This window comes from Pseudomonas sp. WS 5412 (assembly GCF_012985615.1).
Taxonomy (GTDB): domain Bacteria; phylum Pseudomonadota; class Gammaproteobacteria; order Pseudomonadales; family Pseudomonadaceae; genus Aquipseudomonas; species Aquipseudomonas shahriarae.
This window is the reverse complement of sequence record NZ_JAARMB010000010.1, coordinates 1-57,671: the sequence shown is the minus strand read 5'-3', so window position 1 is coordinate 57,671 and position 57,671 is coordinate 1. Positions and strand designations below refer to the sequence as shown.

Here is a 57,671-nt window from a genome sequence, read left to right as displayed (position 1 = left end):
CCCCATGGACCGACGGGGTGATCCTGGCGGCCATCGACGTGGGCAACCTGGATAACGAGCATAAAGACCTGCACGCGGCCATCATCGACCATGGCTTTGACATCGCCAGCCTGGCCAAGGGCCAGTTGCATGTCATCAGCGCCCATCCCTCGCCCATGCTGTCGGCAGCCGATCCGGTGTTCCAGCTCAAGGAAACCATCGAGGCGCGCTATCGCGAGCAGTGCAAGGCGTTCCAGGCCGAATTCGACATTGACGACAGCCGCCTGCATATCGAAGAAGGCCCGGCGGATGTGCTGATCCCCCATACCGCCTATAAGTTGAGGGCGGCCGTCACGATCATTGGCACCGTGGCACGCACCGGGATTTCCGGGGCGCTGATCGGCAATACGGCGGAAGTGGTGCTGGATGCGCTGGAGAGCGATGTGCTGGTGCTCAAGCCCCAGAGCATCATCGACCACCTGGAGGAACTGGCCAGCAAGGCACAGTGAAGATCAGACATGTGCGAGCGGGCTTGCTCGCGATAGCGGTGGGTCAGTTGATACATCTCTGACTGAACTGGCGCCATCGCGGGCAAGCCCGCTCCCACATGTTGATCGGCGACAGTCAGTGACCTAGTGCATCCTTGAGGAAGCCAGGGGCGATATAGCGCTGGTAATGCGCCTCGGACAGGATAAAAAACTCCCGATCAATGGCATCACGCAGTTCCGGCAGGTTCCAGTCGCGAAACTCCGGCATCAGCACCATGCCATAGGCTTCCAGGTTGTTGATCACCCGCGCGCCCCGGGCGATCAACTGGTAGGCCCAGCAGTATTCGGACTGGTGCGGCACAAAGCGGATTTTTCGCTGTTCGAGTTGCCAGCGCAGCCGTTTGGGGTCGAATACTTCCAGCTTGCCCGCCATGACCTGCACCAGCAGTTGCTCAAGCCGCAGCCAAACTGCGCGTTTTTCTTCCTCGCCATAGCCGTTCCACTGGATCACTTCGTGGTGGAAACGCTTGCAGCCGCGGCACACGAGATCGCCGTAAACCGTGGAGCACAGGCCGATGCAGGGGGTCTTGATGGTTTGGTTGGGCATGGGTGACAACGCACAAATCAGCGAAACAGTGGCCCATGTTAGCCCTTTGTCTAAGGTTCATCACCCTGCAAACTTGCTGCGGCAACTTACCTTTAGAAATTTTTTGCCGTAGAATCATCCGGCCTTGTAAGGCGCCAAATAATCCGTTGGAAGCTGTTTTCAAAGCGTCACGAGCACAGTCGTTCCTTCAGAACGGTGTTGGCGCTGGTTATTTACCCTCCAAATGACCAGCACCAACCCTCATCAGCTCCGTTCTGCAGGCGTAAAACTTTGAAAGCAGCTTCTGTGAGAAATGCCGGCAGCGCTGGCTCTACGGCCCAAAAAGCCCCCGAGCGCATGCGTGCCGTGCATGTCTGGATGAGCGTCCCGTGGGACCACTGATGAGGGTAATAACTGTGCTTGAAGCCTACCGCAAACATATCGAAGAGCGTGCAGCCCTGGGTATCGTTCCCCAGCCGCTAAACGCCGAACAAACCGCAGGCCTGGTCGAGCTGCTGAAAAATCCCCCGGCTGGCGAAGAAGAGTTTCTCGTTGACCTGATCACCAACCGCATTCCACCAGGCGTTGACGAAGCTGCCTACGTCAAGGCCGGTTTCCTGTCTGCCCTGGCCAAGGGCGAAGTGTCTTCCCCCCTGATCGACAAAAAGCGCGCGGTTGAACTGCTTGGCACCATGCAAGGCGGCTACAACATCGTGACCCTGGTCGAGCTGCTGGACGACGCTGAACTGGCCGCCGTTGCAGCTGCCCAGCTCAAGCACACCCTGCTGATGTTCGATGCATTCCACGACGTCGCGGAAAAAGCCAAGAACGGCAACACGCACGCCAAGGAAGTGATCCAGTCCTGGGCCGACGGCGAGTGGTTCAAGAACCGCCCGACCCTGGCCGACAAGATCAGCCTGCGCGTGTTCAAGGTCACCGGCGAAACCAACACCGACGACCTGTCCCCTGCTCCCGATGCCTGGTCCCGTCCTGACATCCCGCTGCACGCCCTGGCCATGCTGAAAATGGCCCGTGAAGGCATCGTGCCGGACGAGCAAGGCAAGACCGGCCCGATGAAGCAGATCGAAGAAATGCGCGGCCAGGGCTTCCCGATCGCTTACGTCGGTGACGTGGTCGGTACCGGTTCGTCCCGTAAGTCGGCAACCAACTCGGTGCTGTGGTTCTTCGGCGACGACGTCCCGTACGTGCCTAACAAGCGCGCTGGTGGTTTCTGCTTCGGCAGCAAGATCGCTCCCATCTTCTACAACACCATGGAAGATGCTGGCGCACTGCCAATCGAATTCGACGTCACCAACATGCACATGGGCGACGTGATCGACCTGTACCCGCATGCTGGCAAAGTCTGCAAACACGGCACCGACGAAGTCCTGACCACCTTCGAAATGAAGACCCCGGTCCTGTTGGACGAAGTCCGTGCCGGCGGCCGTATCCCGCTGATCATCGGCCGTGGCCTGACCGACAAGGCTCGCGCTGAGCTGGGTCTTGGCCCTACCGACCTGTTCAAGCTGCCTGAAGCACCTGTCGACACTGGCAAGGGTTTCACCCTGGCCCAGAAAATGGTCGGCAAGGCCTGCGGCCTGCCGGAAGGCAAAGGCGTTCGTCCAGGTACCTACTGCGAACCGAAGATGACCACCGTGGGTTCCCAGGACACCACCGGTCCAATGACCCGTGACGAACTGAAAGACCTGGCGTGCCTGGGCTTCTCCACCGATCTGGTGATGCAGTCCTTCTGCCACACCGCGGCCTATCCAAAGCCGATCGACGTGACCACCCACCACACCCTGCCTGACTTCATCATGACCCGTGGCGGTGTATCGCTGCGTCCAGGCGACGGCATCATCCACAGCTGGCTGAACCGCATGCTGCTGCCGGACACCGTGGGTACCGGTGGTGACTCCCACACCCGTTTCCCGATGGGCATTTCGTTCCCGGCCGGTTCTGGCCTGGTAGCGTTCGCCGCAGCCACTGGCGTAATGCCACTGGACATGCCTGAGTCGATCCTGGTGCGTTTCAAAGGCAAGATGAAACCTGGCATCACCCTGCGTGACCTGGTTCATGCCATTCCTTACTACGCAATCCAGTCCGGCCTGCTGACCGTTGAGAAGAAAGGCAAGAAAAACGCCTTCTCCGGCCGCATCCTGGAAATCGAAGGCCTGAACGACCTGACGCTGGAGCAGGCTTTCGAGCTGTCCGACGCCTCGGCCGAACGTTCGGCTGCCGGTTGCACCATCAAGCTGTCGAAAGACTCCGTCACCGAGTACCTGAACTCCAACATCACCCTGCTGCGCTGGATGATCGGTGAAGGCTACGGTGATGCGCGTACCCTGGAACGTCGTGCCCAAGCGATGGAAGCCTGGGTTGCCAACCCTGAGCTGATGGAAGCCGATGCCGACGCCGAATACGCCGAAGTCATCGAGATCGACCTGGCCGAAATCAACGAGCCAATCCTCTGCGCGCCAAACGACCCGGACGACGCCCGTCTGCTGTCCAGCGTCGCTGGCGAGAAGATCGACGAAGTGTTTATCGGTTCGTGCATGACCAACATCGGTCACTTCCGCGCTGCCGGCAAGTTGCTGGAACAGGTCAAGGGTCAGCTGCCAACCCGTCTGTGGCTGTCGCCGCCGACCAAGATGGACGCTCACCAACTGACCGAAGAAGGCTACTACGGCATCTACGGCAAGGCTGGCGCGCGCATGGAAATGCCGGGCTGCTCGCTGTGCATGGGTAACCAGGCACGTGTTGAGCCGAATTCGACCGTAGTGTCGACTTCGACCCGTAACTTCCCGAACCGTCTGGGTGATGGCGCGAACGTCTACCTGGCATCGGCCGAGCTGGCGGCAGTCGCCTCCACCCTGGGTCGCCTGCCGACCGTCGAAGAGTACATGGGCTACGCAGCGAAACTGGACACCATGGCCAGTGACGTCTACCGCTACCTGAACTTCGACCAGATCGCCGAGTTCCGTAAAATCGCAGCAAGCGCCAACATTCCGGTGGTTCAAGCCTAACGGTGTGTTGATGTGAAGAACGCCGCGTATCGCAAGATACGCGGCGTTTTTTATGCCTGGAAAAACCTGCCGGGCACTGGCTGTCGACGCCCTTTCTCCAACGACCTACCAGATCAGGTAGTTGTCCCGCCGCGCCTTGAAGGCCGAAACTCTCTACACCCTGATGCCCGCGTCATGGGATCCGCCTGCTTTGGATGTACTCGCGCTGTATGCCGTACGACTTCTAATAAAAACAGCCAAGCCTCGTCGTCGATGCCCGTACCCGGTGGCAGGGGCGCTCTCACCCGTTTTTAAGTGCTTAATGGAGGTGTGTTATGTGGCGCAATCAATATGTGATCAAGAACGTCTTCAAGGACTATGCGGTGTCGGTGGAACAAATCGGCGATGCCCCCGACAAAAAGAATGTGCTGCTGGTCAATGGCGCCATGGCCACAACCTCGGCTTTTGCCCGTACCAGCAAGTGCCTGGCCGAACACTTCAACGTGGTGCTGTTTGACTTGCCATTCGCCGGAAACTCCCGGGCTCACAACCCGAATCGGTGCCTGGTTACCAAGGACGATGAAGTCCAGATCCTGCTGGCCTTGATCGAAGGCTTCAATATTCACCATCTGGTTTCCGCATCCTGGGGCGGCCTGTCGACCTTGCTGGCCCTCGCCCAGAAGCCGGACAACGTCGAAAGCTCGGTAGTGATGTCATTCGCTCCCGGCCTCAATGGCCCGATGCTCGACTACGTCAGCGGCGCCCAGGCACTCATGGCCCGGGATGACAATGCAGGTATCGGTCACTTGCTCAACCAGACGCTGGGCAAGCACCTGCCGCCCCGCCTCAAGAGCGCCAATCAACAGCACATGGCGCAGTTGATCAACGCCGAGCAGCATCAGGCGCGATTCCATATCGACCAGGCCCTCAAGCTCAATGAAGGGGCATACCTGCCCCAGCTTTCGAACATCGACAGCCACGTGCACTTTTTGAACGGTGCCTGGGACGAATACACCAGCGCCATGGACGTGCAGCGCTTCAAGCAGTACATCCGCGACTGCAGCTTCTCCACGGCCGAGAGCAGCGGGCACTTTCTGGATCTGGAATCCAGGGCTGCGGCCAACGGCGTGCACCGCGCGTTGCTCGGCCATTTGCTGACGCATCGCGACGCCCGGCCAGAGGCGTTTTGCATGGCGCCCCCTCACCGAGCGCAGTTGAGCTTCGCCTGAGCACTTTTGAACAAGGATGTGGATGATGCGAGTAATCATGATTGCCATCGGTTCGGCCGGTGACGTTTTTCCCTTTATCGGCCTGGGCGCGGCACTGACCCTACGCGGTCATCAGGTAACCTTGTGCAGCATGCCGGCGTTTCAACGCACCATCGAGGCCCGGGGCCTGGACTTCGTGCCGTTATGCGATGAGGCGACCTACAACGCTGCCATGGGCGATCCCCGCCTGTGGGATCCGAAGACTTCCTTCAGCGTGTTGTGGCAAGCCATCGCAGGCCTATTAGAGCCGGTCTACGATTATGTAACCGCGCATAACACTGACGATGTAGTAGTGGTCGGCTCGCTGTGGGCCTTGGGTGCACGTATTGCCCATGAAAAATACGGCTTCCCTTACCTCTCGGTCCAAGTATCCCCTTCAACCCTACTGTCGGCACATCTACCGCCTGTACACCCCACTTTCAACGTATCACGCCGCCTGCCCTTGACGGTGCGCAAATTGCTCTGGCGCGGGATCGAATACCTGAGCCTGGACCGGACCTGCGCCCCACAAATCAATGCGCTGCGCCGCAAACACGGATTGCCGGGCGCGGTGAAGAACATCTTCAGCCAATGGATGCATGCCCCCCAAGGCGTGATTTGCCTGTTCCCCGAATGGTTCGCCCCCGTCCAGCAAGACTGGCCGCAGCCCCTGCACATGGCCGGCTTCCCACTGTTCGACGGTGGCACCCTGGGGCTCGATGAACAGACCCGGGCCTTCCTCGATGCCGGACCGGCCCCCGTGGTTTTCACCCAAGGCTCCACTGAGCACTTTGACCAGCAGTTTTATCACTTCGCCCTGGAAGCGCTGCACAGGGTCGGCGCACGCGGCATTTTTCTGACCAGTGATCGGCCGGTCACCAGCGATTTGCCGCCCACGGTGATGCAACGTCCGTTTTTGCCGATGAGTTCGCTGCTGCCCCGCGCAGCCGGGCTGGTCCACCCCGGCGGCATTGGCGCCATGAGCCTGGCGCTGGCTGCCGGCATCCCACAGATTGTCCTGCCGATCGCCCATGACCAGTTCGATAACGCCGAACGACTGGTGCGCATGGGGTGCGGAATACGTCTTGCCCTGCCCTTGGACAGACAAGACCTGCAAGGGGCGATCACAGCGCTGCTACACGACACCCGATTGCAACAGGCCTGTGCTCGGGCGAGCAGCCTGATGCCCGCCGATGCGGCGTCCTGTGAAACAGCGGTCAAGGCCATTGAACAGTGCCACGCGCACCATTCAATACCTCGCCTGCGCCAAGCGTCATAAACACCGGCCTCTTGGGCAAAAGTGCCGTGCCAGAGCCGTCGGCAAAGCACCGGAAAAGTTTGACAGAAAGATCACGTGGGCTAGATTGCCAAAGGTTCCAGGAATCGAGGCGACTGTCCATGGAGAAGGAAAACGACCTCATCCGCTGGTGGAATCGCTTGCGGATAGAGATGCTCAAGCAACAGGGAGGAGCACAAGTGTTCGCGCTGCTGGAGCGGGAAGTGTTGCAATTGGGGTTCGAGTATTACGCCTATGCCGTACGCCACCTGACCCCTTTTACCCGACCAAAAACCGAGATTCACGGCTCTTACCCCGAAAGGTGGCTGGAACATTACCAGGAGCAAAACTACGCGGCTGTCGATCCGTCGATCCTCAGTGGCTTGCGTTCCACCGAGATGGTGCTGTGGAACGACGCACTGTTTGAAAACAGCCGCAAGCTATGGCTGGAAGCTCGGGACTGGGGTCTGTGCATCGGCGCCACGCTGCCGATTCGCAGCCACGATCATTCGCTGCGGGTACTGTCCGTGGCCCGGCGCCAGGATCCTATTTCGCGGGCTGAAAGCGACGAAATTCAATTGCGCCTGCGCTGCATCCTCGAACAGGTGACGCTGCGCCTGACAGATCTGGGCCATAACGAACGCGCCCACCCGTCGGTCTGCCTCAGCCTGCGTGAGCGGGAAATTTTGCAGTGGACCGCCGACGGCAAGAGTTCAGGCGAGATCGCGCTGATCCTGACCATCTCCATCAACACGGTGAACTTTCACCTCAAGACCATCCAGAAGAAATTCGGCGCAGCCAACAAGACACTGGCGGCTGCCTATGCCGCCGCACTGGGCCTGATCTAGGCCCGACGATCACGATAAGGACATCCAATGATCAGCATCATCACCCGCCATCACCATGAACTGTCTGCAGCCCTTGAGGACGACCTGGGCCGCTATCGACACGAAGTGTTCATCGAGCAACTGGGTTGGCAGCTGGACTCCACCCACGCCCGGCCCAAACGTGAATTCGATCAGTTCGACCAGGCCGACACGCGCCATATCCTCGCCCTGGACACAAAAGGCCAGGTCTGCGGTTGCGCACGGCTGTTACCGACCACCCAACCTTATCTACTGTCGGAAGTCTTCGGGTTTCTGTGCGACCAGCCAAGCCCGCGCAGCCGTGACACCTGGGAAGTGTCGCGCTTTGCCGCCCGCGCCCTGGAGAAAGGTACCTTACCGATGCGCGTCTGGTGGAGCAGCCTGCACCATGCCTGGAGCCACGGCGCCAATCAGGTGGTGGCAGTGACCACTCCAGCGCTGGAGCGTTATTTTCTGAAAAATGGCGTGCAATTGAGTCGCCTCGGCGCCCCGCAACGCGTGAACAACGACCATGTGGTAGCACTGAGTTTTCCGGCCTGGCAGAAAAACGGCCGAATCGCGCTGCACGCTGATTCGGCCGTTGCCTAGCTAGAGATATGAGTAACGCCGAGGTCGCCGGCGCTGATCACATCAAGGGATCAGCGAGTAAATCAGCGAGGAGATGGCGACCAGGCCGACCAGGGTCACGAACACATTGGACATCTGCCCACGGTACTTGGCCATGGCCGGCACCTTGCGGATCGCGTACATCGGCATCAGGAACAGGATCGAAGCAATGATCGGCCCACCCAGGGTCTCGATCATCCCCAGGATGCTCGGGTTCAGGGTGGCGATGATCCAGCACACCACCAGCATAAAGCCAGCAGTCATGCGGTCCAGGGCCTTGGCGCCCGGGCGGCGGCCGCTCTTGACGATCAGGCCCTTGAGGCCTTCGCTGGCGCCGATGTAGTGGCCCAGGAAGGACTTGGCAATCGCCACAAACGCAATCAATGGCGCAGCAAAGGCGATGGTCGGGTTATCGAAGTGGTTGGCCAGGTAAGACAGGATCGACAGATTCTGCGCCTTGGCTTCGGCCAGTTGGGCCGGTGACAGGGTCAGCACACAGCTGAACACGAAGAACATCACCATCGCCACCATCAACAAGTGGGCACGGGACAGGATTTGCGAGCTGCGCTCTTCGGCGTGGGCGCCGTACTGGCGTTTCTGGTCAACGGCGAAGGCCGAGATGATCGGCGAGTGGTTGAACGAGAACACCATCACCGGAATCGCCAGCCACAGGGTGTGCAGCAGCGCCGACGGTACCGGAACGGTGCTGGCCGTGCTGAGGATGCCGCCATTCCAGTGCGGAACCAGGTACACCGCCAGAAACAGCAAGGCAACAATAAACGGATAGACCATCAGGCTCATGGCCTTGACGATCACCTGCTCGCCGCAACGCACCACGGCCAGCAGGCCCAGGATCAGCACAAACGACAACAGCGCCCGTGGCGGTGGCTCGATGTGCAGTTGGTGCGACATAAAGCTTGCGACGGTGTTGGTCAGCGCCACGCTGTAGATCAGCAGGATCGGGAAGATCGCAAAGAAGTACAGCAAGGTGATCAAAGCACCGGCCTTGATGCCGAAATGCTCTTCAACCACCTCAGTGATGTCCGAGCCCGCACGCCCCGACAGCACAAAGCGGGTCAGGCCACGGTGTGCGTAGTAGGTCATGGGGAACGCCAACAGCGCGAGGATCAGCAACGGCCAGAAGCCGCCCAGGCCTGCGTTGATGGGCAGAAACAAGGTGCCGGCGCCAATCGCCGTGCCGAACAGGCCAAGCATCCAGGTCGTGTCCTGGCGGCTCCAGCCCGTGAGGGTTACAGGTGTCGTTGCGTAGCGTTCATCGACGCTATTGGCCTGATCATTCATCCGCTCGGTTCTCCACTTTCATACGATCGCGGCGAGTCAGAAAAACCTGACAGGCAGCGCCACGACCGTAACAGGGGCGCGATTGTCCGGGATTCACTTGAATAAGCAAAGACTTAGCTGAGGAATGGTTGTACGGAGCAGAGCCAGTCGATTGACCACAAATTGTTGGAATCAGGAACGTTACGCCCCCATCGCCCACTCAGTGCAAGCTCTACTACAAAACCTGGAGATTCAAGCATGACGACTTCAAGCCTGAACATTTTCAACGCTGGCCAGTTGGTCGATAGCGTATCGACCCACATTGCCGATCAAATCGCCGCCCAAGACAAGCCCAAGCAACAACAGTCTGATACCTTCACATTCGACGGCATTGAATACGCCGCCGCGCCCAAGCCTCGCAACACACTGATACCCACGCCGCGAATCGGCTAAAGATTGGCGAAACTGAGGAATGGGGTGGCGCAAATGCGTTTAATCAGGCAACAACCCTATAGATAGCCGCCCCTTTAAACATAAAATTTATATACCTATCGCAATTTATATCTCACCAGCTTATTTGTAGGAATCCCCCTACTTCACAGCGAGCATTTGAATATTTTTTAAATGATTGCCCGTGGATTTGTTACAAACATATACCCAGGCATTGATAGCACCTGCCAGCACATTTATATTCCGTCACTGCCGGGCCCAAGCAATACCCAACCAAATACAAGAATAAAAACCCACGCCCCATGTAGGAATTATCTAATGCGAAAATGCCATGCCGTTTTTACAGGTCTACTTCTCGCTGGACTGCTCGCTCCACTTTCCAGCCAGGCACAATCGACAAACTCCGACATCCGCGCACTCGCTTCTTCGCCCCAGTGGCTGACCACCAAAGTCTATATAGAAGGCGCCCCGCAAATTGACGTCAAGGACAAGTATCCGGGCGTGGTTGGCATCTCCATGTGGGACCCCGAGCGTAATCGCTATGAGTTTTTCTATGCCGACACCGGGCTGTCCAAGTATGACAATGGCGGTGGCGGTTACTTTCTGGTCACAGGCGACAAAACCACCCATATCCTGGTACCAGACAAGGGCCCTGCCAGAACAGTGGTCAGGCGGCTTGAGGTCCTCAACAACCAAGAGTTCACCTATTCGCGGGAAGTGCCCCGGGACATGGTCGAGACCAACGAGAAAGTTCGTATCTACGTGGTCCATGCGCCTTACAACGGGCCCATCAAAACCTCCACCTCCCACTGAGTATTCTTGACCTGCCAGAGACCATCAGGCTTTGACTACTTACTTCAAAAATCCATAAAAAAATAAAAAGACGCCTCTTATGAAAACTCAACTCAAGTCGTTATTAATATCCACCGTATGGTTGTCCGCCCTTCTTTCCAGCGGCGCCAATGCGCAACCCTCAGCCCCCGCGACAGCAAAAATACCGCACGCCACACCCGAAAATGCAATTATGTTGACGGTATTTCTCAAACATGATCAATCCCGCCCATTAAGCGAACTAAGGGCGCAACTCGCCAAGCAGGATTTCTACAAAGTATTTCCACCGGAGGGAGTAGAAGTCGTCAGTTGGAACATCACCATGGGAATCGGCCAAGTCATCGTCCTGCGCCTACCCGCCTCTCGGTTGTCAGCGGTCAATCTGGCACTGGAAAATGCTGCATGGGGCACCTACCGGACCGAGTTTTTCCCCACCTATGATTTCCGGGAAATCGCCCAGGCAGAACAGAACAAGGTAAGACAAACCCAGTAACGCCCCCCACGGATGCCCAGCGTCTCAGCCTGCGCCGACGCTGGCATCCCCATGCCAAGGCCTCCCATCGAGGAAGCATCTTTCACCTGCGGGCATTCGTACTACAAAAAATACCGCATACTCCAGAGATCAAACCCCACAACAAGAGCTGCCCCATGCCCGCCACTGTTCTGGTCCTGGTTGAAACCATCAATGAATACCTGCCCATCATCGAGAGCAACGACTTTCATGTGATTCTGGCGCCAACCCCCGCAGAACGCGCCCAGGCGATCAAGACCCATGGCGGGCAGATCCGTGCCGTGCTGACCCGTGGCCCACTGGGGTTGTATGCCGAGGAGATCGCCGCCCTGCCACTGCTGGAAATCATCTGCGTGATCGGTGCCGGCTATGAGCATGTCGACCTGCAGGCGGCGAGCAATCGCAAGATTGTGGTCACCAACGGTGCCGGGGTAAACGCGCCCTCAGTGGCCGACCACGCCATGGCCTTGTTGCTGGCGCTGGTACGCGGCATTCCCCAGACAGACGCGGCCGTGCGACGTGGCGAATGGCCCAAGGTGATGCGCCCGTCCCTCGCCGGCAAACAGCTGGGCATCCTCGGCCTCGGCGCGGTAGGCCTCGAGATCGCCAGGCGCGCCGCCCTCGGGTTTGGCATGGAAGTCAGTTATCACAACCGCCAGCCCCGCGATGACGTGGACTACACCTACTGCGCCAGCGCCGTGGAACTGGCGCGTAACTCGGACTTCCTGGTGCTGGCCACCCCCGGCGGCGTCGGCACGTACCACCTGATCGACCGCCAGGCCCTGGACGCCTTGGGACCCCACGGCTACCTGGTGAACATCGGCCGCGGCAGCGTGGTGGTGACCGCCGACCTCGTCGCCGCCCTTGAGCAACGCCGTATCGGCGGCGCGGCCCTGGATGTGTTCGACGACGAGCCCCAGGTGCCCGACGCCCTCAAGCGCCTGGGCAATACGGTGCTCACCTCCCATGTCGCTGGCCTGTCGCCCGAAGCGGCCCATGACACCGTGCAAAGGGTCGCCGAAAACCTCGTGGAACACTTCGCCGGGCGCCCGGTACTCACACCGGTTGCCTTGCCCCCGCCCGAAAAATGACCGATCAGGCACGCTGATTGTCGTCCAACACGCTAGCCTATTAAGCCACCACAGCCTTGTGGCAGGTTGGCTGTGCGCATTAGATTAGCCAATAGTCCAAGGCCTCAAGAATAAGCAAAAGGGATAAGCATGGCGCTCAATGACCAATCCACCCAGATTCGCCCAGGCGAAGAACTGGATGCCAGCCTCATCGACCCCTACCTCAAGGCCCATATCCCAGGCCTGAGTGGCAGCGCCAGAATCAGCCAGTTTCCGGGCGGCGCCTCCAACCTGACCTACCTGCTGGAATACCCCGAACAGGAATTCGTCCTGCGCCGCCCGCCGTTTGGCCACAAGGCCAAGTCGGCCCATGACATGGGCCGTGAGTTCCGCATCCTCAACCAGCTCAAGGATGGCTTCCCCTATTGCCCCAAAGCCTACGTGCACTGCACCGACGAATCGGTGATCGGCGCCGAGTTTTACGTGATGGAACGGGTCAAGGGCATCATCCTGCGCTCGGACCTGCCGCCGGAGCTGGGCCTGGACGCGGCGCGCACCGAAGCCTTGTGCAAGAGCTTTATCGATAAGTTCGTCGAACTGCACCAGGTCGACTACAGCGCGTGCGGCCTGGCCGACCTGGGCAAGCCTGAAGGTTATGTGCAACGCCAGATTCGCGGCTGGAGCGAGCGCTACGAAAAAGCCCTGACCCCCGACGCCCCGAAATGGGAAGCCGTGCGTGCCTGGCTCAACGACAAGATGCCCGCCGATCATCCGACCTCGAGCATCGTGCACAACGACTATCGCTTCGACAATGTGATCCTCGACCCCAACAACCCGATGCAAATCATTGGCGTGCTGGATTGGGAGCTGACCACCCTGGGCGACCCGCTGATGGACCTGGGCAACAGCCTCGCCTACTGGATCGAAGCCGCCGACCCGGCGCCCGTGCAACTGATGCGCCGCCAACCGAGCAACGCCCCCGGCATGCTGACCCGCCGCCAGTTTGTCGATTACTACGCCGAGCGCTCCGGCATCCAGATCGACAATTTCGACTTCTACTACACCTACGGCCTGTTCCGTCTGGCCGGCATCGTGCAGCAGATCTACTACCGCTTCTTCCATGGCCAGACCCAGGACAAACGTTTCGCGCAGTTCATCCACATGAACACGCTGCTGGAACAGATGAGCCTGAACGTCATCCACAAATCCACCCTCTGACCCGACAAGGAACCACCATGTCCAAGACTCATCTGTTCGACCTCGATGGCAAGATCGCGTTTGTTTCCGGGGCCAGCCGTGGCATTGGTGAGGCCATCGCCAAGCTGCTGGCCCAGCAAGGTGCCCACGTGATTGTCTCGAGCCGCAAGATCGACGGCTGCCAGCACGTGGCCGATGCAATCATCGCCGCCGGCGGCAAGGCCACGGCCATTGCCTGCCACATCGGCGAGATGGAGCAGATCAGCGAGGTGTTTGCGGGCATTCGCCAGCAGTTCGGGCGCCTGGACATCCTGGTCAACAACGCCGCGACCAACCCCCAGTTCTGCAACGTGCTGGACACCGACCTCGGCGCGTTCCAGAAAACCGTCGACGTGAACATCCGTGGCTACTTCTTCATGTCAGTGGAAGCCGGCAAGCTGATGCGTGACAACGGTGGCGGCAGCATCATCAACGTGGCCTCAATCAACGGCATTTCCCCGGGGCACTTCCAGGGCATCTACTCGGTGACCAAGGCCGCCGTGATCAATATGACCAAGGTGTTTGCCAAGGAATGTGCGCCGTTCGGCATCCGCTGCAACGCCCTGCTGCCGGGCCTGACCGACACCAAGTTTGCCTCGGCCCTGGTGAAGAACGAGTCGATCCTGAACATGGCCCTGGCCCAGATCCCACTCAAGCGCGTGGCCGACCCCAGCGAAATGGCCGGCGCGGTGCTGTACCTGGCCAGCGATGCCTCGACCTACACCACGGGCGTTTCGCTGAATGTGGACGGTGGCTTCCTCTCCTGACCCACGCTTGTGTGGGAGCGGGCTTGCTCGCGAAGACGTCGGCCCAGCAAACATTGATGTTGACTGACCCACTGCTTTCGCGAGCAAGCCCGTTCCCACATTTTTGATCGGCGCGGCCTGTACATACGAGTAACCTTGGCAGAATTGGCCGCCTCGGAATGAAACATGGAACTGCACGTCGTCATCCAGGGCCGCAAGGACCTGGCCGAACAGCTTTACCAGCAACTGCGCGACGCGATTGAATCAGGACGCCTGGCCGCTGGCGCGCAGTTGCCCCCCAGCCGCTTGCTGGCCGAGCAGTTGGGGGTGTCGCGCAAGACCGTGTCCGACACCTACACCACCCTGACCTACGAAGGCCTGCTGATCGGCAAGATCGGCCGTGGCACCTTCGTCACCCCCCATGCGCTGCGGCCAAAGGGCCTGCAAAGTGCGGCCGACCTGGCCTGCGCCGCCAACCTGGCCAAGTGGCAGGCCCTGCCCTCGCCCATGCGCCATCCGACACGCGAAAGCACGTTGCGCTGCGAGTTCATCGGTGGCGCCACCACCCGCAGCCTGTTCCCCCAGGACGAATGGCGACGTTGCACCCAGGACGCTCTGCGCCGCATTGCCAAAAACAGTGGTTTCTACGGCCAGCCCGAGGGCTTGCCGGCCTTGCGCAATGCGATTGCCGGGCATATCGCCTTTTCCCGTGGGGTCAACTGCCGCGACGACGACATTGTGGTGTGCAACGGTGCCCAGCAGGCACTGGACCTGATCGCCCGCGTGGTGCTGGAACCGGGCAGCATCGTCGCCATGGAAGACCCCGGCTACGCCCCGGCGCGCCTGCTTTTCGAAGCCATGGGCGCCACGGTGGCCGGCGTGCCGCTGGACGCGCAAGGGATCCAGGTCGAGTTGATTCCCGAAGGCACCCGACTGATCTACGTCACCCCGTCCCACCAGTTTCCATTGGGTATCCCCATGAGCCTGCCGCGCCGCGAAGCGCTGCTGAAACGGGCGCTGGCGCTGGGCGCAATTGTCATCGAGGACGACTACGACAGTGAGTTCCGCTACGAAGGCCGCCCCGCCGACGCCCTGCAAAGCATGGATACACGAGGCATCGTCGCCTATGTCGGAACCTTCTCCAAGACCCTGCTCCCAGAGCTGCGCCTAGGCTACACGGTGCTGCCACCGGCCATCCGCGGCGCGGTACTCAAGGCCAAGCAACTGAGCGACCAGCACAGCTCGACACTGCCGCAATGGGCCCTGGCCAAGTTCATCAGCGAAGGCTATCTGCTCAAGCACATCCGGCGTTGTCACGCGGTCTACACCACCCGCCGCGAACGCATCCTCAGCCGTCTGGCCGGCGACCTGTCGCCCTGGTTCGAAGCCGTACCCAGCGTGGCCGGGTTCCACTTGGCCGCACTGTGCAAAGTGCCCGTGAACATCCCCCTGCTGATCGAGCGGGCGCGCCAGGTGGAAGTCGGCCTGTATCCACTGGACGTGTTTTTCCATCAGGCGCCGGTGCGTAGCGGCTTGATCTTCGGCTTCGGCGCCATCGAGACCCTGGATATCGACCCGTCCCTGGACAAGGTGCGCGATATCCTGTTGCAGATTGGCTGAGGAGTAAGGAGCTCCTGCCAGTTCAGGATTCAGGGGCGCCGGAACTGGCGGCGCAGGTCTTCAATCGGCTGCCGACAGGCGCAGCCTTCCAGGTGGTCATTGACCATCCCCATCGCCTGCATGAATGCATACATCGTCGTCGGCCCGACGAATGTCCAGCCGCGCTTCTTCAAGGCCTTGGACAAGCGTACCGACGCCGGCGACGTCGGGTTGCCCGTCCAATAGGCCATGTCCACCACCGCCGGGCGCTCGTCGGCCGCCGGCTCGAATGCCCACAACCAGGCCGCCAGCGAGCCGTATTCATCTACCAGCTCACAGGCCCTGCGCGCATTGTTGAGGGTCGAGAGGATTTTCGCCCGGTTACGCACAATGCCGGGGTCGGCCATCAAGCGCTGGATATCCTGCTCGGTGTACTGCGCCACCCGGCGGAAATCAAAACCCTCGAACGCCCGGCGAAAATGCTCGCGCTTGCGCAGGATGGTGATCCACGCCATGCCGGCCTGGAAGCCTTCCAGGCAGATTTTCTCGTACAGCGCCCTATCATCGGCAACCGGTACACCCCATTCGTGATCGTGGTAATCGGGGTACTCGGCAGCGGCCGTTCGCCATGCACAACGGGTCAGTCCCGTTTCATCGGTTGTCAGTCCAGGCTTGTCCATGCATCACCTCAGCAGCCAAGCCGGGGATAATAAGCGAAAAATTTTCCAGACCGCCAACCGCTCAAGCATCACGGTTACCGAGCAACTGGTAAGACCGGACAACCTAAACACCCCCTCACCCCCTTGTAGTTTACAAAAAACCGAGCGTAGACTGGCCGCGCACTGGACTTACCGGTAAGACCACAACAATTAAGCCCTGGACCCACCAGGGCACCGAATAGAGATCCTTCCCATGCTCAGATGGTGCTCGCGTTCGATTTTCCTGCAAGTCGTCATAGGCCTGATGCTCGGCATCGCGTGCGGCTTGGCCCTTCCCGAATTCTCCTCACAACTCAAACCCCTGGGTGACGGCTTTATCAAGCTGATCAAGATGCTGATCGGCCTGATCGTGTTCTGCGTGGTGGTCAGCGGCATTTCCGGTGCTGGCGACCTGAAAAAAGTCGGGCGCATCGGCCTCAAGTCGGTGATCTATTTCGAAATCCTCACCACCATCGCCCTGGTACTGGGCCTGGTGCTGGCCTTCAGTACCGGGATCGGTAGCGGGGCCAATATCCATCTGGAACAGCTGTCTTCCGCCGGCCTCAATGAATTGGCGGATCGTGGCCAACATATCAAGGGCACTAGTCAGTTCCTGATGGACCTGATCCCCAACTCGGTGATCGGCGCCTTTGCCGACAACAACGTACTGCAAGTGCTGTTGTTCTCGGTGCTGTTCGGCAGTGCGCTGAACCTGGTGGGGGAAGCGGCGTCGGGCATTTCACGACTGATCAACGAACTGAGCCATGTGATCTTCCGCATCATGGGCATGATCGTGCGCCTGGCGCCCATCGGCGTATTCGGCGCCATCGCCTTTACCACCAGCACCTATGGCCTGGATTCGCTGCAGCACCTGGGCAGCCTGGTGGGCCTGTTCTACCTGACCTGCATCGCGTTTGTCGCGCTGATCCTGGGCGCGGTGATGCGCCTGTCGGGCCTGCGCATGCTGCCGCTGCTCAAATACCTGCGCGAAGAGCTGCTGATCGTGATGGGCACCGCGTCATCCGATGCAGTGTTGCCACAGATCATGCGTAAACTGGAGCACCTGGGCATCGGCAGTTCCACCGTCGGCCTGGTGATCCCCACCGGTTACTCGTTCAACCTCGATGGTTTCTCGATCTACCTGACCCTGGCCATTGTGTTTATCGCCAACGCCACCGGTACGCCGTTGTCGATGACCGATCTGCTGACCATCCTGCTGGTGTCGCTGATCACCTCCAAGGGGGCCCACGGCATACCGGGTTCAGCCCTGGTGATTCTGGCCGCGACCCTCACCGCCATTCCCGCCATCCCGGTGGTGGGCCTGGTGCTGGTGTTGGCCGTGGACTGGTTTATGGGGATTGGCCGTGCACTGACCAACCTGATCGGCAACTGCGTGGCCACCGTGGCCATTGCCCGCTGGGAAAAGGACATTGATCTGCAACGGGCCAACAAGGTACTGGAGGGGCAGCAAGGGTATGCGTTCCAGGCCAAGAAGCCGGTGTTGCCGGCTCACCAGGAGTTCTAGCGCAGATCGAATGTGGGAGCAGGCTTGCTCGCTCCCACCGTTAATCGTCGCCATTTTTACCGTTTGTGTTTGCAACATAAGGAGCCCGGCGTGATCAGCACCTCAACCGTCGTCAATTCAGTCGTAGAAAAACTACGCGCCGCCCTGGCCCGAGGCCAATGGCGGCGTGGGGAAATGCTCCCCGGCCAGCGCGAACTGGCCGAACAATTGGGCATCAGCCGCCCGAGCCTGCGCGAAGCCGTGATCGTCCTGGAAACCCTCGGCCTGGTGCGCTCGATGCCCGGCAAAGGTGTGGTCGTGCTGGAAACCAGCGTCAACGAGCCCCAAGCCCATGATGCCGTGGCCGACGCCAGCCTCGCCGACATCCTGCAACTGCGCTACACCCTGGAGCCGTTTATCGTCGGCCTGGTGGCCCAGTCCATCACCAGCAAGGAAATCGGCCAACTGCGCCTGACCCTGATGGACATGCGCGAAGCCCTGGACGCCAACGACAGTGAAGCGGGGATGAACGCCTACATCGCCTTCCACGAAGAACTGTTCGCCCTGACTTCCAACCCGATCTTCCAGAACGTGGTGCAGCAGACTAGCAACGCCCTCAAGCAAAGCGCCCAGGTGTTGCGCAACTCCCCCGAACACCTGGCCGAGCGCCTGCAGGAAAACGAAGCGGTGGTGCGCGCGATCCGCAGCAAGAACAGCGCCCAGGCCAGCGCCGAAATGCGCCGCCATATCCTCAACGAAGGCCAGCGCATGGGGACCGCCCTGAACATTCCCGACGACCATCTCGGCAACTGACTTTGGAGGCTGGCCATGAGCGCTCATGCCCTGCAACGCACTAACGTTGTCACCGCCCCGCCCCCCATGCGCCTGGTGCCCGGTAAACGGCCCTCGGTGGATGACCTCTACCCACGGCTGTTCGATGCCATCCTCGAACAGCGCATCGTGCCCACCAGCCGCTTTACCGAAGAAGGCCTGGCCGAACAATTTGGCGTCAGCCGCAGCGTACTGCGCCGGGTCCTGGCGCGCCTGGCCGAGCAGCAAGTGATCATCCTGCGCCCCAACCTGCGTGCCCAGGTGGCGGCGCCCGATGCGCAGCAGGTGCAACACATTCTCGAGGCGCGGCGCTTGATGGAAGTGACCGTGGTGCAATTGGCGTGCGCACAGGCCAGCCCCGGCCAGGTGCGGCGCTTGCGTGAACTGGTGGCGCGCCAACGGGCGTGCGTCGAACAGGGCCAGCAAGGCCCGGCCATCCGCCTATGTGGCGAGTTTCACCTATTGCTGGCGAGCATTGCGGGGAATCGGCCACTGGCGCAGTTTCTCAATAGCCTGGTGCCGTTGACCTCGCTGGTCATTGCGCAGCAGGGAGCGTTCGCCGGGACCTGGCGTGAGCAGTCGGCGATGATCGAGGCACTGGAGCGCAGGGATGGGGGCACGGCCGTAAGCCTGATGACCCAACATCTGGATCATCTGCAAGCACAACTCTCGTAAGCCAATGGAGATTCAACTATGGGAGCTGGCTTGCTTGCGATGGCGGTGGGTCAGCCGCCAGCAACAGTGACTGGACTGTCGCTATCGCGGGCAAGCCCGCTCCCACAGGGGATCTGCGCGGGGCAGAGAATGTTGGTACAACCACAAATCAAATGTGGGAGCTGGCTTGCCTGCGATGGTGGTAGATCAGTTGCCAGAAACAGTGACTGGACTGCCGCTTTCGCGAGCAAGCCCGCTCCCACAGGGGATCTGCGCGGGGCAGAGAATTTTGGTACCACCACAAATCAAATGTGGGAGCTGGCTTGCCTGCGATGGCGGTGGGTCAGTTGCCAGAAGTAGTGACTGGACAGCCGCTATCGCGGGCAAGCCCGCTCCCACAGGGGACCTCACTGGCGAAGAGAATGTTGGTACAACCACAAATCAAATGTGGGAGCTGGCTTGCCTGCGATGGCGGTGGATCAGTTGCCAGAAGTAGTGACTGGACTGCCGCTATCGCGGGCAAGCCCGCTCCCACAGGGGACCTCACTGGCGCAGAGAATGTTGGTACCACCACAAATCAAATGTGGGAGCTGGCTTGCCTGCGATGGCGGTGGGTCAGTTGCCAGAAGTAGTGACTGGACTGCCGCTATCGCGGGCAAGCCCGCTCCCACAAGGGGCACCAGGGGCAGCAAATTTTGCATACACCCCACATTGAATCGAGTGAAAACAAAAAGCCCCGTCTCTCGCGAGACGGGGCTTTGTTTTAACGCGCTAGCAGCCGATTACAGCACCGCTTGACCACTCATGGCCAGGTCCAGCAGTTCCCGGTTGGCCACCGCGTACATGGCGTAGTCCGTGCCGACCGCAGCCCGGATTTCCACCATCATCGCGCGCCAGCGTTCGACCATGCTCGCGTTCTGCTCAAGCCACAGGGCCACGCGGGCTTCCATGTCTTCTGGCGCATCGGCCATTTGCAGAACCTTGATGGTGATCGCCCGTTGCTGCCAGTCCACGTCATCGCGGAAGGCTTCGCGGGCCTGGGCCTGCCAGTTGTTGCCCACCGGCAGATCGCTGATCTGCTGCAGGTACCACGGCAAGTCCAGGGCGCTGCCCACGGCGAAGTAGGCCTTGGCCACATCGGCAGCGCTCTGACCGGTAACGTCAGCAGCCTCGATGATCGGCAGCAAGGTGTACAGGTGCGTGGTGCCGGCAACCATGCGCGCCAACAGCTCAGGCACACCGGCTTCGACATAGGCCTGGTAACGGTTCTGCCAGCCTTCGCGGGTCGGGCCTTCCAGCAGTTCGTCGAGCTTGAGGCCCAACGCCGCCAGGTGCGGACCGAAGTGCGCCACGTCACGCGCGGCATCCTGCTCGTTGCGACGGCTGCGCAGGAACCAACGGGTAGCCCGACGGCCCAGGCGCATCAGTTCGTCCATCAGCGCCAGTTGCACTTCAGCCGAGACCTGGTGATCCAGGGCTTCGATCTGACGGAACCAGTGCGGGAGGTGGAAGATGTCGCGCACGATCACATAGGCGCCCGCCACGTTCGCCGGGCTCATGCCGGTCGACTCTTTGAGGCGTTGCACGAAGGTGATGCCCATGTGGTTGACCAGGTCGTTGGCGATCTGGGTGCTGACGATCTCGCGCTTGAGGCGGTGGCGACGCATGGCCTCGCCGAACTTGGCCACCAGGCTCGGCGGGAACGCGGTCTCCATGTCGCGGGTCAGGTAGTCGTCATCCGGTACCAGGGACTTGAGCAGCGCTTCCTTGAGGTCGATCTTGCTGTAGGAAATCAGCACCGACAGTTCCGGACGGGTCAGGCCCTTGCCGCTCGCGGCGCGCTCGACGAGCTGCTCCTCGGTCGGCAGGTACTCGATGGCGCGGTCCAGCTTGCCGCGGCCTTCCAGGTCGCTCATCAGACGCTTGTACTCGGCCGCACGCTCGTAGGCTTTGCGCGCCGCCAGGGACAGGGCCTGGGTCTGCTTGTAGTTGTTGCCCAACACCAGGCTGCCGACTTCGTCGGTCATGCTCGCCAGCAACTGGTTGCGTTGCTTGTCGGTCATGTCGCCAGCCTGCACCACTTCGTTGAGCAGGATCTTGATGTTCACTTCGTGGTCGGAGCAGTCCACACCACCGGCGTTGTCGATAAAGTCGGTGTTGGAACCGCCGCCATTGAGGCCGAATTCCACGCGACCCAGCTGGGTCATGCCCAGGTTACCGCCCTCGCCCACTACTTTGCAGCGCAGCTCGTTGCCGTTGACGCGCAGCGCGTCGTTGGCCTTGTCGCCGACATCGGCGTGGCTTTCGGTGCTGGCCTTGACGTAGGTGCCGATACCGCCGTTCCACAACAGGTCCACCGGCGCCTTGAGCAAGGCGTTCAGCAGCTCGGTCGGGGTCAGCTTGTCGGCCTGGATGTCGAAGCGTTCTTTCATCTGGGGCGAGATGGCAATGCTTTTGGCGCTGCGCGAGAAGATCCCGCCGCCTTCGGACATGATGCTGGTGTCGTAGTCCGACCAGGCCGAACGCGGCAGCTCAAACATACGCTGGCGCTCGATGAAGCTGGTTTCCGGGTTCGGGTTTGGATCAATAAAGATATGCAGGTGGTTGAAGGCCGCGACCAGTTGCAGCTTGTCGGACATCAACAAGCCGTTGCCGAACACGTCACCGGCCATGTCGCCGACGCCGACCACGGTAATGCTGTCTTTCTGCACATTGATGCCGCGCTCACGGAAGTGACGCTGCACACCGACCCACGCGCCCTTGGCGGTGATGCCCATTTTCTTGTGGTCGTAACCGGCCGAACCACCAGAGGCAAACGCATCGCCCAGCCAGAAGCCGTAGTCGATGGCGATGCCGTTGGCGATATCGGAGAAGGTCGCGGTGCCTTTGTCGGCCGCCACTACCAGGTACGGGTCGTCGTTGTCGTGGCGGACCACGTTCAACGGCGGCACCAGGGCACCGTCTTTCAGGTTGTCGGTAATGTCCAACAGACCGGAAATGAAGATGCGGTAGCAGGCGATGCCCTCGGCCGCGATCTCGTCCCGGCTGCCGCCCAATGGCAGGCGACGCGGCAGGAAGCCGCCCTTGGCGCCGACCGGCACGATCACCGAGTTCTTCACCTGCTGGGCTTTTACCAGGCCCAGCACTTCGGTGCGGAAGTCTTCTTCACGGTCGGACCAGCGCAGGCCGCCACGGGCAACGTTACCGAAGCGCAGGTGCACGCCTTCGACCCGCGGCGAGTAGACGAAGATTTCAAACTTCGGCACTGGCTTGGGCAACTCGGGAATAGCGTGGGGGTTGAACTTGAAGCTGAAGTACGACTTGTTCTGGCCGTTGGCATCCGCCTGGTAGAAGTTGGTGCGCAGGGTGGCCTTGATCAGGTCCAGGTAGCGCCGCAGGATCCGGTCTTCGTTAAGCACCTGCACATCGTCCAGGGCGTTGAGGATCGCTTGCTCCAGGCGCTGCTGCTTGTCTTCCAAGTCGTCGGCAGTCAGCTTGCGCGCCAGGTAGAAGCGCGTCTTGAACAACCGGGTCAACTCGCGGGCGATGTCGGTGTGGTTGTTCAGGGTGCTGGCGATGTAACCCAGGTCGAAGCCCAGGCGGATCTGCTTCAGGTAACGGGCATAAGCACGCAGCAGCGCCACGTCACGCCATGGCAAGCCGGCAGTCAGTACCAGGCGGTTGAATGCATCGTTCTCGGCATCGCCATTGACGATGTGCACGAACGCATCCTGCAGGGTGTCGTTGAGCTGCTGGATATCGAGGTTCAGGCCTTCGGCGGCGGTGAACGCAAAGTCATGGATCCAGAACTCGCGGCCATTGGCGTGGCGCAGGCGGTACGGGAACTCACCGAGCACGCGCAGGCCGAGGTTCTCGAGGATCGGCAGTACATCCGACAACGCCAGCGGAGTGTCAGCGTGGTACAGCTTGCAGTGCAATTCCTGCTGACCGGTCACGTGGCCCAAAGGCTGGTAGAAGCTCATCACCAGTGGCTTGGCTTCGGTCAGGTTCAACAGGTGCTGCATGTCGACCACGGCCGAGTGCGCGGCAAAGCGCTCGCGGTAGCCTGCCGGGAAGCCTTTCGGGAAATCCGCCAGCACATTGGTGCCGTGGGCTTCGCCGAAGCTTTCGACCACCAGGCTCGCGTAGTCGTCCTGCCAGCTGCGGCAGGCCTGCACCACTTCTTTTTCCAGGAGCAGCGGGTCGATATCCAGGCGGTTCTTCGGATCGACCCGCAGAATCAGCTGGACACGGGCCAGTACGGACTCGGAGAAGAACGTCCAGAATTCGCAGTCCGAGGCTTTCAGGCGATCCATCAGCACTTGCTGGATCTTCTGGCGCACTTCGGTGGAGTAGATATCGCGCGGCACGTAGGCCAGGCAGTAGCAGAAACGGCCGTACGGGTCTTTGCGCAGGAACACGCGGATCTTGTTGCGCTCCTGAATCTGCACGATCGACATCACGGTGCTGAACAGCTCGTCCACCGGGGTCTGGAACAGGTCGTCGCGGGGCAGCACTTCAACCACCTGGGCCAGCTCCTTGCCCAGGTGCGCCTTGGCCTGGAAGCCCGAGCGGCGCTCGATTTCCGCGACCTTGCGGCGGATATAAGGAATCACCCGCACGCTTTCGCCGTACACCGAGGAGGTGTAGAGGCCCATGAAGCGGCATTCCTTGACGACCTTGCCATCAGCATCGATCTGGCGGATCGACACGTAGTCAGGGTAAGCCGGACGGTGTACACGGCTTGGGTGCGCGGCCTTGGCGAACGACAACACGGTCGGCTCGCGCAGGTAGGCCACGGCGTAATCTTCGATGCGCAGGTCTTCAGCGGTGAGGCCGGCGCGCAGCAGTTTGGTCAGGCCGAGGAAGGAGTTGGCGTCATATTCCAGATGACCGCCGTCCTTCTCGTCACGTACCACAAATTCTTCATAGCCGAGGAAGGTGAAGTGGTTGCCCACCAGCCATTCCAGGAAACTCTTGATCTCGGCCTTTTCTTCACCGTCGATGGTCAACGGGCTGTTGTCGATGCTGTCCAGCAGCTCCTGGACCTTGGCTTTCATCGGCTCGAAATCAGCCACGGCCACGCGCACTTCGCCCAATACCTGCTCAAGTTCCTTGCTCAGGACGTTCAGCTCGGCGGCGTTGGCGCAACGGTCGATCTCCAGGTACATCAGGGATTCTTGCAGGACGTCTTCGCCCTGGGTGCCCTTGGGCAGGATTTCCAGCAACTCGCCCTTCTTGCCACGGCGCACGCTGAGTACGGTGGTTTGCAGGGTATGGATGCTGTAGCCGCGACGGTTCAGCTCAGTGCGCACCGAATCCACGAGGAACGGCAGGTCATGGTGCAAGACCTCGACCGCAGTGTGGGTCGACTGCCAGCCGTGGCGTTCGTAGTCGGGGTTGTAGACCCGCACTTGCGGCTGGGTGTGATCAAAGCGCTCAAGCAGGCGCCAGGCAGACAGGGTGCAACCGGCCAGGTCGGACATGCGACGCTGGGTCAGCTCGTCCAGGGAAATGATGCCGAAGAATTGTTCAGCGAACAGCGCCACTTGTGGCAGTGCCTGTTCACTGATGTGCTGCGCCAGTGCCGCTTGCAGTTGATGCTGGAAGTCGGCTTTGCTGGCTGCGGTGAAGAACGCCATCTGTGGTACTCCGCTTGGGCTTGTTATTGATGGAAGCGTCGCGTGTTGTCCCCTGATGGGGAGGCCGTCATGTCTGTTCGCAGGTACTGATGATAAGCACCATAGACGAATCAGGGTGACAGGTGGGTGAAGCTGGACAAGACCCTGAGGTCACATTCGACGTCCACTGGATGCACCACCGGCGGATGACGACACGACGGGCAGGCCAGAGTCACGCAGAAGGTACACCCGTTACGCAGCTTAACGAGTGCGGCGAGCAGGCTGCTTACTGCACTGCGACATATTCGGTCAACACCCGGCAATGGGCGGTTGCACCAAGAGCAACCCCTCCCACCAGTCAAGGGGTGGCTAGCGATTGAAAGTGAGCGGCCATGCAGGCACGGCGAGAGTGCTGACAGGTAAATATTCATACACTCGTACAATCTAATTCCCAGCTCCACGCAGGAACCGTATTTCAAAATTCAGTCACTTAGTGTGCGTAGGCAGTCATGCCCATAAAGGCCCTATTACCACTCAACGAGGCTCAATTGAACGTACACTCTTCCGCCCTTAACGTCCCACCCGGTGGGAACCGTGGCTCTTTCTTCCAGCCCACTGCACGATCAAGTTCGGACAATGCCCCCGCTGCCTCCACGCCGCACTTTCCGGCGCCCTATTTCAAAGCGCCCCTATCCAGCAACAAGACCGTCGAACAACTCATCAGCCAGTACAAGCAGCCCAAGACGGCAGATGAAATTACATCCATGGAAGTAAAGCGTCAGATAAAGGAAAAGTTCGGTAAAGATATTGACCCCGATAACACCTACTTAGTGAGCATTCAGTATGATCACCGCACCAATACCCCACCTTACAGCGGGGTCATTGTTCAAAAAATATCCCTGACCCAGGCAGCGAGGCTCAACCAGCAGGAAGAGCCTGACTTCCACGGGGCGATACGTTCAAAAGAGGACGGCCCTTTTGAAATAAGGAAAAGTTCAAAACATACAGATAAGCCTGACGCCTTTGGTAGGTTCCCGCGCCCAAATGAGACGGGGTTCACCAGCCACTTTCAAGGGATTTACACGGAGCCGCAGCAGGGGTCTGCGAATACCTATGATGCGAGCAACAGGGTCGATATCCCGGCAACTGAGTTCAAACAGATGGTATGGGATAACAGTTATAAATCCCCTTATGACCAGTACCTTAACAATTACTGGAACGGCAACTCCCGCCATGCCTACTCCGAAGCGGCGAGAGGCGCGTTTTTGAAAGCGTCACACGTTCAACACCATGACAACTCTCTTACCGAAAACGATCGCCAGATTGCCATGGGTGTCGCGGGCATGCCGGCCGACAAAAGTTACCTATCCCTTAATCAAAATGACCTGACACAGCCCTACAAGGCTGACCCGAATCTGGAAACCAAATTCCTCACGTTCAAAGGTTTCCCCATGCGCGCTTTTTACACCCAGGATAAGACCACGGGCAGGGTCTTGTTGTATCTACCTGGCCAGGCGTCTCCGTTGAAAGGCTTCGACTCCAAGAAAGAAATGAATAAATGGCTGGCCGAGCAAATGAAAGATCCGCAATTCGTCGAGAGTTTCAAACTTTACTTCCGCCCCGAAGACCTCGGTAATGAATTCCTGTCTAAAGGCATTGATGCACTCGTAGACAACACCCGCAATGTACTTAACGGTGACCTTCCTGCCTCCACGCAAGAAAAGCTCGGTTATTTTGACGAGGGTGGCCTATTCAATGGCCAGGTTGTCCAGGGAAGTCCATTCGAGGAACTCCAGCATCGCACCGAGGTAGACCTGAAAAGCGCCACTCGTTTTCAATTCGTCCTCAATCGCGACGTCAACGCAAAGACTGCGTTCAAGTACTTGAACTGGGCAAAATATGGGCTACTTCTTTTAGCCCCACTCGGAATCGCTTTCCCGCCGCTGGGCATTGCCCTGACGGCCACAAGCACAGCGGTGGGCACCGCGCAACTCGGCATTGGCATAGACAGCTATATCCACAGGCGCCCTGGGGCAGACAAGCTCATTGGCGAAGGTTCCGTGAAAACCCTTCTTCCTGTGTTCACCAGTGGTTTGGGGAATGCCTTTAAACCGTTAAGCAGCGCAATCAGTGCCTGGGCCTCCAAAACCTGATGCCCGCTTGATACAAAAGCCGACACAAAGCCCGATGCAATGGCAGAATCAAGGCCTGCCGGCCTTGAAGCCGCCTTTCCAGACAGGACTCTACATGCAACTGACCACCACCCACCTGCTCGCCACCCCCTGCGACGACGAAGAAGACAACATGGCCATGCTCTGCTGCCACGGTACCCATGGCGAGATGTTCATGCTGTCGCGTTATCCAGATGAGGACGAGGTTGAACTGACCTGGGACTACGAGCCTTCGACCCTGGAAGGCTTGAAGATCACCCTGAGCGCGACCACCCTCCTGGTGGAAATCGGTGCGGCGGACAAGGACGCATTGGGCGGCAGCGACCACCTGCAGATCAATCACGGTACCGCTGAGGCGGACCTGGCCGAGGTAGAAGAAACCCTGCAGAACATTCTCAAGGGCACTGGCACTTACATCCGCACGCCTTGATGGGCACCTGCTAAATCGCCATCGCGGCGATGCGGCGACCCGACAAGCCCGCCCCCACCTGTGGGAGGCCGGGCTTGCCCGCGATGAGACCCTTATAAACGCCAAAAACCTCAGACCTTTACTACAGATCGCAAAAAAATACCCCCTGGTTCATTAGTCGCCAGCCCCTCCAATGCATTAAAGTAGGCCCCCCAGGCCTTGGCATTTTTCCCAATCCCCAGGCTCATCTTTCCAGGAACCGTCTTTGATGGAACATCGTGAAGCGCTGCTCGCGCTGCGAACCTTTCTTTCTACGCAGATTCTCGGCCAGGAAAAACTCATCGAGCGTTTGCTCATTGCCCTGCTCGCCGACGGCCATATGCTGGTAGAGGGCGCTCCCGGCCTGGCCAAGACCAAGGCCATCAAGGAGCTTGCCGAAGGGATCGAAGCACAGTTCCATCGCATCCAGTTCACCCCCGACCTGTTGCCCGCCGACATCACCGGCACCGAGATCTATCGTCCGGAAACCGGCAGTTTCGTGTTCCAGCAAGGGCCGATCTTCCACAACCTGGTGCTGGCGGACGAGATCAACCGTGCTCCGGCCAAGGTCCAGTCGGCCCTGCTCGAAGCCATGGCCGAGCGCCAGGTCAGCGTCGGGCGCAGCACCTACGAGCTGTCGCCGCTGTTTTTGGTAATGGCCACGCAGAACCCCATCGAGCAGGAAGGCACCTATCCCCTGCCCGAAGCCCAGCTCGACCGCTTCCTGATGCACGTCAAGATCGGCTTCCCCGATGCCGCCGTGGAGCGGCGCATCCTGCAACAGGCCCGTGGCGAAGCGCTGAATGGCGAGACAAAGCCCGAGCGACGGGTCAGCCAGCAGGCGATTTTCGCCGCACGCAAGGAAATCCTCGGCCTGTACATGGCCGACGCCGTGGAGGAATACCTGGTACAACTGGTCATGGCCACGCGCACCCCGGCCAAGTTCGACGCGGAAATGGCCGAGTGGATTGCCTATGGCGCCAGCCCCCGAGGCTCGATTGCCCTTGACCGCTGCGCCCGCGCCCACGCCTGGCTGGCCGGGCGTGACTTTGTCAGCCCGGAAGATATCCAGGCGGTGCTGTTCGATGTACTGCGCCACCGCATCATTCTGTCGTTCGAGGCCGAAGCGGCCGGCATCGACCAGGACCGCGTGGTGCAGCGTATTCTCGACGTCGTAGCCGTCGCTTGATCTCCATGAATGCCGGCGACGGGATCCATGTCAGCCTCAGCGAATTGATCGAGATGCGCCATCGCGTGCGCGAAGTACAGCTGTTTTCCACGCCCAGCCAGCGCAGCCCGTTGATCGGCCTGCACCACTCCAAACTGCGCGGGCGCGGTGTGGACTTCGATCAGGTGCGGGTGTACCAGGCCGGCGACGATGTGCGCACCATCGACTGGCGCGTCACCGCCCGCACCCAGGAGCCCCACACCAAGCTGTTCCACGAAGAGCGCGAACGGCCGATCTTTATCATGGTGGAGCAAAGCTGCCGGCTGTTTTTCGGCTCCGGGCTGATGTTCAAGTCGGTCCTCGCCGCCCAGGCCGCCAGCCTCATCGGCTGGGCCGCGCTGGGCCACAACGACCGGGTCGGCGGCCTGGTGTTCGGCGATAACGAGCACTACGAAATCAAGCCCCGGCGCAGCAAGCAAAGCCTGCTGCAACTGCTCAACCGCCTGGTACGGGTCAACCAGAGCCTCAACACCGAGAGCCGCCCCGAAGCCGACGCCTTGGGCATGGCCCTGCGCCGAGGCCGCGAAGTGCTGCGCCCCGGCAGCCTGGTGATTGTGATTTGCGACGAGCGCGCCCTGACCGAGGGCGCCGAGCAGCAACTGAGCCTGTTGTCGCGCCATTGCGACCTGTTGCTGCTGCCGGTCTCAGACCCGCTGGACCACGCACTGCCCGCCGCCGGGCTGCTGCGTTTCGCCGAGCGCGGCGCGCAATTGGAAATCGACACCTTGAACTTCGAGCTGCGCCAGGCCTACAAGGCCCAGGCCGAAGCACGCATCGCCCGCTGGGAATTGCTCGCGCAAAAACTGCGGGTACTGCTGATGCCATTGAGCACCCAGAGCGAAATGGTCGAGCAACTGCGCGAATACCTCAACCCGCAACGCCCGGTGAAAAAGCCATGAGCAGCCTGGACCAGTTGCAACCGCTGATAGCCCCACCGGCCATTGGTTTCTGGCCGCCGGCGCCGGGCTGGTGGCTGTTGCTGGCGCTGATCCCCCTGGCGGGCTGGGGCTTGTGGCGGCTGCGGCGCTTCCTGCCGAGCAAACGCCCCCTGGCCCGGGCCGAACAACCCCTGGACCCACTGCGTATTGCCGCCCTCGCGGAACTGGCGCTGATGCCCAAGCCCTACGACGGCGCACCGGCCGGCGCCTGGCTGCAGCAGCTCAACGGCCTGCTCAAGCGCCTGTGCCGCAACGACTACCCCTACAGCCAGAGCCACACCCTCAACGGGCGCAAATGGCTGGCCTTTCTCGACAACCGCTGCCCCGCCGCCGGCCTCACGCGCTGGATGGTCCTCGTCGAGGGCGCCTACAAACCCGAATGCAAGCTCGACGACAAGGCCATCGCCGGCCTGACGCAAGCGGTCGACACCTGGATTCGCAAACATGTTTGAGTTCGCCTGGCCGTGGGTCTTTGCCCTGCTGCCCCTGCCCTGGCTGATGCGGCTGATCCTGCCGGTGGCCGACAGCGGCGAGCCGGCCTTGAAAGTCAGCTTTCTGGGCGACCTCGAAGGGCTGGCCCGGCGCCGCGCGCGCATCAACCTGCCGGGCTGGCGCCAACAAGCGCCGTTCGTGGTGCTGTGGTTGTTGCTGCTGACCGCCGCCGCCCGCCCGGAATGGCTTGGCGAACCGTTGCCGATTGCCGCCAGCGGCCGCGACCTGTTGGTGGCGGTGGACGTGTCCGGCTCCATGGACTTCCCCGATATGCAATGGCAGGACGAAGACGTCAGCCGCCTGAACCTGGTCAAGCACCTGCTTGGCGACTTTCTCGAAAGCCGCGAGGGCGACCGTGTTGGCCTGATCCTGTTTGGCAGCCAGGCCTACCTGCAGGCACCGCTGACCTTCGACCGGCGCACCGTGCGCACTTGGCTGGATGAGGCACGCATCGGCATCGCCGGGAAAAACACCGCGATTGGCGACGCCATTGGCCTGGCCCTCAAACGCCTGCGGCAACGCCCGGCACAAAGCCGGGTGCTGATCCTGGTCACCGACGGGGCCAACAATGGCGGCGAAATCGACCCATTGACCGCCGCCCGCCTGGCCGCCGAAGAAGGCGTGAAAATCTACCCCATCGGCATTGGCGCCAGCCCCGAACAGACCGGCAGCCTGGGCATGCTCGGCCTCAACCCCAGCCTGGACCTCGACGAGCCGGCGCTCAAGGCCATCGCCCAGACCACCGGCGGGCAGTATTTCCGCGCCCATGACGGCGCCGAGTTGCAAGCGATCAAACAAACCCTCGACCAGTTGGAGCCGGTGGCGCAACAACCAACCCAGGCCCGCCCGACCCAGGCGCTGTATAGCGGGCCGCTGGCCCTGGCGCTGTTTCTCAGCCTGCTGCTGGTGATCCAGGAACGCTGGCCGGACAACGCCCTGCAACGGCTGCTCAATAAACTCTCGACCAAGGGCCATTTCCTGCAACAGCACCCGCAATGGCGGCAACGCCTTAAACGCCTGCGCTTGCGGAGGCGTCGATGATCGCTTTATGGCCGCACTGGTTCCGCCCCTGGTGGCTGTTGCTGCTGCCCGTCCTCGGCTGGTTGCTGTGGCAACTGTGGCATCGGCAAAAACGCGCCGGGCGCTGGCAGATGATCCTGCCGCCGGCCTTCCACGCCGCCCTGCTCAGTGGCGGCAATGGCCGGGAAAGCAAGTCACCATGGCTGTTGCTGGGCCTGGCCTGGCTGCTGGCGGTGCTGGCCTTGCTCGGCCCCGGCTGGCAACGGGTCGAACAGATCAGCCAGAAGCCCGCCGACCCGCTGGTGGTGGTGCTGGAGCTGACCCCAGAGATGCTTGCCACCGACAGCCCGCCCAATCGCCTGGAGCAGGCGCGGCGCAAGCTGGTGGATCTGCTGCAGGCGCGCAGCGATGCGCAGACCGCTATCGTCGTGTATGCCGGCAGTGCCCACACGCTGGTGCCGCTGTCCGACGACCTGGCCACCAGCCGCAACCTGCTGGAAGCCCTGCGCCCGTCGATCATGCCCGAGGCCGGCCATCGTGCCGACCTGGCAGTGGAAAAAGCCCTGGGCCTGCTCAAGCACGGCGGCCTGGGCCAGGGTCGCCTGTTATTGATTGGCTCGTCGCTGTCCAAGCAGGAGCGCCAGGGCATTCGCCTGCTGCTGCAAGGCCAGGCGCCGAGCCTGTCGATCCTCGGCATCGGCAGCCGCGAAGGCACGCCAGTGACCCAGGAAAGTGGCGAGTTCCTCAAGGACGAACAAGGCGCGATCCTGATCCCGCGCCTGGACAGCCCGACGCTCAAGGCCTTTGCCAGCGAAATGGGCGGCCGCTATCGCCAGGCCCGACTGGACGACAAGGACCTGCGCGGCCTGGGCCTGCTGGACGGCCCGCAAAACCTGCGCGACGACGGTCAGCGCCTGCAACTGGACACCTGGGCCGACCAGGGTTACTGGCTATTGCTGCCCTTGCTGCTGCTTGCCGCCTGCGCCGGGCGCCGTGGCTGGCTGTTCTGCCTGCCGTTGCTGCTCCTGGCCGCGCCGCAGCCGAGCTACGCGTTCAGCTTTGACGACCTGTGGCTGCGCCCCGATCAACAGGGCCAGTACCTGCTCAAGCACAAACGCCCGGCCGAAGCCGCCGAACACTTTGAAAACCCGCAATGGCAGGGTGTCGCCCTGTACGAGGCGGGCAACTATGCCGAGGCGGCCCGGCGTTTTGCCGAAGGCAGTGATGCCTATTCCCACTACAATCGTGGCAATGCCCTGGCCCGCACCGGTGAGCTGGAAGCCGCGATAGACGCCTATGAGCAAGCCCTGGAAGCCCAGCCGGACTTGCAGCCTGCCCTGAAAAACAAAGCCCTTGTCGAGAGCCTGCTGCTGGAAGAGCCAGAACCTGAGCCGCCCGCACCGGAAAAAAACGAGGATGACGAATCCACCCAACCCGGCCAAACTGCACAACCGGGCGACAGCGGCCAACAGGCCAACGGCGGCGAGCAATCGCCCCAGGGCGCGGGCCAGGCAGGCACGGCTGACACACAAACCGGCACCCCGCCCGTTGCCGGCAACAACGAAGTACCCAGCAGCGAACTGGGCGACGAACAAACCACTACGCCGCCCTTGCGCCCCACCGAGAGCAACCTCGACGAGGAGCACCGCCAGGCCCTGGAACAGTGGCTGCGACAGATCCCGGACAACCCCGGCGAGTTGTTGCGACGCAAATTCTGGTACGAACAGCAACAACATCAGGACAAGACTCGATGAGCCGCTGCACCCCCTTTGTCTTATTGCTAGCGCTGTGGGCCGGTCACGCCCAGGCGGCCGACCTGGCCGCCAGTATCGACCGCAGCCGCGTCAATTCCGGGGAAACGGTGGAGCTGACAATCGAGTCCAACGACGTCACCCAGTTCGGCAAGCCGGACCTGGCGCCCCTGGACCCGCTGTTCGACGTGCGTGGCACCCGCCAGATCAACCAACTCACCACCCTTGACGGCAGCAACCACGCCACCACTCGCTGGATCATCACCTTGCAGCCCAAGACCACCGGCACCGTGGTGATCCCGCCGCTGCAACTGGGCGAACTCAAGACCCAGGCGATCAGCCTGCAAGTGGACGAAACCCTGGGCCAGGACAGTGACAATCAACTGGAACCGGTATTCATCGAAGCCAGCCTCGATGAGGGCAGCGTCTATGTGCAGGCCCAGGCCCTGCTGACGGTGCGCATCTACCACTCGGTGGCGCTGTATGACGACAGCAGCCTGACGCCGTTGCAGTTGTCTGACGCGCGGGTCGAGCAGGTGGGCGATTCGCGCACCTATGAAAAAGTCATCAACGGCGTGCGCCACGGCGTGATCGAAATGCGCTATGGGATCTACCCGCAACACAGCGGGCAACTGCTGATCCCGGCGCAAATATTCAGTGCCACCCAAGTCGAACCGCGCCCGGCCCAGGGCACCACGCCCCAGGCACCCAGGCCCGGCAAGCTGTTGCATGTCAATTCCACCGAAATCCCCCTGACGGTCAAGCCCAAGCCGGCCCTGTACCCCGCGGACGCCCCCTGGCTGCCGGCGCGCAGTCTGAGCCTGGGTGAAAGCTGGAACCCGGAACCTACGAACGTGCAGGTCGGCGACTCCCTGACCCGCATCCTCACCCTCAAGGCCGAAGGCTTGGCCAGTGCCCAGTTACCGGCGCTGCCGAGCACCGAAATCGCCGGCCTGCGGCGTTACCCCGACCAGCCGGTGTTGAGCAACCAGAGCAGCGAGCGCGGGGTGATCGGCAGCCGCGAAGACCGCGAGGCCCTGGTGCCCAACCGCGCCGGCGCCCTGGAGCTGCCGGCGGTGGAGGTGGTGTGGTGGAACACCCATGAAGACCATCTGGAACGCACCAGCCTGCCGGCCCGCACCCTGCAAGTGGCGGTCAACCCGAGCCTGGTGGTCGACACCCCGGCCACCCCCACCGTAATCACCGCACCGGACGATAGCCGCCTGTGGATCTGGCAACTTACCAGCCTGCTCCTCGCCGGCACCACCCTGCTCGGCTTCGGCCTGTGGTGGCGGGCCCGCTCCCGCCCGGCAATCCAGCGCGCCGCCCAGACGGGGCCCAGCCCCCGCACCTTGCTCGACGACCTCAAGCGTGCGAGCCAGGCCAATGACCCCCAGGCCACACGCCAGGCGCTGGATGCCTGGGCACGCCAACAACCAGAAACCCTGGCGGACATGGCGGCGCGGTTTGTGCCCTTGTCCGATGCCCTGGATGGGCTGAACGGCGCGCTCTACAGCGAAACCGGCCAGTATTGGCAGGGTGAGGAGCTGTGGCGGGCGATCAAGGCCATTCCCATGGCCGAGCGCGAACAGGCGCCGGTGGCCGACAGCACCAGCTTGCCGCCGCTGTATCCCAAGTAACTGCCCATGCTTTAGCGACATTGAGCTCGGCGCAGGCATATTCGTTGGGGCATGCGTGGACTGCTGTGGGAGCTGGCTTGTTGGGTCGCGGCATAGGTATCTACACAACTCTTTGGTGATTCTGGGGGGTGTGTACATATCCGTTGCTGCGGTTACGGCGGCTATTGGTTCCGCCCTTACGGCGGCTCACTTTGGAAAGCCCCAAAGTAAGCAAAGGGCTCTTGCCCCACCACTCGGCACCTCGCCTAGGCTCGGTGTGCCCGTCATCCGACATTGATTTGGGGGGCCGCCGCGATGGGCCATCCATGGCCCAGCGCGGCTAAACCGGCGTCCTGCCGGTTTACCCCCCAAATCAAAATCGGATGACGGCCAGCGTGGTTTAACGGGGCGCCTAAGATCAAAAGCAAAGCGAGGCGGCCTGACAGCCGACCTGATCGTCAAGGCGTACGCATATACCTGTGGGAGCTGGCTTGCCTGCGATGACGGTGTATCAGTCGATAAATGTATTGGCTGATGAACCGCCATCGCAGCGATGCGGCGACCCGACAAGCCAGCTCCCACAAAGCCCCGTAGCTTCGCGCTCTGGCTTTGCTGTTGATCTTGGGCGCCCCATTACCATTTACAGGTAAACTCCCCTCCTTTCTCTATTCCCCACGGAGTTCGCCTTGCGTCTGTTTCACACCTCCGACTGGCACCTGGGCCAAAACCTCCACGGCCAGGAACGCGACTTCGAGCACGCCTGTTTTCTCGAGTGGCTGCTGGGCCAGATCAAGCTGCACTGCCCCGATGTGCTGTTGATTGCCGGCGATATCTTCGACACGGTCAACCCGCCGCTCAAGGCCCAGGAGCGTCTGTATGACTTCATCATCAACGCCCATGAACAAAACCCCGACCTGACGATTGTGATGATCGCCGGCAACCACGACTCCGGCTCGCGCATTGAGCTGCCGGCGCCGTTGATGCGGCGTTTGCGCACCCATGCCCTGGGCCGGGTGCTGTGGCTGGATGACGGGCAACTGGATGTGGAGCGCTTGCTGATTGCTCTACCGGACAAAACCGGGGCTGTGGCCGGCTGGTGCCTGGCGCTGCCGTTCCTGCGCCCGGCCGAGGTTACTGGCGCACTGCTGGGCGACGATTACCTCAAGGGTATCGGCCAGGTGCATGAGCGCCTGATCGCGGCGGCCAACGCCAAGCGCCAGCCGGGCCAGGCGCTGGTTGCCATCAGCCACGCACATATGGCCGGCGGCTCGGTGTCGGAAGACTCCGAGCGCAGCCTGATCATCGGCAACGCCGAAGCGCTGCCGGCCAGTCTGTTCGATGCCAGTGTCAGCTATGTCGCCCTCGGCCATTTGCACAAGCCGCAGCGGGTCAATGGTGAGGAGCGCATCCGTTATTGCGGCTCGCCGATCCCGCTGTCGTTCTCCGAAATCGGCTATCAACACCAGATTCTCGACGTGCAACTGGACGGCGACACCCTGGTCAGCGTCGAATCGCGCCTGATCCCCCGCGCCGTGCATCTGCAACGCCTGGAAGCCGCGCCCCTGGCCGAGATCCTCAAGCAACTGGCGGAGCTGCCCGATGTCGACCTGCTGGCCGAAACCCAGCGCCAGCCGTGGCTGGAGGTGCGGGTGCGCCTCGACGAACCCCAGCCCGACCTGCGCCAGCAAGTGGAAAACGCCCTGCTGGGCAAGGCCGTGCGCCTGGTGCGCATCGCCGCCGAGTACGCCGGCAGCGGCGCACGTCAGGACCATGGCCAAGAGCAGTTGATCGAACTCGACCAGCTCACGCCCCAGGAATTGTTCAGCCGTGCCTGGCAGGAAAGCTACGGCAATGACGTGGACGAACAGACCCTCAAGGATTTCGCCGTGCTGCTCCAGGAAGTACAACAGGAGGAGCAACTGCCATGAAGATCCTCGCCATCCGCCTGAAAAACCTCGCGTCCCTGGCCGGGCCATTCGAGATCGACTTTACCGCCGAGCCCTTGGCCAGTGCCGGCCTGTTTGCGATCACCGGGCCCACCGGCGCCGGCAAAAGTACCTTGCTTGACGCCCTGTGCCTGGCGCTGTTTGGCGCCGTGCCACGCCTGGGCGATACCGGCCAGGCGAAAATGCCCGATGCCGATACCGATATCTCCATCGGCGACCCGCGCACCCTGATCCGCCGCGGTACCGGCGGCGGGTATGCCGAGGTGGACTTTATCGGCGTCAGCGGCCGGCGCTACCGCGCGCGCTGGGAAGCCAACCGTGCCCGCGACAAGGCCAGCGGCAAGCTGCAGAACAGCCGGCAAAGCCTGATCGACCTGGACAGCGAGCAACTGCTGGCCAGCCAGAAAACCGAATACAAGACCCAGCTGGAACTGGCCCTGGGCCTGAACTTCGAACAGTTCACCCGCGCCGTGCTGCTGGCGCAAAGTGAGTTCAGCGCCTTTCTCAAGGCCAACGACAACGAGCGCAGCGAACTGCTGGAAAAGCTCACCGACACCGCGCTCTACACCCAGTTGGGCCAGCGCGCGTTCGTCAAGGCACGGGAGGCCAAGGAAGCCTACAAGCTGCTTCTAGACCAGGCGACCGGCGTCACGCCGTTGCCGGCCGAGGCCCGCGCCGAGCTGGATCAACAGTTGAGCGCAGCCCAGCACCAGCTCAAGACCCAGCAGGCCCAGCTCAAGCAACTGGAACTGCAGCACACCTGGCTCAAGGAACTGCGCGAGTGGCAAGAGCGCCAGCACAGTGCAGCCGAACAGTTGCAGCAAGCCCAACAGCAATGGGACAGCCAAGGCCAGCAGCGCCAGGACTTGAACCACCTGGAGCAACTGGCACCGCAGCGTCATCATTTCGCGCGGCACAGCGAATTGACCGGCCAACTGGCCCCCCTGGCCGTGCAGATCCGCCAGCACCTTGAACAACAAAGCGCCCTGCACACGCGCCAGGAGCAGCTGCAACAGCAGCAAGCCAGCGCACACAGCGCCTTGGCCGCAGCCCTGCAACAACAGACCGACGCGGTGCCGCTGCTGCGCCAGGCCTTCGAGGAACAAAGCAGCCTCGCCCGCCTGACCCGCGAGCTGGCCCAAAGCAACGAACAACTGCAACTGGGGCAAACCGCCTGCACCGAGGGCCTGGCCGCGCTCGATGCCTTGCACGCCCAGCAACAGCAGGTCGCCAGCCGCCTGCAACAACTGGCGGCACAGCTTGAGCGCAGCGCCGGGCTGGCACCCTTGAGCGACGCCTGGAACGCCTACCGCGACCGCCTGCAGCAACTGATGCTGATCGGCAATCGCCTGAACAAGGGCCAGGCCGAACTGCCGCAACTGGAAGAGCGCGCCAACCGCGTCAGCGAGCAATGGACTCAGCAGCGCGCGGCCCTGGACCTGCTGTATCAGGAAGCCGGCGCCGAACCCCATGCCGTGGCCGAGCAGATCCAGTTGCTCGACAGCCTGCTCAAGGACAATCGCAAGCAGCAACGGGCCTTCGAAGACCTGACGCGGCTCTGGGACAGCCAGCAGCAGCTGGACCAGCAACAACAGGAGTTGGCCCTCAAGCAGGCCACCGCCCAGCAACAGCGCGAGCAGTTGAACCAGACCGGCCTGCAAGCCAAGGCCGAGCTGACAGTGGCCGAGCAGACCCTGAGCGTGACCAAGCAGTTATTGGAGCGTCAGCGGCTGGCACGCAGTGCCAGTGTCGAGGAGTTGCGCGGGCAATTGCAGGATGATCAGCCCTGCCCGGTGTGCGGCAGCGTCGAGCATCCTTACCATCAGCCCGAAGCCTTGTTGCACAGCCTCACGCGCCACGATGAAAACGAAGAGGCCAGTGCACAGCTCGCCGTCGAGACCCTCAAGGAAAAGCTCACCGACCTGCGCGGCGAAGTTGGCGGCTTGATCGCCCAGCAGAAGGAGTTCCTGCAACAGCAGGAGCAGTTGGCGACCCAGCGCCTGGCCCTGGCGCCGAGCCTCGAGGCCCATCCGTTGAGCGCCACGCTGTTCAACCAGGACAGCGGCAAACGCAGCGCCTGGCTGGCGCAGCAACTGAGCCAGCTCAGTCAGAGCATCACCCAGGACGAACAGCGCCAGGGCGCCCTGCTCAACCTGCAACAAAATGCCGGGCGCCTGCAGCAACAACTGCAAGCCGCCCAGGATGCCAGCCAACAGGCCCGCCAGCAGTTGATCGACCAGCAACGGGAGCTGGCCAGCGACCGCGAGCGCCTGGATGAAGAGCTCAATGCTTTCGCCAGCCTGCTACCGGCCGAGACCCTCGAAGGCCTGCGCACGGAGCCCGCGGCCACGTTCATGCTGTTGGACCAACAGATCAGCCAGCGCCTGGAGCAGCTCGGCTACCAGAAGGATGAACTGGCCGAGCAGCAACAGCGCCAGCAAACCCTCGAAAAAGAACAGGACCGCCAGCAACATCGCCAACAACAGCTGGCCGTGTTGCAGCAACAATTGGTTGAACTGAGCGCCCAACAGCAGGCCGCCCAGGCACAACTCAGCGCCCTGGTGGGTGAGCACAGCAGTGCCGAGCACTGGCAGCAGCACCTTGAGCAGGCGGTGGAACAGGCGCGCCAGAGTGAAACCCAGGCCAATCAGCAGTTGCAGGACACCCGCAGCGAACTGATCCAATTGGCCGCCGACCTCAAGGCCCGCCAGGAGCGCCAGCAAGCCCTGGACAGCGAACTCCAGGCGTTGCACAGCCGTATCAGCGAGTGGCGCGCCCAGCATCCGCAGCTCGACGACGCCGGCCTGGCGCACCTGCTGGCCTTCGACGAGGCGGCTGTCAGCGCGCTGCGCCAGCAGGTGCAGCACAGCGAAAAAGCCATTGAGCAAGCTAAAGTCCTGCTGCAAGAGCGCGAGCAACGCCTCAAGGACCACCAGGCCCTGCACAACGGCAACCTCGACGCCGAACAGCTGGACGCGGCCCTGGCCGACCTTAATCAGCAATTGCACAACGCCGAGAAACACTGCGCCGAACTGCGCGCCCAACAAGCCGAAGACCAGCGACGCCAGGACGCCAACCAGAGCCTGGCACTCACCACCGCCAAGGCCTATGAAGAGTGGCAGCGCTGGGCGCGGCTGGATGCGCTGATCGGCTCGGCCACCGGCGACAAGTTCCGCAAGTTCGCCCAGGCCTACAACCTCGACCTGCTGGTGCACCACGCCAACGTGCAACTGCGCCAACTGGTGCGCCGTTATCGCCTCAAGCGCGGCGGCAGCATGCTCGGCCTGCTGGTGCTGGACACGGAAATGGGCGATGAACTGCGCTCGGTGCACTCGCTGTCCGGCGGCGAGACGTTCCTGGTCTCCCTGGCGCTGGCCCTGGGGCTGGCGTCGATGGCCTCCAGCACCTTGAAGATCGAGTCGTTGTTTATCGACGAAGGCTTCGGCAGCCTGGACCCCGAATCCCTGCAACTGGCGATGGATGCCCTCGACGGCCTGCAGGCCCAGGGGCGCAAGGTGGCGGTGATTTCCCATGTGCAGGAAATGCACGAGCGGATACCGGTGCAGATCCAGGTCAAGCGCCAGGGCAATGGCCTGAGCACCCTGGAGGTCAAGTGAGCGAGACGCTGCTGTTTTCGTTCCGCCGTTGCCCCTACGCCATGCGCGCACGTATGGCCCTGCGGTATTCAGGGGTGGCGCTGCGGATTGTCGAGGTCAGCCTCAAGGCCAAGCCGGCCGAGATGTTGGCGCTGTCACCCAAGGGCACGGTGCCGGTGTTGTGTGTGGGTGGCCAGGTGATCGACGAGAGCCTGGCGATCATGCACTGGGCGTTGGCACAGAACGACCCTGAGGACTGGCTGCTCGAGGCTGATCCGGCGGCGCAGAGGTTGATGGCGCAATTGATTGGCGAGAATGACCAGGCCTTCAAGGTGCATTTGAATCGCTACAAATACGCCGAGCGCTACCCGGAGCAGCCGATGGAACACTATCGCGCCGAAGGCGAGGTGTTTTTGCGCCAGCTGGAGGGATTGCTGGCGCAACGTGATTACCTGCTGGCCGATCACCTGAGCCTGGCGGACGTGGCGCTGATGCCGTTCATACGCCAGTTTGCCCATGTGGATCGGGAGTGGTTTGCAACAACGCCGTATCCGCGTTTGCAGCAGTGGCTGCAGCGTTTTTTGGCGGCGCCGTTGTTTACCGCAGTGATGGCAAAAACCTGAAGCCGAGTGCTGCTCACTGCTGGGTCTTGTGATCCAGGGCGGCGTAGAAGTTGGCGCTCTGTTGCAGGTATTTCTGGGTGTAGGCGCTGGTGCTGGATTTTTTGCTGCTGATCTCCACGCTGGCGCTGGCTGGCAAGGCGACGGTGGCGGAAACAGCGGAAGCGGCAATGATCGAGAACAGATTGAAGTTCATGGCGGTAACCCTTGTGTTCAGTTGGCTGGATGGCTTGTGAAGGCCTTGGAGCAAACTTACGCCTGGGTTCCGGCTCGCTGAAATGCTTTGAAACAGTAGCCGTTATCACTGGGATTAATACAAGGAGTCAGGCCCCGTACACCGGGGCCTGTGGCTTATTGACGCACCAGGAACTTGAGATCGCTGGGAGCATCAATCGGCAGTTTTTGTACCGTTTTGCCCAGTTGGCCGGTCTGGCTATCGCGCTCGATCACCACGATCTGGTTGCTCTTCTGGTTGGCAATCAGCAGGAACCTGCCGCTCGGATCCAGGCTGAACTCTCGGGGATGATCGCCGTCCACGGCGCGGCGCTGGATCTCTTTCAGCTGTGCGTTGGCCGGATCAATGGCGAACACCACGATCTGATTGGCGGTGCCACGGTTACTGACGTAGAGGAACCTGCCGTCGCTAGAGGCGTGCAATGCCGCGCCGGCCTTGTCCGACAGCGGTTGCCCGGCGGCAAAGTCCACCCGTTGGCGTTCGCTCAGCTTGCCGTCCTGGTAGTCGTACACCGCGACCTGCGCGCTCATCTCGGTGGTCAGCCAGGCATGCTTGCCATCGGCACTGAACAGCAGGTGACGCGGGCCACTGCCCGGCGGCAACTGCACGGAATCCGGATCGGCGGGGGTCAGCGGCCGCTCAGGGTTGGCCTTGGGGTCGTAGCGGTAGGCAAAAATCCGGTCCGCCCCCAGGTCCTGTACAAACACGTACTTGCCATCCGGTGACGACACCACCGAATGCACATGGTTGGACGCCTGGCGCTCGGGGTTGACGCCGCTGGCCGGGTGCCCGCTCAGTTGCACCGGTGGCGCCAGCCTGCCCTCGGCATCGACCGGCAGGGCCGCCAGGCTGCCGCCCGGATCCTGCAGCACCGAGTAGTTGGCAACAAACAGGTACCGCCCATCGGCGGCCAGGCTTGAGTGGGTGGGTTCGTTGCCCAGGCTCTGCACCTGGTTGATCAGGGTCAGTTGGTGGTTGGCCGGGTCAATGCGATAGCTGCTGACACGCCCGACTTCGTCCTGCTGGCCCGGGCCGTTTTCATTGACCACGAACAGGCGTTTCTGGTCCGGGGACAAGGTCAGCCAGGACGGGTTCTGCGCCTTGGCCGCCAGCACCGGCGGGCCGCTGAACTGGCCGGTACGGCTGTCGAACTGCAGGCGATAGATGCCTTCGCTGGTGCCGGCGGTGTAGCTGCCCACCAGCAGATCAAAGGTATCGGCCGTAGCGGCCTGGACCGACATCGCACCGACACTGCCGGCCATCAGCAGGGGCCAGAATTTACGCATCAGCATGTTCGTCGTCCTCGTCTTCGTTGCTGCCGGTGATGGCGCTCAGGCACACCAGGCGGTGCTCGCCCGAGTCACCGGTGAGCGTCCAGCTTTGCAAGGCTTCATCAAACGTCGCGGCCTGCACCTGGGCGATGCTGAACGTCCAACGTTTCTCGGCCCGACCGTCCATGCTCTTGATCAGCAACTGCCGGTCATCGAAGGTGAAATCAAAAGCATGCAGGCCATCGATTTCGAGCATGTCGCTGGTGTGGAGTGCAGTAGGCAGAGTGGCAGCAGTCATCAGGATCATTCATCAGTGGAAAAACGTTGATGATAGGCCAAACCGTGTTCGCCGTCGTGTCGCGATAACCGGCTACCACACTGCGGCCCCAGCGGCTTGCCATTCTGCGGAGGAACCCCATCGCGCAGAACGGAATCTTTTATGCCGGACACTTTACCCGCCCCACTCCCTGGCCCATCGCTGTTCACTCACCGCAGCAACACCCCCGCCCTGGCCGTCGCCCACCAATTCGCCGATCGCCCGGGCTTGCGCCAGGTGCTTGAGCAACACCTGCAGGAACGCCTGCTGGAACACTTCCCGGTGCTGCGCATGGATGTGTCTACGGTCAGGCTGGCCACCCCCAACCAACGGCGCGGCTGGGATCTCAAGCGCCTGATCGACGTCGTCCTCGATCACCTGGGCAAGGGCACGGCCCTGAACCTGACCCTGGTCATCGACGAACGCCGCTGCTTCCTGTCCCAACGACCGCCGTCGCGCCTGACCTATGAGGCCAATGGCCCCCGCGAGCCGGATATGACCGTCATTGAACGGGTGATTCTGGACCTCGCCTTTACCCTGCCTATCGCTTTGCAACACGCCCTGACGAGCTACTGGAACCTCGACGCAGAAACCGGCGTCAGCCGCTGGCAATGGCTTGGCGACCTGCTGTGCGACACCCTGAAAAACACCGCAAGCCTGCTGCCGAGCGGCCCCGCCCGGAACATGCTCGATAGCGTGACCGGCGAGCCCGATCGCCGCGAGCGCCAGGCCGCGCCCGCAGGTTTCGTGCATGCCTACTGCCTGCAAGCCTGCGTGAGCAACCAGGACCGCGAAGCCCGCCTGCTAAGCACCGACCTGCTGTTGGTGCAGGGCACCCAGATCCTGCTGTGCCAGGCGTCGGGCAATGTCGAGCCCTTTGCCTCAATCGAGGCCTTCACCCACACCTGGGGCCAGCGCCTGGCCAGCCGCTTGCAAGCGGACACGCTGGTGGTCAAGCGTTACGAGCCCGATGGCAATCTCTTCGATACCCAGGCCGCCTTACTGCTCAACCAGCAACTGGACGACCTTCAAGCCATCCGTTTGCCGGCTACCGAAGGGGTCCGCGCCCTGGAGCAGCAGGTCACCGACGCCAGCGACCCTGTGCCCTTGTTTATCGCCGCCCCCGCGCCGGACCCGACGCTGCAGCCTGTCCTGCAGGCGGCGCTGCCCCCCTGGCTGCTGGCAGCCGATGCCGAGCAGCGCTTTGCCTATCGCCAAGGGCTGTTGGACCAGGCGCGCCTGCAACGGCAAACCGGCGGTGCATCCTTTCTGAGCGGCGTCGAAAACCTGCAAGCCTTCACCACCCGCACCCTGCGCGAGCAGATGCGCCGCGACCACCCCGAGTCCAGCGTGGAGCCGGACAACCTGGCGCTGACCTTCCATGTCCCAGTGGGAGACCTGCGTAGCGGCTATCTGGCACAGCAGACCATGAGCCTGAGCGAACTGGCGATCAACAACCTCGCCGCCGCGCCCCAGGGTCGCCTGACCCTGCGCGACACCTCGGGGGCGGACGTTCCGCAGTGGCTGACCGAAGACTACGTCCTGGGGGGAAAGGGCCTGCTCCATAGCACCCCAGGGCTGATCCGCCAGGTGGACGTCGGCCGGCACTACCCGCAGACAATCCGCGAACAGCTGTTGGGGGACACCGCCCAAGCCCGTCGGCGTGAAGCGCTGTTCGGCCAGGAGCTGGCGGTACAGTTGCCGCGCCAAGCCCTGGAGTTGGCGATTCGCGGGCAACAGGGGTTTACCTTCCTGGGTTATCGCTACGTCAAGGCGGTACTGCACAGCAACCTGTCGGGGCGGGTGGTGGATGCCCAGGACATCGTGATCCGCCCTCTGGCCTTCGCCCATAAGCCCGGTGCCGTGCCGGATATCGTCAGCAACATGTTTATCATCGAACCGCGCGCTAGCGACGCCGGGCCGCCGATTCTCTACCGCCCGTTGTACCAGGACGCGCTGCAGCAATTCAGCAGCCGTGCGGCCCTGTTCGACGCCATCGCACAACCCGGCGCGCTACAAGACAGCGTATTGTCCTGGATGACGGACAAGGCCCGGCCGATCTACAGCCATAATGGCTTTCACAGCCCACATATCCTGCGCTTCGGCCAGGGTGACGACAGCGTGCAATGGCCTGCCCCACCGCCCGCCCAGTTGGCGCAGGACAGCCATGGCGGCGAAATCCCCGGTTCCCTGGCGCAGGCACTGGCCACGGGCAACCTGACCCAATACCTGTACGGCAGCAATGCCCGGGCGCTGGTGGACCTGGCAGACCGGGATTCGGTGTCCAATGCCGAAAGCCGCTGGAAAGTACTGCTGGAAGGTGGCTGGCTGCTGTTCAACGCTCTGCTGCTGCCGCTGCTGCGCGGGCCGGCAATGGCGGCGGGCTGGATGGCACAACTGGCCGTCAGCCTGCGCCACGATATTCTCGCCCTGCAAGGCAATGACGCCGCTGCGCGGGAACTGGCCTGGGTCGATGTGCTGCTCAACATCGGCCTGATTCTGTTGCACGTGGCCTCCCGGCCCACCCCTACCCTTGAGCAGGCGGCGCACACCACCGAGCCGGCCTTGGCGCTGACCCTCGCGGCACTGCGCCGCCCGGCGACGACGGCCCACCCGCCGACAGTGATCGAACAAGGCACGGTGGGCCTGCCCGCCGAGCCACCGGCCGGCGACCAGACCCTGGTGGACTTTATCCACTCCAACGCGCGGGACAGCAGTCGCCGGCGCCTGCTGGAGGCCCTGCACGAACTGCATGTACCCTGGCCGGTGCCGCCGCCCTTACCGGCGAGCATCGGCGCCTTCAAGGGCCTGTACCGCATTGATCAGCAGTGGCATGCCTCGGTGGCCGGCCTGCTGTTTCGCGTGAATGTCCTGCCGGACCTGGGCCAAGTGTTCCTGGTTCATCCGCACAAACCGCAGCACCCCGGCTTCCAGCTGACGCGCAATGCCCTGGGTCGCTGGAGCCTGGACCTGGGCCTGAAACTGCGCGGTGGCGGGCCGAAGAACCGGCTCAAGACCAAGCTGGCGCAAATCGATCAGCAACGCAGCCAGGTGTCGGAGGAAATTAATCGCATCGGTGATCAGATCAGCGTCCTGATCAAGCGCCTGCAACCGATCGACCAGGTGCTGGATGCCGCCCGCTTGAAGTTCGAGCAAGCGCATAACGCCTTGGGCAAAGCGCGCCTAAGCTTGCGCAGCAAACCGGACGACCCGGCGCTGATAGCCGAGCACCGCGACAAAGTCGCCCAACGCTCCCGGACCAGGACCGCCTTCCAGCTTTTTCAGGAGCGCTTCGATCAGGCCGCCGCCGAATTGCTGCAACAGCGGCGCGAGCTGATCACGGCCTATGGCCAAATGAAAGAAGTGGACAGTCGCTTCGACTACGAAGGGCAGTGCATCGAGCAATATCAGTCGATCCTGGCCACCGATGAAATCCGCGTCAGCCAGTTGTCATCCCTCTACCTGGCAACATTCATTTCCGAACAGGGCGAGTCGCTGATCGAACTGCAAGGCGCAGCCCACGATGTCGGGGCGATGCGCTATGTCAAGGATCTGCTGGAGACCAACTTTGCGGTTTCCGAGCGCCACGCCCAGGCGATGATTGCCATTGAGAACACCCTGGAGGAAATGGCCGCACGCTTGAAGACCGGCCCCGCGCAACGCCTCAAGTACCTCAATGGTCACCCCAAGCGCCGGTTCTACAACCGCCTCAACGCCACCCTCGAATCCCTGGATGTGCTGACCGAGTTGAGCATCGACCAGACGATCCCGGCCACCACGCCCCAGGAACACTACTTCCTGGCGCGCCATGAACACCTGCAATCCTCGCTGTCGCCTCTGGAAGACTCACACCTGGAGCTACTGACCACCGAAGGCTTCACCCCAGCCGAGCGCAAGGCCGTGCTGAGCAACCTGATCAAGCATTACCGCCGCCGACTGCAGATTTACCAGAGCCTGCTGGAACTGGACTCGCCCCTGGCACACCCAAGGTATATGCCGCTGCTGATCGAGCGCCTGCACACCGCCCGTGACAGCGCCGAGACGGATCTGGCGGCCCTGTTGCGCGAGGATGAATTCCTGCCGCCACAACCGACGCCGTTTAAACCGGTACGCACGACGTCGCGAACCAAACGCGTATTCAAATCACGGGACAAGGGTGCCCTGGTCGGCGAGTTGGAACCCGCGCAAAGCGACATCCCCTTCCCCACCATCGTGACCCGTAACCCGATTACCCAGCAGGTCAGCGGGCGCTTTATGGAGCATCCCAATGAGGGCTGGGTAGAGATTGTCGACGCCCAGCCCACCGCGCCGGTCGAGCCATCTGCGGCGCCGTCCCTGGCGACCTTGCGCACCCAGGCACAACGGCTGCTGGAAGAGGTGCCCGGTATCGAGCGCTCTATCGAGTTCCAGAAAAAGAAGCTCAGCGACCCGACACGCCGCGATGAACTCAACCCGCAAGACTGGCGCGACATGCTCGCGCACCAGGCCGAGCGCCTCGAAGCGGTCGCGACCGAGTTGGCCAACCACCATGGGGACAAGCCGGACATGCCGCAGACCGTGGAACGCTTGCGCCGGCGCGCCAGCGACTTGCGCAGCCAAGGCACGCAGCAGTGCATCGAGGGCTACAAGGCCCAGCGCCCGCGCCAGGAACACATCGAGTTCCTGCGTAGCCACGGCGCGATTGATATCGGCCTGGTCCACGGCGCCCAACGTACCGCGTCCAGGGACTACGTGTCGGAGTTCGCCGTGCGCGAGAAAAACAGCCTCACGGTGCTGTGGTACGCCCACTTCCACTACAGCCAGGCCGACAGTTTGCCCAGTGCCTACACCGCCGCCCATCTCAAGCGCCCCGAACAGCGCTTTGTGACCCTGCGGGACTTGATCGCCCAGGCCGGTGCAGACAGCCAGGCCATCGTGCGAGACCTGTACCACCCGATCACCGCGCCGTTTGACCAACGCCTGTTCCTCAGCCTGTTGCCCGCCTAGAACCCCGCCATGAAGGCATCTACTGCCAATAAAAAGGATGTTTATGCAAAACCTCACCCCCTCCTCCATCGCCCATGCCGTGAGCGCTCGATTTGCTGATCGCCCGGCGCTGGAAACGGTGATCCGCCAACAACTCGCCGCGGCCATCGGCGCCCAGTACCCAACGCTGACGATAGACCTGAGTCGCACTCGCCTGGCCCGGCCGCAACGCCGCAGCTGGCTGTTACAGCCATTTATGCCAGTGGTACAGGATGCGCTGGCCAGTGGCATAGCGCTGGATTTCAGCGATGTGGACAACGTGCCCTGGTACCTCTCCGACGAGCCGCCAAAACGTCTGAAACTGCCCGGTTTGACCGGGGAACAACTCAATATGCGGGTCATCGCACGCCTGGTTGGCGAACTGCCCCAGACCCTGCCCATCGCCCTGCAAAATGCCTTGGCCGAGTATTGGGACGCCGGGCATTGGCGCTGGCTTGCGCACGTGCTGATGGACACCTTGCGCGTATCCGCCCTTCGCCACACAGGCCTGGATGCCCAGGCGCAGGAGGCGATCGACCAACTGGTGGCCATCCCCGACCGTGAAGCGCGAATCGCCCGCCATGGCCAGGGTGTGGTGTTCGCCTATGGCCTGGAAGTCACCCTCAAGAGCGGGGAACAGAGCAGCCACCTGCTGAGTCCGGAACTGGTGCTGGTCCGCGCCGTGAACGGCAAGATGCCGGTGCTGCTGTGCAGCCCCGGCGGCGGCATTGAAGTGTTCGCCTCCATGGATGGGTTGGTCCAGACCTACGGCCAGCGCCTGGGCAGCCAATATCAGGTCGACGATATCCTCATCCAGCGCTACGAGCCCGACGGCGATATCTTCGAACACCAGGCGGCGATGATCCTCAATCGCCAGTTGGCAGACCTGGGCAACCTGCGCCTGCCCACGGCCCAGCCCTTCAGCGCCTGGCAGGCGCTGTATGCTGAACTCACCGATCCCGGCCGGTTTTTCCGCGACTCGCCGGCCGCCCCACCCCAGGCCCTGGACACTCTGCGCCCACACCTGCCGAGCTGGCTGCAACAGGCCAGCGCCGACGACCGCGCGACTTACCGGCGTTATGCCCTGGCGCTGGCCAGCGCCAAACAGCGCGGCGGCGGGCGCCACTTCCTCAGTGATCTGGACGATATTCGCACCTACACCGTCAAGACCCTGCTGCAAACGCTGCAACACGACGCCGTGAACTTCGATTCCCTGTTGCCGACGCCGCCGTCTGTCGCCGCGCTGCACCCCGACGACCTGCAACTGACCTTCGCCGTCACCGCTGGCTATCCGGGCACCGTCGGAATTATCCGCCACGAGCGCATGAGCCTCACGGACATGGCCATCGACAACCTGGCCAGCCGCCCCAGCGGCACCGTGACCCTGACCCATCGCCATGGCCTGGCGCTGCCGTCGTGGCTGACCGCCGACTATTTGATGGGCGCCGGTGGCCTCATTGAAAAGGTCGATATCGGCCAGCACTACCCCCGCCTGCTGGAGCAGCATCTGCTGGGCGACAGTCCCGAGGCGCAGCAGCGTGAAGCGTTGTTTGCCGATCAGCAGGCCGCGCAACTGCCGTTGCTGGCGCTGGAGTTGTGCCTCAAACAACAGGCCGGCGTAAGCCGCCAGGGCACGCGCCTGGTGGCCGCGCTGATGCAGGGCAATGTTGCCGAGCAGCAGGTTGATAACCGTCAGGTGGTGATCCGTCATCTGGCGTTGGTGCGGGCCCCTGGCGCCTCTCCCGACAGCGTCAGCAACATGTACTTGATCGAAACGCGGGACGCCGAGGTCGGCCCTCATCTGCTGTACCGCCCGTTGTATGCCCAAGCGCTTCTGGAATTCGCCAGCCGCGAGGCGCTGTTCGAGGCCATCGCCCAGCCCGGCGAGCTACAAGACAGTGTGCTGACCTGGCTGAGCGACAGCGCCCGGCCGATCTATGCCCACGGTGGCTTGCGCGAACCGCATTACCTGCGCTTCGGCCAGGGCGATGAATTTGCCCCCCTGAATAAGCCGGTGCCGGCGCGCCTGTCCAGCGATGGCATCAACGATGAATTACAACAATGCCTGGTGACCGGGCGCCTGATGAGCTACCTGTTCAGCGACCACGCCCGTGCCTTGGTGCAACAGGCCAACCGCGAGTCGGTGTCCAACAGCGAGAGCCGCTGGCGGGTACTGCTGGAAGGCAGCAGCCTGTTGTTCGGCAACCTGCTGCTGCCGTTGCTGCGTGGTCGGGCGATGCTCACCGGCTGGTTGATGGCCCTGATGGCCAGCCTGGACCAGGACATACCGGCGCTGGATGCGCCCGACCGCCAGACCCGGGAACTGGCTGCCGTCGATCTGCTGCTCAACCTCGGCCTGCTGCTGTTCGAGGCGACGCCCGAGGTGACCGCGTCTTACCCGCCCCTGGCTGCCGGGCTCAAGGCGCGTGCACTGCCTTCGGCCCTCGCGCCGCGTATTACCGAACAATGGCCGGTGCCCGCGGCGCCGACGGTTCGCGAGGGAGCCGTGGCCCTGCCAGGTGTGTTGCCGGATACCCGCCGCAATGTGCTGGACTTCAGCTTTGCCCAGACCCGTCAACGCCTGACGCCAGCCCAGCGCGTGCGGCTGAGCAGCTTCAAGGCCATCCGGCCGACGCCCATGCCCCGCCCCGTGCTGAATGGGCCACGCAAGGGGCTGTACCTGGTTGACAACATTTGGCACGCCGAGGCGAACGGCGAGTGGTTGCAAGTGAGCCTGGAGCCGGAGGGCGACATCAGGGTCGTCGCCCCTGGCGACCCCAACCGCAGCGGCCCTTACCTGCGCAGCGATGCCAACGGCGTGTGGTCGGTAGACACCCGCCTGCGCCTGCGCGGTGGCATGCCCTCCAGGCGAATCGCCGCCGAACGTCAGCGACGGGCTGAACGGGTCAGCCAACTGAAGCGTTCTTACGAACAGTTCATCCAGGGTCAGGTGGCCCGGCAAAACCGGATCGAGATTATCCTGGGGGTGATGACCAGGACCGCCGAAGACCCACGCTTCAGCGAAGCGCAACAGGCTGACAGTCGCCAGCGCTTCGATACGGCCCTGCAGGAACAGACATTGGAATACCAGCAGCAGTTGGACAGCCTGAAAGAACGCAGCGAGCTGGGGATTGCCTTGCCACCCGAATCGGTGGCGAGCTTGCTGGAAAACATCGTCAACAATACGCGCAAGCATGTGGTGGTGGCCGAGAAAGATCGCGGTGCGCTGTACCGCAACAACAGTCACTTCACGTCCCGAAGCACACGCCTGGCCGAGGCTGTGCTCAGTGACTTTGCGGCTTACCAGCGGTTCATCCGCGAAATGATTGCCATCAATGAGCGTTCGATCCACTGGCTGGAGCTGCGCGACCGCTACCTGGACCAACTGTTCAACCTGGGCACCGCCGGCAGCGAATACTACAACCGTCTGACCTGGGACCGTCCGCAGGAAATCAGCGCCCTGGCCGTCAAGGATCTGCTGATGCGCAACTACGAACTGATGACCCACAAGTACCCGGATCATCCACTGGTCGATGTACTGATCGACATCCTTGAGCCCCTGCAGGAACACTTGCGTACCCACAGTGAGCTGAACGACCTGGAACTGACGGCCGAGGACCGCGTGAGCGTGCTGGAAAGCCTGGTGGAACACTATGGCCGGGGCCTGGATTCGTTGCAGGGGCTGGGTATCGTCAATGCCGATGAGCTGGACAGCGAATATTTTGCCAAGCTGGTCACGCTGGTAGAGGGACTGTACCAGGACGCCGCCAAGCAACTGGCCGGCGAAATCAAGCCCGTCGCCCAGCCCCCCAGGCGCCCGAGCCGACGCAGCCCGGCAATGATCGGCAAGCCTCTGAAAAAAGTGATCCGTACCCCGAAAAAGGGCACCTTTATCGGTGAGGTCAAGCCAGTGGGCTCGGTGGAAACGGTGGAGGTTCGCTCCCAGGTCAGTGACCAACTGCTGGCCATGTATTCACAACGGGGGGACCAGTGGATCGAATACAAGGAGTCGCGACCACCGGCCTCTGCGCCAGCACCGCGCAGTCTGAGCCTGGTCAAGGGTGAAGCCCGCAAGCTGCTGGCCATGCTCGAAGAACACCTGCGCCGTGGCGAGCAATACCGGAGAATCTCCCGGCACCCGCAAGAAGTGCAGGAAGTGCTGCAATTTGAAGCGGTGCGTTACGACAGACTGGCCAACGAACTGCATCTGGCGATTCAGGCCCAACCCGCCGAGGCGCGTACGTCAGCGGATCAAACCCTGGTTAACAACATGCGCCAGGCGGCGTTGCGCTTGAGTGCGCAAGGCCTGGCGCTGCGTACCCAGCTGTGCCTGGACCTGCCCCCGACCCACGGCAACCTCGAGTACCTGATCGAACAGAAGCGCGCCAACATAGGGTTGCTGGGGGAGCGTATCCAACTGAGTGGCGAGCGTCGGGATTTTGTCCAGGAGTATGCGGTGAACGACCAGGGCGGCTATCCGTTGTGGTATGCGCACTTGCACTACCCGGCGGCCGATACGCCCAAGGAACTGTATACCGCGGCCCACCTGAAAACCCGGGAGCAGCGCAAGCAGAGTTACTACTCGCAACTGGCCAGGGCGCAAAGCCCCCAGGCAGTCGTGGATGTCCATCGCGGGTTGATCGGCAAGGCGTTGGTGCAGCGCTGGTTCCTGCCGCTGGCTCCCTGACCGGCTGTGGCGAGCGGAATTGCCCGCTCGCCACAGGGGGGGCTTCTTGGGTCAGTGGGCGAACAAGGAGTTGCCCTTCTGCCCCGCCAGTTTCTCCGGTTTGATCAGGAACCGCGCCAGTGCCGGCAGCAGCCACAGTGCACCGAACATGTTCCACAGCAGCATGAAGGTCAGCATCAGGCCCATATCGGCCTGGAACTTGATAGCCGAGAAGATCCAGGTGCACACGCCGATCGCCAGGCACAGGCCGGTGAACAGTACGGCTTTACCGGTGGATTTGAGGGTCTGGTAATAGGCTTCCTGCAACGGCAGACCGGCGCGCAGGAAGCTTTCCAGGCGGCTGTAGATGTAGATGCCGTAGTCCACGCCAATCCCCACCCCCAGCGCCACCACCGGCAGGGTCGCGACCTTGACGCCGATACCCATGAACGCCATCAGCGCGTTGCCCAGCACCGAGGTCAGTACCAGCGGCAGCACGATGCACAGGGTCGCCGCCCAGGAGCGGAAGGTGATCATGCACATGGTCGCCACGCACAGGTAGACCAGGATCAGGATGGTCAGCTCGGCTTCCTTGATCACTTCGTTGGTGGCCGCTTCGATCCCGGCGTTGCCGGCGGCGAGGATGAACTCCAGGCCTTCCTTGTTGTTTTCCTTGGCGAAGTCCTGCACCGCATGCACCGCACGGTCGAGGGTCTCGGCCTTGTGGTCGTTGAGGAACACCAGCACCGGCGCCAGGGAGCAATTGTTGTTGTACAGGCCATCGGCACGGGCGATGGAGTTATTCAACACATCCGGGTTACGCGACAGGGTTTCCCATTTCAGGTTGCCCTCGTTCATGCCCTTGATCATCTGCTTGGACACGGTCACCAGGGAGATCGCCGACTGCACCCCCTCGGTGTTCTGCATCTTCCACATCAACTGGTCGATGGGCGCCATGGCTTCGTAGCGCGAGCAGCCTTCTGCCTTGGTCTTGACCATCACCACCAGTACATCGGAGCTGGTGGAGTAGTTGCTGATGATGAAGTTATTGTCTTTGTTGTAGCGCGAATCCGGGCGCAGTTCCGGGGCGCCCTGGTCGAGGTCGCCGATCTTCAGGTTCTGGCTGTACCACAGGCCGCCACCAAAGGCGATCACGGCCAGGGCGACGGAGATCGGCGCGACTTTCGGGCTGGCGAAGTTCGACAACAGGCGCCAGAACGGATGGTCGCGGTTGGCGTCCTTTTTGCTCTTGGCAATCGCGCGTTTGCTGATGCCCACATAGGAGATCGCGACCGGCAGCAGGATCAGGTTGGTGAACACGATCACTGCCACACCGATGGAGGCGCCGATGGCCAGTTCACGGATCACGCCGATGTCGATGATCAGCAGGGTGATAAAGCCCACCGCATCCGCGAGAATCGCGATCATCCCCGGCAGGAACAGTTGCCGGAACGTGCGGCGGGCCGCCGTCAGGGCGTTGTCGGCCTCACTGGATTGCAGGGCGATGCCGTTGATCTTCTGCACGCCGTGGGAAATACCGATGGCGAAGATCAGGAACGGCACCAGCATCGAGTACGGGTCCAGGCCGAACCCGAAAAAGTGCATCAAGCCCAGTTGCCAGACCACCGCCACCAGCGTGGTGATCAACACTGCGATGGTGCTGCGCACGCAGTTGGTGAACCACAGCAGCAGCACCAGGGTGATCACGAACGCGACACCGAAGAACAGCACCACCATGATCAAGCCGTCGATCAGGTCGCCGACCTTCTTGGCGAACCCGACGATATGGATCTGGACGTTGGGGTTCTGCTCCTGGAACTTGGTGCGGATCTTGTCTTCCAGTTCGTGGGAAAACTTCTGGTAGTCCAGGGCCAGCAACTTGCCCTGGTCCTGCGGGTCCGGGTAGGACTCCAGCAGCGGGATATCGACGATGCTCGACTTGAAGTCGTTGGCCACCAGGCGCCCGACCTGGCCGGACTTGAGCACGTTGTTGCGCAACTGGTCGAGGCTTTCCGGCGAGCCGTTGTAGCTCTGCGGGATCACTTCGCCGCCGGCAAAGCCCTCCTCGGTCACTTCGGTCCAGCGTACGCTGGGGCTCCACAGGGACTTGAGGCCGGAGCGGTCGACACCGGAGATGTAGAACACTTCGTCGTTGATCTGGCGCAGGGTCTCCATGTACTCCTTGGAGAAGATGTCACCGTCCTTGGCCTCCACCGAGATGCGCACGGTGTTGCCCAGGTTCGCCAGGTCGTTGCGGTGCTCCATCATCTTTTCGATGAAGGGGTGTTGCAGGGGGATCATTTTTTCGAAGCTGGTGGACGGGCGAATCAACGTCGCCTGCCAGAACAGGAAAATGCTCACCAGCAGGCAGATGACGATCACTGCCGGGCGGTTATTGAAGATCAGGCGCTCAAGAAAGGTCGCTTTATCGTTGTGATGACTGCTCATTCTGTCCCCGCCTTCTTATTGTTTTTTGCGTTCGGCGCCGGTTGGCTCGGCGACGCGCACGCCACCCTGCCCCACCAGAATCAAGTCGCCATTGCCCGCCGCCGTCACTGCCGAGAGTGAAATGCGGTCCGGGCGATTGAATACGCTGAACGTCAGGCCATCGTCGTGGCTGACCACCACGCTGCCGCCGTTACCCACCACCACCAGGGTGCCGTCGTCGAGCAAGGTCGCGCCCGACAGGCCGAACTCCAGGGCGCCACGGGCGGCCTTGAGCGCCACTGGCTCCCAGGTGTCGCCAAAATCGGTGGAACGGAACAGATTGCCGCGCAAACCGTAGGCCAACAGGGTCTTGGGCTGGGCGGTGCCGATCACGCCAAACAGCGAGCCCTCGTAAGGGCCTTCGAGTTTTTCCCAGGTCTGCCCCTCGTCGCTGGAGCGGAACATGCTGCCCTGCTCGCCGACGATAAACAGGCCGGCATCCTTGACCCGGGCAATGGCGTTGAGGTGGTACTGGTCTTCGTTGTCGAGGCGGTCGCTGACATCCTCCCAGGTCTTGCCGGCGTCGGTGGTCTCGATCAGCGCACCGTAGGCGCCCACGGCAAAGCCGTGGTTGGGGTCGTTGAACAACACGTCCAGCAGCGGTGCTTCGCGGCTGAGGTCCTTGAACTGCTCGCTCCAGGTGGCCCCGGCATCGCTGCTGGCGAGGATCTTGGCGTCATGCCCGACCGCCCAGCCATGCTGGTCGTCGATAAAAAACACCGCCGTGAGCAATTGCCGGGTCGGCACCTTGGCCTGCACCCAGGTAGCGCCCTGATCATCTGAATAGAGGATATGCCCGCGATCACCGACCGCCACCAGGCGCTTGCCGGCCTGCACGACGTCGATCATCAGGCCTTTTTCGGCCCTTGGCGATTCAATGGCAAATGCCGCAGGTTCTGCGGCGTCGGTTGCAGCCTGGGCAGCCGTCGATAACGCGACAACCCCCAGCAGCGAGAGCGCTGTAGCCAGCACCGCGACCTTGCGCGACGCGAGCGGGCGGCAAAAACCCACACCCATGACAGGCTCACTCATAGACCTTTCTCCCATTTATTATTGTTAGGTCGTAACACCTTCCAGGGTGTTCGCAGTGCGCAAACCTGCAATCTAGAGCCCCTTGAGGAAGCAGGGGCCATCCTATCGGGCTTTCGAATCGTCTGACAATCGGCGCTACGTTATCTTTTGTTAACTAAAGGCCTTTTGCCCTCGCGCTGAATATAGCTGCATTCGCTGAAATGATGAGTTGCCCGCATCCGCTAGGCGATATTTTTATTCCATATATTGATCATTGGGAATTTTTATTCTATTAATTGCGCTCCTGAAACAATAATTCAAAAGGACCACCGCCATGCGCTCACTCGGAATCGGCCTGATCGGTACAGGCTTCATGGGCCGTGCCCACGCACTGGCGTTCAATAACGCCCGTGCGGTGTTTGAGCTTCCCTTCAACCTGACGCTGGCGGCCCTGGCCGATGCCGATACCAAGCGCGCGCAACGTTGCGCCAGCGCCTGGGGCTTTGCCCAGGCCCATGGTGACTGGCAACAATTGATTGATAACCCGCACGTGGACCTGGTCGCTATCACCACCCCCAACCACCTGCACTACCCCATGGCCATGGCCGCACTGGCGGCGGGCAAGGCGGTGTATTGCGAAAAACCCCTGGCGACCAGCCTGCAGCAAGCCGACGCCATGCGCCTCGCCGCCTACGAGGCTGGAGTGGTGACGCGGGTCGGCTACAACTACCAGCACAACCCGATGATCGCCCTGGCGCGACAGATGATCGACGCGGGCGAGTTGGGGCAGATCATCAGTTTCCAGGGCGAGTTCAGTGAAGACTTTATGGCCGACCCGGCGTCGCCCTGGTCCTGGCGCTGTGAGGTGGAGCATGCCGGTGGCGCCCTGGCGGACCTGGGCAGTCATCTGCTGGCGATGGCGCGTTACCTGGTGGGCGATGTGAGCAAGGTGTGCGCCGACAGCCAGACCGTCCACGCCCAACGCCCGGCCAGCCCTGGCAGTACCGAGTGGCGTTCGATTGCGGTGGATGATCAGGTACATGCCTTGCTGCGTTTTGCCAATGGCGCACGCGGCACCGTCAGCAGCAGTTGGCTCAAGCACGGCTACAAGAATCACTTGAGCTTCGAGATCAGCGGCACACACGGCACCCTGGCGTTCGATCAGGAGCGATTGAATGAGTTGCGCCTGTTTCGTGCCGGTGAACAGGGGTTCCAGCGTTTACTGGCGGGCCCCGCCCTGCCCGGCTATGCCGCGTTCAGCCCGGCGGCGGGGCATCAGTTGGGGTACAACGAACTGAAAACCCTGGAAGTGCAGGAGTTGATCATGGCCCTGGCCGGGCAAGGTGCGGCGGGTACTGATTTTGAAGCGGCATGGGAGGTGGAGCGGTTGGCGACAGCGCTTCGGCTGGCGGCGCGGGAGGAGCGGTGGGTCAACGTGAGCGAAATTTAAAGACCTGCACCGATTGATGTGGGCTTGTTCGCGATGGGCATAGGTAGCTATACAACTCTCTTCTGGGGTTGTGTACATATCCGTTGCTGCGGTTACGGCGGCTATTGGTTCCGCCCTTACGGCGGCTCACTTTGGAAAAGAGCCCCAAAGTAAGCAAAGGGCTCTTGCCCCACCACTCGGCACCTCGCCCAGGCTCGGTGTGCCCGTCATCCGACATTGATTTGGGGGGCCGCCGCGATGGGCCATCCATGGCCCAGCGCGGCTAACCCGGCGTCCTGCCGGGTTACCCCCCAAATCAATATCGGATGACGGCCAGC

General features: G+C 61.9%; 39 protein-coding genes (1 of these 39 running past the window's edge). 30 read left to right on the top strand and 9 right to left on the bottom strand.

The genetic code is table 11. The features are described from left to right. Positions 1-488: the 3' portion of a universal stress protein gene (locus tag HBR94_RS14930; protein ID WP_057439655.1), read on the top strand. Its footprint begins 379 nt before the window's first position; the window shows 488 of its 867 coding nt (coding positions 380-867); the start codon falls outside the window, past its left edge; the stop codon is at positions 486-488. 115 nt (positions 489-603) lie between these two features. Here HBR94_RS14930 and HBR94_RS14925 read toward each other — a convergent pair whose 3' ends face one another. Beyond that, positions 604-1,074 carry a DUF1289 domain-containing protein gene (locus HBR94_RS14925; protein ID WP_057439656.1) on the bottom strand — a complete coding sequence of 157 codons (471 nt, stop codon included), beginning with the start codon at positions 1,072-1,074 and terminating at the stop codon, positions 604-606. 395 nt (positions 1,075-1,469) lie between these two features. Between HBR94_RS14925 and acnB the strand changes: the two genes are divergently transcribed. From acnB to HBR94_RS14900, 5 genes are all read left to right on the top strand, one after another. Further along, the gene (gene acnB / locus HBR94_RS14920) at positions 1,470-4,079 is read left to right on the top strand and encodes a bifunctional aconitate hydratase 2/2-methylisocitrate dehydratase (protein ID WP_057439657.1); all 2,610 of its coding nucleotides are present in this window, start codon (positions 1,470-1,472) and stop codon (positions 4,077-4,079) included. A 314-nt stretch (positions 4,080-4,393) separates the two neighbouring features. Further along, on the top strand, positions 4,394-5,287 hold the full coding sequence (locus tag HBR94_RS14915; RefSeq protein WP_115128033.1) for an alpha/beta hydrolase: 894 nt from the start codon (positions 4,394-4,396) through the stop codon (positions 5,285-5,287). Positions 5,288-5,312: 25 nt separating this feature from the next. Next, complete coding sequence (locus tag HBR94_RS14910) at positions 5,313-6,584, top strand: glycosyltransferase (protein WP_170045076.1); 1,272 nt, start codon at positions 5,313-5,315, stop codon at positions 6,582-6,584. A 119-nt stretch (positions 6,585-6,703) separates the two neighbouring features. Next, complete coding sequence (locus HBR94_RS14905) at positions 6,704-7,429, top strand: autoinducer binding domain-containing protein (RefSeq protein ID WP_057959820.1); 726 nt, start codon at positions 6,704-6,706, stop codon at positions 7,427-7,429. A 27-nt stretch (positions 7,430-7,456) separates the two neighbouring features. Then, complete coding sequence (locus HBR94_RS14900) at positions 7,457-8,035, top strand: acyl-homoserine-lactone synthase (protein WP_169961411.1); 579 nt, start codon at positions 7,457-7,459, stop codon at positions 8,033-8,035. A 42-nt stretch (positions 8,036-8,077) separates the two neighbouring features. On the opposite strand, the gene HBR94_RS14895 is transcribed toward HBR94_RS14900, so the two are convergent. Next, entirely contained in the window at positions 8,078-9,355 is a 1,278-nt protein-coding gene (locus tag HBR94_RS14895) for an HAAAP family serine/threonine permease (RefSeq protein ID WP_170045075.1), read from the bottom strand. A gap of 237 nt (positions 9,356-9,592) precedes the next feature. Between HBR94_RS14895 and HBR94_RS14890 the strand changes: the two genes are divergently transcribed. From HBR94_RS14890 to HBR94_RS14860, 7 genes are all read left to right on the top strand, one after another. Then, positions 9,593-9,787 (top strand): hypothetical protein, encoded by a 195-nt coding sequence (locus tag HBR94_RS14890; RefSeq protein ID WP_170045074.1) that lies wholly within the window; start codon positions 9,593-9,595, stop codon positions 9,785-9,787. A 315-nt stretch (positions 9,788-10,102) separates the two neighbouring features. After that, on the top strand, positions 10,103-10,597 hold the full coding sequence (locus HBR94_RS14885; RefSeq protein ID WP_057959822.1) for a DUF4822 domain-containing protein: 495 nt from the start codon (positions 10,103-10,105) through the stop codon (positions 10,595-10,597). A 79-nt stretch (positions 10,598-10,676) separates the two neighbouring features. Then, complete coding sequence (locus HBR94_RS14880; RefSeq protein ID WP_057959823.1) at positions 10,677-11,108, top strand: hypothetical protein; 432 nt, start codon at positions 10,677-10,679, stop codon at positions 11,106-11,108. 155 nt (positions 11,109-11,263) lie between these two features. After that, on the top strand, positions 11,264-12,217 hold the full coding sequence (locus HBR94_RS14875; protein ID WP_057959824.1) for a 2-hydroxyacid dehydrogenase: 954 nt from the start codon (positions 11,264-11,266) through the stop codon (positions 12,215-12,217). Between the two features lie 129 nt (positions 12,218-12,346). After that, positions 12,347-13,414: a phosphotransferase family protein gene (locus tag HBR94_RS14870; protein WP_057444053.1), complete on the top strand. Its 1,068-nt coding sequence runs from the start codon at positions 12,347-12,349 to the stop codon at positions 13,412-13,414. A 17-nt stretch (positions 13,415-13,431) separates the two neighbouring features. Next, entirely contained in the window at positions 13,432-14,199 is a 768-nt protein-coding gene (locus tag HBR94_RS14865; protein ID WP_057439666.1) for an SDR family oxidoreductase, read from the top strand. 165 nt (positions 14,200-14,364) lie between these two features. Further along, a complete protein-coding gene (locus HBR94_RS14860; protein ID WP_170045073.1) occupies positions 14,365-15,798 on the top strand; it encodes a PLP-dependent aminotransferase family protein in 1,434 nt (477 codons plus the stop codon). 29 nt (positions 15,799-15,827) lie between these two features. Here the strand turns inward: HBR94_RS14860 and HBR94_RS14855 are convergent, their stop codons facing one another. Beyond that, on the bottom strand, positions 15,828-16,457 hold the full coding sequence (locus HBR94_RS14855) for a DNA-3-methyladenine glycosylase I (protein WP_170045072.1): 630 nt from the start codon (positions 16,455-16,457) through the stop codon (positions 15,828-15,830). A gap of 217 nt (positions 16,458-16,674) precedes the next feature. Here HBR94_RS14855 and HBR94_RS14850 point away from each other — a divergent pair, with 217 nt between their 5' ends. The 3 genes from HBR94_RS14850 to HBR94_RS14840 all read left to right on the top strand — a co-directional run bounded on the left by HBR94_RS14850 (position 16,675) and on the right by HBR94_RS14840 (position 19,485). After that, positions 16,675-18,000, top strand: a complete 1,326-nt coding sequence (locus HBR94_RS14850) for a C4-dicarboxylate transporter DctA (RefSeq protein WP_169961414.1) — start codon at positions 16,675-16,677, stop codon at positions 17,998-18,000. A gap of 90 nt (positions 18,001-18,090) precedes the next feature. Further along, positions 18,091-18,792, top strand: coding sequence for a FadR/GntR family transcriptional regulator (locus HBR94_RS14845; protein ID WP_057439669.1), 702 nt, complete (start codon positions 18,091-18,093; stop codon positions 18,790-18,792). A 15-nt stretch (positions 18,793-18,807) separates the two neighbouring features. Next, the gene (locus HBR94_RS14840; protein ID WP_057959826.1) at positions 18,808-19,485 is read left to right on the top strand and encodes a GntR family transcriptional regulator; all 678 of its coding nucleotides are present in this window, start codon (positions 18,808-18,810) and stop codon (positions 19,483-19,485) included. Between the two features lie 761 nt (positions 19,486-20,246). Here the strand turns inward: HBR94_RS14840 and HBR94_RS14835 are convergent. After that, positions 20,247-25,106, bottom strand: coding sequence for an NAD-glutamate dehydrogenase (locus HBR94_RS14835; RefSeq protein ID WP_057959829.1), 4,860 nt, complete (start codon positions 25,104-25,106; stop codon positions 20,247-20,249). A gap of 527 nt (positions 25,107-25,633) precedes the next feature. Between HBR94_RS14835 and HBR94_RS14830 the strand changes: the two genes are divergently transcribed. The 11 genes from HBR94_RS14830 to HBR94_RS14780 all read left to right on the top strand — a co-directional run bounded on the left by HBR94_RS14830 (position 25,634) and on the right by HBR94_RS14780 (position 40,917). Continuing rightward, entirely contained in the window at positions 25,634-27,238 is a 1,605-nt protein-coding gene (locus tag HBR94_RS14830; RefSeq protein WP_170045071.1) for a DUF6543 domain-containing protein, read from the top strand. Positions 27,239-27,332: 94 nt separating this feature from the next. Further along, a complete protein-coding gene (locus tag HBR94_RS14825) occupies positions 27,333-27,686 on the top strand; it encodes a hypothetical protein (RefSeq protein WP_057959831.1) in 354 nt (117 codons plus the stop codon). A gap of 247 nt (positions 27,687-27,933) precedes the next feature. Next, on the top strand, positions 27,934-28,893 hold the full coding sequence (locus HBR94_RS14820) for a MoxR family ATPase (RefSeq protein WP_057959832.1): 960 nt from the start codon (positions 27,934-27,936) through the stop codon (positions 28,891-28,893). Positions 28,894-28,898: 5 nt separating this feature from the next. Further along, a complete protein-coding gene (locus tag HBR94_RS14815; RefSeq protein ID WP_057438643.1) occupies positions 28,899-29,831 on the top strand; it encodes a DUF58 domain-containing protein in 933 nt (310 codons plus the stop codon). Beyond that, complete coding sequence (locus HBR94_RS14810) at positions 29,828-30,322, top strand: DUF4381 domain-containing protein (protein WP_057438644.1); 495 nt, start codon at positions 29,828-29,830, stop codon at positions 30,320-30,322. The genes HBR94_RS14815 and HBR94_RS14810 overlap by 4 nt, the downstream gene beginning before the upstream one ends. Continuing rightward, a complete protein-coding gene (locus HBR94_RS14805) occupies positions 30,315-31,403 on the top strand; it encodes a VWA domain-containing protein (protein WP_057959833.1) in 1,089 nt (362 codons plus the stop codon). Before HBR94_RS14810 ends, HBR94_RS14805 begins: the two co-directional genes overlap by 8 nt. Further along, on the top strand, positions 31,400-33,136 hold the full coding sequence (locus HBR94_RS14800; RefSeq protein ID WP_170045070.1) for a tetratricopeptide repeat protein: 1,737 nt from the start codon (positions 31,400-31,402) through the stop codon (positions 33,134-33,136). Before HBR94_RS14805 ends, HBR94_RS14800 begins: the two co-directional genes overlap by 4 nt. Next, positions 33,133-34,773, top strand: a complete 1,641-nt coding sequence (locus tag HBR94_RS14795) for a BatD family protein (RefSeq protein WP_170045069.1) — start codon at positions 33,133-33,135, stop codon at positions 34,771-34,773. Before HBR94_RS14800 ends, HBR94_RS14795 begins: the two co-directional genes overlap by 4 nt. A gap of 665 nt (positions 34,774-35,438) precedes the next feature. Further along, entirely contained in the window at positions 35,439-36,680 is a 1,242-nt protein-coding gene (locus tag HBR94_RS14790) for an exonuclease SbcCD subunit D C-terminal domain-containing protein (protein WP_057438646.1), read from the top strand. Further along, a complete protein-coding gene (locus HBR94_RS14785; RefSeq protein ID WP_170045068.1) occupies positions 36,677-40,315 on the top strand; it encodes an SbcC/MukB-like Walker B domain-containing protein in 3,639 nt (1,212 codons plus the stop codon). Before HBR94_RS14790 ends, HBR94_RS14785 begins: the two co-directional genes overlap by 4 nt. Then, complete coding sequence (locus HBR94_RS14780) at positions 40,312-40,917, top strand: glutathione S-transferase (protein WP_057959837.1); 606 nt, start codon at positions 40,312-40,314, stop codon at positions 40,915-40,917. The genes HBR94_RS14785 and HBR94_RS14780 overlap by 4 nt, the downstream gene beginning before the upstream one ends. Before the next feature lie 13 nt (positions 40,918-40,930). On the opposite strand, the gene HBR94_RS14775 is transcribed toward HBR94_RS14780, so the two are convergent. From HBR94_RS14775 to HBR94_RS14765, 3 genes are all read right to left on the bottom strand, one after another. Further along, a complete protein-coding gene (locus tag HBR94_RS14775) occupies positions 40,931-41,110 on the bottom strand; it encodes a hypothetical protein (protein ID WP_057959838.1) in 180 nt (59 codons plus the stop codon). A gap of 155 nt (positions 41,111-41,265) precedes the next feature. After that, positions 41,266-42,441 carry a lactonase family protein gene (locus HBR94_RS14770; protein ID WP_057438650.1) on the bottom strand — a complete coding sequence of 392 codons (1,176 nt, stop codon included), beginning with the start codon at positions 42,439-42,441 and terminating at the stop codon, positions 41,266-41,268. Then, positions 42,428-42,718 carry a DUF5629 family protein gene (locus HBR94_RS14765; protein ID WP_057959839.1) on the bottom strand — a complete coding sequence of 97 codons (291 nt, stop codon included), beginning with the start codon at positions 42,716-42,718 and terminating at the stop codon, positions 42,428-42,430. The genes HBR94_RS14770 and HBR94_RS14765 overlap by 14 nt, the downstream gene beginning before the upstream one ends. A 141-nt stretch (positions 42,719-42,859) precedes the next feature. Here HBR94_RS14765 and HBR94_RS14760 point away from each other — a divergent pair, with 141 nt between their 5' ends. Next, the gene (locus HBR94_RS14760) at positions 42,860-47,722 is read left to right on the top strand and encodes a DUF6543 domain-containing protein (protein WP_170045067.1); all 4,863 of its coding nucleotides are present in this window, start codon (positions 42,860-42,862) and stop codon (positions 47,720-47,722) included. Between the two features lie 43 nt (positions 47,723-47,765). Then, on the top strand, positions 47,766-52,427 hold the full coding sequence (locus HBR94_RS14755; protein ID WP_170045066.1) for a hypothetical protein: 4,662 nt from the start codon (positions 47,766-47,768) through the stop codon (positions 52,425-52,427). Positions 52,428-52,478: 51 nt separating this feature from the next. On the opposite strand, the gene HBR94_RS14750 is transcribed toward HBR94_RS14755, so the two are convergent. Both HBR94_RS14750 and HBR94_RS14745 read right to left on the bottom strand, forming a co-directional pair. Continuing rightward, positions 52,479-54,854, bottom strand: coding sequence for an RND family transporter (locus tag HBR94_RS14750; protein ID WP_057444729.1), 2,376 nt, complete (start codon positions 54,852-54,854; stop codon positions 52,479-52,481). A 15-nt stretch (positions 54,855-54,869) separates the two neighbouring features. Next, complete coding sequence (locus tag HBR94_RS14745; RefSeq protein ID WP_057438652.1) at positions 54,870-55,910, bottom strand: YCF48-related protein; 1,041 nt, start codon at positions 55,908-55,910, stop codon at positions 54,870-54,872. Positions 55,911-56,238: 328 nt separating this feature from the next. Here HBR94_RS14745 and HBR94_RS14740 point away from each other — a divergent pair, with 328 nt between their 5' ends. Continuing rightward, positions 56,239-57,354: a Gfo/Idh/MocA family oxidoreductase gene (locus HBR94_RS14740; protein WP_057438653.1), complete on the top strand. Its 1,116-nt coding sequence runs from the start codon at positions 56,239-56,241 to the stop codon at positions 57,352-57,354. Positions 57,355-57,671: the final 317 nt, after the last annotated feature.

What these genes read in the sequence shown, in the direction of transcription:
- HBR94_RS14925 (WP_057439656.1), bottom strand. Translation starts at nt 1,074, where the DNA reads ATGCCCAACCAAACCATCAAGACCCCCTGCATCGGCCTGTGCTCCACG.
- HBR94_RS14915 (WP_115128033.1), top strand. Translation starts at nt 4,394, where the DNA reads ATGTGGCGCAATCAATATGTGATCAAGAACGTCTTCAAGGACTATGCG.
- HBR94_RS14910 (WP_170045076.1), top strand. Translation starts at nt 5,313, where the DNA reads ATGCGAGTAATCATGATTGCCATCGGTTCGGCCGGTGACGTTTTTCCC.
- HBR94_RS14905 (WP_057959820.1), top strand. Translation starts at nt 6,704, where the DNA reads ATGGAGAAGGAAAACGACCTCATCCGCTGGTGGAATCGCTTGCGGATA.
- HBR94_RS14900 (WP_169961411.1), top strand. Translation starts at nt 7,457, where the DNA reads ATGATCAGCATCATCACCCGCCATCACCATGAACTGTCTGCAGCCCTT.
- HBR94_RS14895 (WP_170045075.1), bottom strand. Translation starts at nt 9,355, where the DNA reads ATGAATGATCAGGCCAATAGCGTCGATGAACGCTACGCAACGACACCT.
- HBR94_RS14890 (WP_170045074.1), top strand. Translation starts at nt 9,593, where the DNA reads ATGACGACTTCAAGCCTGAACATTTTCAACGCTGGCCAGTTGGTCGAT.
- HBR94_RS14885 (WP_057959822.1), top strand. Translation starts at nt 10,103, where the DNA reads ATGCGAAAATGCCATGCCGTTTTTACAGGTCTACTTCTCGCTGGACTG.
- HBR94_RS14880 (WP_057959823.1), top strand. Translation starts at nt 10,677, where the DNA reads ATGAAAACTCAACTCAAGTCGTTATTAATATCCACCGTATGGTTGTCC.
- HBR94_RS14875 (WP_057959824.1), top strand. Translation starts at nt 11,264, where the DNA reads ATGCCCGCCACTGTTCTGGTCCTGGTTGAAACCATCAATGAATACCTG.
- HBR94_RS14870 (WP_057444053.1), top strand. Translation starts at nt 12,347, where the DNA reads ATGGCGCTCAATGACCAATCCACCCAGATTCGCCCAGGCGAAGAACTG.
- HBR94_RS14865 (WP_057439666.1), top strand. Translation starts at nt 13,432, where the DNA reads ATGTCCAAGACTCATCTGTTCGACCTCGATGGCAAGATCGCGTTTGTT.
- HBR94_RS14860 (WP_170045073.1), top strand. Translation starts at nt 14,365, where the DNA reads ATGGAACTGCACGTCGTCATCCAGGGCCGCAAGGACCTGGCCGAACAG.
- HBR94_RS14855 (WP_170045072.1), bottom strand. Translation starts at nt 16,457, where the DNA reads ATGGACAAGCCTGGACTGACAACCGATGAAACGGGACTGACCCGTTGT.
- HBR94_RS14840 (WP_057959826.1), top strand. Translation starts at nt 18,808, where the DNA reads ATGAGCGCTCATGCCCTGCAACGCACTAACGTTGTCACCGCCCCGCCC.
- HBR94_RS14835 (WP_057959829.1), bottom strand. Translation starts at nt 25,106, where the DNA reads ATGGCGTTCTTCACCGCAGCCAGCAAAGCCGACTTCCAGCATCAACTG.
- HBR94_RS14825 (WP_057959831.1), top strand. Translation starts at nt 27,333, where the DNA reads ATGCAACTGACCACCACCCACCTGCTCGCCACCCCCTGCGACGACGAA.
- HBR94_RS14820 (WP_057959832.1), top strand. Translation starts at nt 27,934, where the DNA reads ATGGAACATCGTGAAGCGCTGCTCGCGCTGCGAACCTTTCTTTCTACG.
- HBR94_RS14815 (WP_057438643.1), top strand. Translation starts at nt 28,899, where the DNA reads ATGAATGCCGGCGACGGGATCCATGTCAGCCTCAGCGAATTGATCGAG.
- HBR94_RS14810 (WP_057438644.1), top strand. Translation starts at nt 29,828, where the DNA reads ATGAGCAGCCTGGACCAGTTGCAACCGCTGATAGCCCCACCGGCCATT.
- HBR94_RS14805 (WP_057959833.1), top strand. Translation starts at nt 30,315, where the DNA reads ATGTTTGAGTTCGCCTGGCCGTGGGTCTTTGCCCTGCTGCCCCTGCCC.
- HBR94_RS14800 (WP_170045070.1), top strand. Translation starts at nt 31,400, where the DNA reads ATGATCGCTTTATGGCCGCACTGGTTCCGCCCCTGGTGGCTGTTGCTG.
- HBR94_RS14795 (WP_170045069.1), top strand. Translation starts at nt 33,133, where the DNA reads ATGAGCCGCTGCACCCCCTTTGTCTTATTGCTAGCGCTGTGGGCCGGT.
- HBR94_RS14785 (WP_170045068.1), top strand. Translation starts at nt 36,677, where the DNA reads ATGAAGATCCTCGCCATCCGCCTGAAAAACCTCGCGTCCCTGGCCGGG.
- HBR94_RS14775 (WP_057959838.1), bottom strand. Translation starts at nt 41,110, where the DNA reads ATGAACTTCAATCTGTTCTCGATCATTGCCGCTTCCGCTGTTTCCGCC.
- HBR94_RS14770 (WP_057438650.1), bottom strand. Translation starts at nt 42,441, where the DNA reads ATGCTGATGCGTAAATTCTGGCCCCTGCTGATGGCCGGCAGTGTCGGT.
- HBR94_RS14765 (WP_057959839.1), bottom strand. Translation starts at nt 42,718, where the DNA reads ATGACTGCTGCCACTCTGCCTACTGCACTCCACACCAGCGACATGCTC.
- HBR94_RS14760 (WP_170045067.1), top strand. Translation starts at nt 42,860, where the DNA reads ATGCCGGACACTTTACCCGCCCCACTCCCTGGCCCATCGCTGTTCACT.
- HBR94_RS14755 (WP_170045066.1), top strand. Translation starts at nt 47,766, where the DNA reads ATGCAAAACCTCACCCCCTCCTCCATCGCCCATGCCGTGAGCGCTCGA.
- HBR94_RS14750 (WP_057444729.1), bottom strand. Translation starts at nt 54,854, where the DNA reads ATGAGCAGTCATCACAACGATAAAGCGACCTTTCTTGAGCGCCTGATC.
- HBR94_RS14745 (WP_057438652.1), bottom strand. Translation starts at nt 55,910, where the DNA reads ATGGGTGTGGGTTTTTGCCGCCCGCTCGCGTCGCGCAAGGTCGCGGTG.
- HBR94_RS14740 (WP_057438653.1), top strand. Translation starts at nt 56,239, where the DNA reads ATGCGCTCACTCGGAATCGGCCTGATCGGTACAGGCTTCATGGGCCGT.